Source organism: Streptomyces sp. NPDC046931, from assembly GCF_040644655.1.
Classification (GTDB): Bacteria; Actinomycetota; Actinomycetes; order Streptomycetales; family Streptomycetaceae; genus Streptomyces.
Map to the genome: position 1 here is coordinate 84,600 of NZ_JBEYWX010000011.1, position 56,945 is coordinate 141,544.

Below are 56,945 nucleotides of genomic sequence, written 5' to 3' on the forward strand. Positions count from 1 at the left end.
TCGGGCAGTTCGACGCCCGGCAGGTAGTCCGGGTTCGTACGGGTGGAGTTGACCGCCTCGACGAGTTCGGTGCGGCGCGCCCACAGGGTGACCTCGCACCCGGCGTCGGCGAGCACCATGCCGAAGGCCGTCCCCCACGATCCCGTTCCGAACACGGCCGCCTTGACCGGCTTGCTCACTTGCCCTGCCCCTCCTTCTGGCGTTCCTTCTCCTGGGCGGCACTGCGGCGGCGCTGCTGGATGCGCACCTCGCGCGGGTCGTACGGCTTCTCGGGCGCCTTCTCGCCGCGGATCTCCTCCAGCTGGCGGGTGATGGCCGCCATGATGACCTCCGTCGCCTCCTTCAGAAGCTCGGGGGACATCTCCTTGTCGTAGAAGCGCGAGAGGTCCACGGGCGGGCCCGCGAGCACATGGTGGGTCTTGCGCGGAAAGAGGTTCGGCTTCCTGGCGTAGGGCGGCAGCAGCTCGTTGGCTCCCCACTGGGCGACGGGGATCACCGGGCACTTGGTCTCCAGCGCGACGCGGGCGGCACCGGTCTTGCCGGTCATCGGCCAGCCACCCGGGTCCCGGGTGAGGGTGCCCTCCGGGTAGAAGGCGACGCACTCGCCGCGCTCCACCGCGTCGATCGCGGCCCGGAAGGCGCTGAGGGCGTCCGTGGTCTCGCGGTAGACGGGGATCTGCCCGGTCCCGCGCATCGCGGCGCCGACGAATCCCTTCTTGAAAAGGCCGCTCTTGGCCAGGAAACGAGGAACGCGCCCGGTGTTGTACTGGTAGTGAGCGTAGGCGAACGGGTCCACATGTGAATTGTGGTTCACCGCGGTGATAAATCCGCCTTCGGCCGGAATGTTCTCCATTCCGTGCCAGTCCCGCTTGAGCAGAACCACCAGCGGCGGTTTGCAGAGGACCGCTGCAAAGCGGTACCAGAAGCCGATTCTGCGGCGGGGCACGCGGACACCTTCCTCTAGGGACCCGGCGATCAGGCCGGGGCTGGGGCTGGGGGGCCGCATAAGTGTCGCCCCGAGCCGCCCGTCTGTCGAGAACACGGTACGCCCGCCCGTCTCCGGCGACGGCCGTTGCATGGGGCTCGCACACCTTTTCCACGCCCCGAGCGCCGGGAGAACCCTCGGATCCCCGGGAGGATCCGGGTGACAATGGACGCGCCAAGACAGGGACGGAGCGCTCGTGCAGTGGACTGTGGTCGTACCCCTGAAAGCCCTTGCGCGGGCGAAGAGCAGGCTCTCGGACACCGCGGCCGACGGTCTGCGCCCCGGGCTCGCCCTCGCCTTCGCCCAGGACACGGTCTCCGCCGCGCTCTCCTGCGCCGCGGTGCGTGATGTGGCGGTCGTCACGGGCGACCCACTGGCCGGGCGCGAGCTGGCGGCCCTGGGTGCCCGGGTCGTCGCGGACGAGCCGGCGGACGGTCTGAACGCCGCGCTCGCGCACGCGGCGAGGGTCGTGCGGGCGGCCCGGCCCCGCGCCGCCGTGGCGGCGCTGAACGCCGACCTCCCGGCGCTGCGCGCGGTGGAATTGGCCCGGGTCCTGGATGCGGCCGCCGAATTCCCCCGCGCTTTTCTGCCCGATGCCGCGGGAATCGGTACGACGCTGCTCGCCGCGGCTCCCGGGCGGGAATTGCTGCCCGCATTCGGTACGGATTCCAGGGCGCGGCACCGCGTCTCGGGTGCGGCGGAAATCGCCCTTGACGCGGTGGACTCCGTGCGCCAGGACGTGGACACCGGCGAGGACCTGCGCGCGGCCCTGGCCCTGGGTGTGGGCCCGCGTACGGCGGCCGTGGCGGCCCGGCTGCTGATCCCGGGGCAGCCGGCGGGCTGACGCGGGGCCCGGCTCGGGCGGGCGTCGGCCGGGAACAGGGGGCGTGGAACGGCCGATAGGCTGCCGTCATGCAGGCGACCGCGTACACCTACGACCCCGAGACCCGCACCGGCCAGGTGCTGCTCGACGACGGCACCCCCGTCCCCTTCGACGCGCCCGCGTTCGACGCGGGCGGGCTCAGGCTGCTGCGCCCGGGGCAGCGGGTGCGGATCGAGACGGAGGGCGAGGGCGAGGCCCGGCGTATCACGCTGGTGACCCTGCACACCTTCTGAGCAGGCCGCTCCGGACCGTCGCCCGGCATTTTCCGCGCACACCCCCGAACGCACCGCGGGCCGGGCTCCCCCTGGGAGCCCGGCCCGGCGCGTGAGTACCCGTGCGCCCCGTTACCGGCGGGCGGTGCTCTTCTTGGCAGTGGTCTTGCGTGCCGTGGACTTCTTGGCCGGGGCCTTCTTCGCCGGGGCCTTCTTGGCCGCCGCCTTCTTCGCGGTGGTCTTCTTGGCAGTCGTCTTCTTCGCGGCCGCGGTGGTCTTCTTGGCGGTCGTCTTCTTCGCGGTGGTCTTCTTCGCCGCCGCCGTGGTCTTCTTCGCGGGCGCCGCCTTCTTGGCGGCGGCCTTCTTCGCCGGGGCCGCCTTCTTGGCGGCGGTCTTCTTGGCCGCGGCCTTCTTGACCGTGGCCGCGGCACCGCCGGTGAGGCTGCCCTTGGGCGCCTTCTTGACGGAGACCTCACCCCCGCGCGGCAGCTTCTTCGTGCCGCTGACCAGGTCCTTGAAGCCCTGGCCCGCGCGGAAGCGCGGCACGGAGGTCTTCTTGACCCGAACCCGCTCGCCCGTCTGGGGGTTCCGGGCGTACCGGGCAGGACGCTCCACCTTCTCGAACGAACCGAAGCCGGTGACCGAGACCCGGTCGCCTCCGACGACCGCGCGGACGATGGCGTCCAGGACCGCGTCGACAGCATCGGCGGCCTGCTGGCGACCGCCCATCTTGTCGGCAATCGCTTCTACGAGCTGCGCCTTGTTCACGTCTTCCCCTTCGGACATCGCCAGAACGAAAGTGTTCAAGCTTTTTCGCACGTTAGGCAGATATATACCGCAAATCAAACACGAAACGGGCTAATCACCCTTGTGCCGCAACCGACTCGGCCGTCTCAGAGTTCCTCTTCGGGGATTCGCCCCTCATCGAGGCCGGTCACGAACCGTGCGAGACGCCTGGCGGCTTCGGCGGGATCGTGCTTGGCCGCGGCCGTAATGACCAGCAGCTTCCGGGTCAGCGCCATCCGTACGCCCTCCGGGACTTGCAGTGCGCGCACCCTGGAGTGCGCTTCCTTGAGTTGGGCCGCGACCGCCGTATAGAGCTCGAGTTGGCCGTCGTTGTCCATGCACAGATTGTGCCATCTGGGGCGAGTTGTCGCCCCCGCTGGGGGCAACTACCGCCTCTCCGCCGCTCTCCGGGGACCCGGGCACCCGGAACCTCCGAGCCGCAGGTACCCCGGCAATGACCTTTGTAACCAGCGGAGTTGTCCCCCTCCGAGGCGGCGCGCCGGGCCCGCCCGGGGGCGGAAACGGCTGTACCCCCAACCGTCCACGATTGGGGGTACAGACAGGTGTTGCGGTGGCCGAAACCAGCCCTTGCGGGTGGCCCGGGTGTCAGACCTGGAGCGTCCGCGGCTTGTAGGCGGGGCGTCCCGCCTCGTACGCGGCGATGTCGGCCTCGTTCTGGAGGGTGATGGAGATGTCGTCGAGGCCGTTCAGCAGCCGCCAGCGGGAGTTCTCGTCCAGCTCGAAGGCGGCGGTGATGCCCTCGGCGCGCACCTCGCGGGCCTCCAGATCGACCGTGATCTCGGCCTGCGGGTTCTTCTCCGTGAGCTCCCACAGCGCGTCCACGGTTTTCTGCTCCAGCACGACCGTGAGCAGGCCGTTCTTGAGCGAGTTACCCCGGAAGATGTCGGCGAAGCGCGAGGAGATGACCGCCTTGAAGCCGTAGTTCTGAAGCGCCCAGACGGCGTGCTCACGGGAGGAGCCGGTGCCGAAGTCGGGGCCCGCGACCAGGACGGTCGCGCCCTGCCGCTCCGGGCGGTTGAGCACGAACTCGGGGTCCTTGCGCCAGGCCTCGAACAGCCCGTCCTCGAACCCGTCCCGGGTCACCTTCTTGAGCCAGTGAGCGGGGATGATCTGGTCGGTGTCGACGTTGCTGCGGCGCAGCGGGACGGCCCGGCCGGTGTGCGTGGTGAATGCTTCCATGACTTCTCAGACTCCAGCGGGCGTGCGAGTGTCGGCGTCGGACAGATCGGCGGGGGACGCCAGATGGCCCAGGACCGCCGTCGCGGCGGCAACCTGCGGCGAGACCAGGTGCGTACGGCCGCCCTTGCCCTGCCTGCCCTCGAAGTTGCGGTTGGAGGTGGACGCGGAGCGCTCGCCCGGGGCCAGCTGGTCCGGGTTCATGCCGAGGCACATCGAGCAGCCCGCGTGCCGCCATTCGGCGCCGGCCTCCTTGAAGACCACGTCCAGGCCCTCGGAGACGGCCTGGAGGCCCACCCGCGCGGAACCCGGGACGACCAGCATCCGTACCCCGTCGGCGACTTTGCGACTCCGGAGGATCTCGGCCGCGGCGCGCAGGTCCTCGATGCGGCCGTTGGTGCAGGAGCCTACGAAGACGGTGTCCACGTCGATGGACCGCAGCGGCTGTCCTGCCTCCAACCCCATGTACTCCAGGGCCTTTTCGGCGGCGAAGCGCTCCGAAGCGTCCTCGTACGAAGCCGGGTCGGGGACGGAGGCCGAAAGCGGAGCGCCCTGGCCCGGGTTGGTGCCCCAGGTGACGAACGGGGACAGCTCGGCGGCGTCGATACGGACCTCGGCGTCGAATTCCGCGTCGTCGTCGGTCCGCAGGGTTTTCCAGTACTCGACCGCGGCGTCCCAGTCGGCGCCCTCGGGGGCGTGCGGGCGGCCCTCGAGGTAGGCGAAGGTGGTCTCGTCGGGGGCGATCATGCCCGCGCGGGCACCGGCCTCGATGGACATGTTGCAGATGGTCATGCGGGCCTCCATCGAGAGCTTCTCGATGGCCGAGCCGCGGTACTCCAGGATGTAGCCCTGGCCGCCGCCGGTGCCGATCTTCGCGATGATCGCCAGGATGAGGTCCTTGGCGGTGACGCCTTCGGGCAGCTCGCCGTCGACCGTGATGGCCATGGTCTTCGGGCGGGCCATCGGCAGCGTCTGGGTGGCGAGCACGTGCTCGACCTGGGAGGTGCCGATGCCGAACGCCAGCGCGCCGAAGGCGCCGTGCGTGGAGGTGTGGGAGTCGCCGCAGACGACCGTGGTGCCCGGCTGGGTCAGGCCCAGCTGCGGGCCGACGACGTGCACGACACCCTGCTCGACGTCGCCGAGCGGGTGCAGGCGCACACCGAACTCGGCGCAGTTCTTGCGCAGGGTCTCCAGCTGGGCGCGGGAGACGGGGTCCGCGATGGGCTTGTCGATGTCGAGGGTCGGGGTGTTGTGATCCTCGGTGGCGATGGTGAGGTCGAGCCGGCGCACCTGGCGGCCGCTCTTGCGCAGCCCGTCGAAGGCCTGCGGGCTGGTCACCTCGTGCAGCAGGTGCAGATCGATGTAGAGGAGGTCGGGCTCGCCCTCGGCGCGCCGGACGACGTGGTCGTCCCAGACCTTCTCCGCCAGTGTCCTACCCATCGCTTTCCCTCCGGCCGGGCACGCGTGCGCCGACCCAACTAGAGATCCTGGGGGTGGCAGCGCCCGCCCCCCGCGTTTCCGGGCGTGTGCCGCCGGGCCCGTAGGTCCACGGGCCGTCGTGACTTCCAGGGTGGCGCGTTCCACGGAAAATTGAACTTGCGTTTCACAGAGTGAGACGTGAGTATCGTTGCATGGACAACAGTAGCGGCGTCGGCGTTCTGGACAAGGCGGCCCTCGTCTTGAGCGCTCTGGAGTCCGGTCCGGCCACCCTCGCGGGTCTGGTCGGCGCCACCGGACTGGCACGACCCACGGCCCACCGCCTGGCCGTGGCACTGGAACACCACCGTATGGTGGCGCGCGATATGCAGGGCCGTTTCATTCTCGGCCCGCGGCTGGCCGAGCTGGCCGCGGCGGCGGGCGAGGACCGCCTGCTGGCGACGGCGGGTCCGGTGCTGACCCACCTGCGCGATGTCACGGGCGAGAGCGCGCAGCTCTATCGCCGCCAGGGCGACATGCGCATCTGCGTCGCCGCCGCGGAGCGCCTGTCCGGCCTGCGCGACACGGTTCCGGTGGGCTCCACCCTCACGATGAAGGCCGGCTCCTCGGCGCAGATCCTGATGGCCTGGGAGGAGCCCGAGCGGCTGCACCGCGGCCTTCAGGGCGCCCGCTTCACGGCGACGGCCCTGTCGGGCGTACGGCGACGGGGCTGGGCCCAGTCCATCGGTGAGCGCGAGCCGGGCGTGGCGTCCGTCTCCGCGCCCGTGCGCGGCCCCTCCAACCGTGTGGTGGCCGCCGTGTCCGTCTCCGGACCCATCGAGCGCCTGACGCGCCACCCGGGCCGGATGCACGCGCAGGCGGTCATCGACGCGGCCGCCCGCCTCTCCGAGGCGCTGCGCCGCTCCGGCTGACCGCCGCAGAGCACGTACTGACCGTCGCAGAGCACGCGGAGGGCCGGCCTCAACGCCGCGGCAGGCCCTTTCCGGTGAAGGCGAGTGGGGCGCACGGGATCCGGGCGCGCACCACAGAAGAAACATCGACCACACAGACCACATGTGCCCCTACAGCCGCATGCACCGGGGACACCGAAGTCCTCGCGCCATCCGCGCAGTTGGCCGGCCCGGAAAACGCCGCAGGGCCTCCACCGAAGTGGAGGCCCTGCGAGCCGTGTACCCCCGACCGGATTCGAACCGGCGCTACCGCCTTGAGAGGGCGGCGTGCTAGGCCGCTACACAACGGGGGCGAGGATCTTACGTTTCCGCAGATCCGAGCTGGTCTACCTGGACTCGAACCAAGACTAACTGAACCAGAATCAGTCGTGCTGCCAATTACACCATAGACCAATGTGGTTTAGACCAGTCGTACCCCCGACCGGATTCGAACCGGCGCTACCGCCTTGAGAGGGCGGCGTGCTAGGCCGCTACACAACGGGGGCCCTAGCGATCCCCACCCGGCGGAGCCGGATGTTGTCCACACGACGACAACGGTAGCGACCCGGCTGTCCTCGCGAGATGGATCTGTACCCCCGACCGGATTCGAACCGGCGCTACTGCCTTGAGAGGGCAGCGTGCTAGGCCGCTACACAACGGGGGCTTGCGGATGGGATCCGCGAGTGCAGATGAGCTCTGCGAGCTGGCCTACCTGGACTCGAACCAAGACTAACTGAACCAGAATCAGTCGTGCTGCCAATTACACCATAGGCCACTGGAACGCAAGCCCCTGAGGGGGTTTTGTTCTAGCTTGCGCCTCCGGTTCCGGCCTTTCGGCCCGCTCCCCGGCGGCGCAGGAAGAACATTACCCGAAGGTGGACGGCGCTCCAAAACGGGTATCCGCACGGAGTACCGCGGGGAGTTTGTCGAGGGAGGCGATCCGGTGCAGGCCGGCGGGCCCTTCGGGCCGTCCGGCGGGGTGCCCGTCCGTGACGACACGCACACCCAAGCGGTCGATCAACACGGACAGCAGCCCGGCGTCGGCGGCTCCCCGGCCGTCGATCTCCGGGTGGTCACCGACGTACGCGACGTGCTGCGGGGCGAGCCCGAGGGCGTCGCAGGCCGCGCGGAAGGCCCGGGCGTCCGGCTTGGAGACGCCCAGTTCGGCGGCGCACAGCACGGCCTCGAAGCGGTCGCGGACCCCGAGGGAGCGGAGCTTGTACTCCTGGACGTGAAGGCTCGAGTTGGACAGCACCGCGTGCCGGTGGCTGGCGGCGAGGGCGTCCAGGACGGGCAGGACGTCCGGAAAGAGGGCCCAGGCGGCCTCGTAGTGGTCCAGATAGCGCCGGAACCAGGCGTCGGCCTCGTCGTCGGTCAGCGTCTGTCCGAGGAAGACCCGTACGCGGTCCCGGCGCTGCTCCTCGAAAGAGGTCTTCCCGGCCGCGTACCGGGCCCACTGCCGGTCGGTGATCCGCCGCCACCGCGCGAGGGCCTCATCCACGCTCACGTACCCGCCGAGCAGCCCCTCGGCGGCAAGGTGCGCGCGCATCCCGGCGCGGTCGGCGCTCGTGTAGTCGAAAAGGGTGTCGTCGACGTCCCAGACGACGGCCTTGATCGGCACGTGGTTCACCTCCGGCTCGGGGCCCTGAGCGGGCCCCGACGACCGTAGCCGCTCAGCCGGTGGCGGCGGCAGTACCGCTCGGCTCCTCGGCGTCGGACGGGTCGGGGGCGACGAAGAAGTCGGTGACGAAACAGGTGACCTCGCCGGCCGCCGTACGGCCGATCCAGGTGGGGTAGCAGCCGTCGCCCCAGCCGGAGGAGAAGGCGGCCAGGGTGTGACCGGTCTCCGGCGCGCTGACCAGATGGGGGCCGGGGGCCCAGTCGCTGTTCTCGAAGGCGTCCCACAGCGGCCCCTCATCGCCCTCCCCCCAGCTCTGGAAGGAGGCGTCGGCCTCGGCGTCGTAGAAGCAGCCGGTGCCCGCGTCGACGCCGTAGCCGTAGAACTCGTCCTCGCCGAGCGCGCCGGCGTCCTGGCCCGGCAGCAGGGCGGGCTCCCACCGGGCGGTGGGCTCGTCGCGGATGACGAGGCGTGCGGCGGCCACCCGCAGATGAGGGTTGTCGGACGGCGGCTCGTCGGGCTGGGTGAGCGTCGCCACGGCCGCGTCGACGCGGTAGCGGCCGGGCGCGACGGAGACGGTGAAGGGCTCGACGTCCCCCTGGCCGACGTAGACGAACGGGTCACAGGCCACGACCCGGCCGGTGGGCAGCCACAGCTCGCCGCCGGAGGTCACGTCGAGCGTGCCCACCGTTCCCGACTCGTACCGGAACGTGCTGCCGGAAGTGAAGAGCCACGCGTAGTCACGGGCGGGCATCGGCATGAGGGCGCCTTTCCTTCGGGGCCGGGCACGGGCGATCCGCGGGGCGGCACGGGCGACTTCGGCCCTGCGGTGACCGTGCGGTGCGATGGCCGAACGGTAGTCCTCGGGACTGACACATGCGGCTCTTCGGGGTGCACGAAGGGCGCTGTGGACGGAACACGACAGGGCGGCGGCCGCCATGGCCGCCGCCCTGTCGCGCGGGCGGGTGTCCGGGAGCGGCTATGCCGCCAGCTTCGCCAGTGCCGCGTCGATGCGGGCCAGCGTCTTCTCCTTGCCGAGGACCTCGAGGGACTCGAAGAGCGGCAGGCCGACCGTGCGGCCGGTGACGGCGACGCGGACCGGGGCCTGGGCCTTGCCGAGCTTGAGGCCGTGCGCCTCGCCCGCGGCCAGGACGGCCTCCTTCAGGGACTCCGGGGACGTCCAGTCGGCCGTCTCCAGCTTCTCGCGGGCCGTGCGCAGCATCGCGTCCGAGCCCTCCTTCATCGCCTTCGTCCAGGACGCCTCGTCGAAGACCGGCTCCGGCAGGAACAGGAAGTCGACGTTCTCCGTGACCTCGGACAGGACCTTGACGCGGGTCTGTGCGTGCGGGGCGATCGCCTGCCACTGCGCCTCGTCGAAGTCCTCGGGCGCCCAGGGGGCGAACGGGGCCCTCAGCCACGGCCGGCAGCGCTCGGCGAAGTCCTTCACGTCCAGCAGCCGGATGTGGTCCGCGTTGACCGCCTCGGCCTTCTTGAGATCGAAGCGGGCGGGGTTCGGGTTCACGTCCGCGATGTCGAAGGCGGCGACCATCTCGTCGATCGAGAAGATGTCCCGGTCCGCCGCGAGCGACCAGCCCAGCAGCGAGAGGTAGTTGAGCAGGCCCTCGGGCAGGAAGCCGCGCTCGCGGTAGAGGTTCAGCGACGACTCAGGGTCACGCTTGGACAGCTTCTTGTTGCCCTCGCCCATCACATACGGCAGGTGGCCGAAGGCGGGCACGAACTTCGCGACGCCCAGCTCGATCAGCGCCTTGTAGAGGGCGACCTGCCGGGGGGTGGAGGAGAGCAGGTCCTCGCCGCGCAGGACGTGGGTGATCTCCATCAGGGCGTCGTCCACCGGGTTCACGAGCGTGTACAGGGGCGCGCCGTTGGCTCGTACGATCCCGTAGTCCGGCACGTTCTCCGGCGTGAAGGTCAGCTCGCCGCGGACCAGGTCCGTGAAGGTGATCGTCTCGTCGGGCATGCGGAAGCGGACGATCGGGGTACGGCCCTCGGACTCGTACGTCGCCACCTGCTCGGCGGTCAACTCACGGCAGTGCCCGTCGTACCCGGACGGCCTCCCGGCGGCGCGGGCCGCGTCACGGCGGGTGTCCAGCTCCTCGGTGGTGCAGTAGCAGCGGTAGGCGTACCCGCCGTCCAGGAGCTTTTGGGCGACGTCCTTGTAGAGGTCCATCCGCTGGGACTGCCGGTACGGCGCGTGGGGGCCGCCGACCTCCGGGCCCTCGTCCCAGTCGAAGCCCAGCCAGCGCAGCGAGTCCAGGAGCTGGACGTAGGACTCCTCCGAGTCACGGGCGGGGTCCGTGTCCTCGATGCGGAAGACGAACGTGCCGCCGGTGTGGTGGGCGTAGGCCCAGTTGAACAGGGCGGTGCGGACCAGGCCCACGTGCGGGTTGCCGGTCGGGGACGGACAGAAACGGACGCGGACGTTCGCGTTAGCCACGCTTGATCACCTTGTTGGTGAGAGTGCCGATGCCTTCGATGGTGACGGCGACCTCGTCGCCGACGTTGAGGGGGCCGACCCCCGCGGGGGTGCCCGTGAGGATCACGTCGCCGGGGAGCAGCGTCATGGCCTCGGTGATGTTGACGATCAGATCCTCGACCGAGTGGATCATCTCGCTCGTACGGCCGAGCTGGCGCTGTGCGCCGTTGACCGTGAGCTGGATGGTGAGATCGCCCGGGTCGAGGTCGGTCTCCACCCAGGGCCCGAGGGGGCAGGAGGTGTCGAAGCCCTTGGCCCGGGCCCACTGCTTCTCGCGCCGCTGGACGTCGCGCGCCGTGACGTCGTTCGCGCAGGTGTAGCCGAGGATCACGTCCTTGACGCGCTCGCGCGGCACCTCACGGCACAGGCGGCCGATCACCACGGCCAGCTCCGCCTCGTGGTGCAGTTCCTGGGAGAAGGAGGGGTAAGCGATCCCGTCGCCGGAGCCGATCACCGAGGTGGACGGCTTGAAGAAGGCGAACGGGGCCTCGGGCACCTCGTTGCCCAGCTCCTTGGCGTGCTCCGCGTAGTTGCGGCCGAAGGCCACGACCTTGTTGGGGAGCACGGGCGGCAGCAGCCTGACCTTGCTCAGCGGCACCTTCGTGCCGGAGAGCTCGAAGTCCGCGAACGGGATGCCCTTGATGATGTCGAGGACGAGCTCGTCCGGCTTGTCGCCCTCGACCGCGCCGAAGGCGACGTTCCCGTCGATGGAGAACCTGGCGATGCGCACGGGATGCTTGCGCCCCTTAACTGAGCTGGCTGGAGTCTGACGCTCCAGGCTAACGCGGCCGGGGGCGGCGACCCTGCGCACGACGACGGGCTCGGCCTGCACCGCCTGGCGGCGCGGGCTTCCGGGGCACTCCTGATCGCCGGCTTCCGGCAGCCTTGATCGCCGGATTCCCGGGGACGCCGGTCGTCGGCTCGGGCGATGCCGGCGCCGGACCCGCGCCACCCGTACACGTGGCTTTGAGCGGTCGGCGCCCGGCGCGCGTATTACTTCGCGGCGGAGGCCTGGACCGGGACCTCCATGAGAACGGTGCGCTTGGGATTGGCGGTCTGGGTGGGAAGGTCGACGGAGTGTTCCGGAGTCGCCGGGGTGCCCAGCTCGTCGGCGTCGGCGAGGTGCGCCAGCGTCGTGCGCTGCGGGTTGGCTATCGTGCGGAACATCATCGTGGTCTTCACTGTTGTCGTTGACCTTGTCGTGACGGGCGCCGGGCGGATCGCCGCCGGGGCGCGGGTTGTCGGATTCGCCATCCCTGTAAAGCGTCAGGCTAAACATGCAATTCCCGCGTGAAGCCGTGAAGAGGCCGTGATCCCCGTGTGAGTTTGCTCACTGTCCCGTAGACAAAAGACCCAATTCAGACTGCCTATGCGTCGCGGCAAAACGGACATTGCTTCATTGAAGCCTGCATTCCGCTCCTGATCATGGCGACTGGGACACCTGGCGCCCCTTAATAACTCGTCCGCATACGCCCGTTATGTATGAGATCTATTTCTACGGCATGTGATGTGTCCCTCACAAGGTGTCACGGTGGTCACAGCCTGACCCGTTGGCCTTGTTGGAGATCCGGCACTGTGCTGGAATTCCACGGACCGCCGCGGGATCGCATCGGCGCGCAAGGGGCGCAACGCAGCGCCGAGCTGCGGCGGGGAGGGGGAGCCAGCGCCGGTCACTCACGACCACCCGAGGGGCGTATTCAGGGCGCCCCTCACAACGCCGACACCGCCTCGCCGCTCACGCGGAGGGGCGCCTGGTCCAGAGGTTGCGACGCTAGTGCAGGGACGTTTCAAGAGGGATGGCAGCGCTTCGGCCGAGCCGGAGCCGCACGGCGGGACCGACCGCGGTTCCTCGCCCCAGCACGCCCAGAACCAGGGACCGGCTCCGTCCGGTACCGGTGCCGGGCGCCCCGGCGCGCCCGGGAACCCGGCGGCACCGACTCCCCCGGCACCGCCCAAGAACACTCCGCCGGCCGACCCCGGCCCCCGCGTGGCGCTGCGCAACTGGCGCATCTCGACGCGTCTGGTGTCGCTGCTCGCGCTCCCCGTGGTCGCCGCCACCTCGCTCGGTGCCCTGCGTATCAGCGACAACATGGACCAGATCCAGCAGCTGGACAACATGAAGCTGCTGACGGACATGACCAAGCAGGCGACCCAGCTGGCCGCCGCGCTCCAGGAGGAGCGCGACCAGTCCGCCGGTCCGCTCGCACACGGCGCCCCGGCCACCGACTACACGGTCAAGGGCGCACGCGACAAGACCAACCTCGCCCGCTCCTCCTTCCTGGAGGGCACCCAGGAGATCGGTGACGCCTCCGACAACGGCCAGCTCTCCGGTGTCCGCGACAGCGTCGTCGGTATCGCGAGCGAGCTGAACAACCTCAGCGCCATCCGGGCCGGCGCCTACAAGGACGCGCAGAACTCCACACAGACGGTCGAGGCCTACCACCGTCTGATCAGCCAGCTGCTCAGCCTCTCCCAGGACATGGCGGAGGCCACCAGCAACCCGGAGATGATCCAGCGCACCCGCGCCCTGGCGGCCTTCTCCACCGCCAAGGAGTACGCCTCCATGCAGCGCGCGGTGGTCGCGGCCGCCCTGCCCGCGAACATCGACAGCTTCGGCAAGCTCTCCGAGAACGACCGCCAGTACGCCCTGTCGGCCCTGGAGAGCCAGGACTCCGAGCTGGACAGCTTCCGCAGCATCTACGGCGACGGCGCCGAGGACCTGACGAAGCCGATCGACCAGGGCAGCCCGACGATCGAGGCCGCCGACCAGTACGCCAGCCGCGTCCTGAAGAGCGCGTCCGGCATGCGCAACCAGGACAAGCGCTCGTACAAGGACTGGGTCGACGCCGACTCGACCAAGATCGAGCAGATGAAGAAGATCGAGGGCACGCTCCTCGAGCAGATGGAGCAGAAGGCCCGCGAGCTGAAGAGCGCCTCGCAGCGCGAGGCGATCATCTCCGGTGCGCTGATCCTGCTCGTCCTCGGTGTGTCGCTCGTCGGTGCCTTCGTCGTGGCCCGCTCCATGATCCGCTCGCTGCGCCGGCTCCAGGAGACCGCGACCAAGGTCGCCCAGGACCGTCTGCCCGAGCTGGTCAAGCAGCTGTCCGAGTCCGACCCGCAGGACGTCGACACGTCCGTGCAGTCGGTCGGTGTGCACTCTCGGGACGAGATCGGCCAGGTGGCCGCGGCCTTCGACGACGTGCACCGCGAGGCGGTCCGCCTCGCCGCCGAGCAGGCCCTTCTGCGGGGCAACGTCAACGCGATGTTCACCAACCTCTCGCGCCGCTCCCAGGGTCTGATCCAGCGCCAGCTGTCGCTGATCTCCGAACTGGAGTCCCGCGAGGCCGACCCGGACCAGCTGTCCTCGCTGTTCAAGCTCGACCACCTCGCGACGCGTATGCGCCGTAACGGTGAGAACCTCCTCGTCCTCGCCGGTGAGGAGCCCGGCCGTCGCTGGACCCGCCCGGTCCCGCTGGTCGACGTGCTCCGCGCCGCCGCGTCCGAGGTGGAGCAGTACGAGCGCATCGAGCTGGCCGCCGTGCCGACCACCGAAGTGGCCGGCCGCGTGGTCAACGACCTCGTGCACCTCCTCGCCGAGCTGCTCGAGAACGCCACCTCCTTCTCCTCGCCGCAGACCAAGGTCAAGGTCACCGGTCACGCGCTGCCCGACGGCCGCGTCCTGATCGAGATCCACGACACGGGTATCGGTCTGTCGCCCGAGGACCTCGCCCAGATCAACGAGCGGCTCGCCTCGCCGCCCACCGTGGACGTGTCGGTCTCCCGGCGCATGGGTCTGTTCGTGGTCGGTCGTCTGTCGCAGCGCCACGGCATCCGTATCCAGCTGCGACCGTCCGACTCCGGCGGTACGACGGCGCTGGTCATGCTCCCGGTCGACGTCGCCCAGGGCGGCAAGAAGCCCGCTCCGGGCACGCCCTCCACGGGCGGTCCGGCCGCGGCGCAGGCCGCCGCCGGCGCGGCCGCGGCCCGTCGCCAGGCTCAGCAGAGCGGTTCGTCCTTCGGCACCGCATCGTCCGGCGGCTCCGGACTGGGCGCCGCCCCGCAGCGCGGGCAGGTGGGCCCCGGACAGGGCGCCCGTGCAGCGCTTCCCGGCACCGCCCCCGGCGGACCGCAGGGCCGGCCCGCCCCCTCGGGCGCCGGCGCCTTCGGGCAAAGCGGTCGGCAGGCACCCCAGAACCCCCAGTCGTTCCAGGACTCCGGCTCCCGCCAGGGAGGCTTCGGCGACGGCGGCTCCGGGATGCGCGCGGCCGGCTTCGGCGATGGTGCTTCGCAGCAGGCGCAGCAGAAGCAAGAGCCCCAGCAGAAGCAGCCCAAGGAACGCGGTGCGCGGCGCCGTCCGCAGCTGCCCGGGCGTGGCGGTGCACGGGCCGAGCTGCCCGGTGGCAGCCAGCAGCGCACTCCGAGCTGGAGCGACGAGAACGCGCAGCCGTCGGTGCCGCGCGCCTCGCTGGACGCCCCTCGTGGCCACGAGGAGCCGGACGCCCTGTCCGCGACCTCCCCCATGCCGCGCATCGACGACCGCCAGGGACCCGGTGCCGTCTCCGAGTTCCCGCGACCGGACGGCAACACGCCGCACCCCGGGACGGGTGCACAGCAGGGCGGCGGCCAGTTCGTCCGCCCGGACGTCTACGGCAGCGCGAACCAGGGTGGTGCGACGGGCCAGTTCCCGTCCGCGGGCCACGGTCAGGGCACGGGCCAGTTCCCGGCGCCGGGCCGCACGCAGGACACCGGACAGTTCCCGGGTCCCGGCCGCGCCCAGGACCCGGCGGCCGCCGGCCAGTTCCCCGCCCAGGGCTATGACGCCTCCGGCACCGGCCAGTTCCCCGCACCGGGGTACGGAAACCGCCAGGACCCCTCCACCACCGGCCAGTTCGAGCGGCCGCAGACGGCGGGCGACGGCTACGGCGCTTCCCTGCCGCCGGCCCAGCAGCGCCCGCAGCAGCAGCCTCCGCGCCGTCAGGAGCCCGAAGCGCTACCGCCGGCGTCGGGCCCCGGCGACGGGCGTACGCCGCTGTACGACACGCTCGAGACCAACTGGTTCCGCGGCGGACAGGGGCAGCAGCAGAGCAACGGTTCCGCGCCGCAGGCTGCCCCGCAGCAGCAGGCCCCCGCGGCACCTCAGCGTCCGGCCGCCACCTCGGCCTGGCGCACCTCGCCCAACGACGAGCTCGTCCGACAGGCCGAGCGCGTGCGGCAGCCGGCCGCGGGTGGCATCACCACCTCCGGCCTGCCGCGCCGGGTCCCGCGCGCGAACCTCGTGCCGGGTACGGCCCAGCAGCAACAGCACCAAACCGGTCCGCAGGTCTCGCGTGCGCCCGATGACGTACGCGGCCGGCTGACCAACCTTCGACGGGGCATCGCTCAGGGTCGTCAGGCCGGTACCGGCCAGACCGGCAGCTTCCCCAGCCCCACTCACCAGCAGGAGCGTTAGTTGAGCCCGATGAGCCAGGCGGCACAGAACCTCAACTGGTTGATCACCAACTTCGTGGACAACACCCCCGGGGTGTCCCACACCGTCGTCGTGTCCGCCGACGGACTCCTTCTGGCGATGTCCGAAGGCTTCCCCCGCGATCGCGCCGACCAGCTGGCGGCCGTCGCGTCCGGTCTGACCTCGCTGACCGCGGGTGCCTCCCGCATCTTCGAGGGCGGGAACGTGGCGCAGACGGTCGTCGAGATGGAACGCGGATTTCTCTTCCTGATGTCCGTCTCCGACGGCTCGTCGCTCGCCGTACTCGCCCACCCGGAGTGCGACATCGGCCTCGTCGGCTACGAGATGGCGCTCCTGGTGGACCGCGCGGGCGCGGTCCTCACGCCCGACCTGCGCGCCGAGCTCCAGGGCAGTCTGCTCCACTGATAGGTCCCGGTACCACCCGCCTCACCAAATCACCGTCCGGCCGCCACAATCCCCCCACCGGCCCCGTCAGACGGCACGACTGACCGACTTGCTGTCCCGTCCGGAGGATTCATGACCCCGCCCACCGCCCATCATGATCCGTACGCCGAGCCGTACGGGGACGAGGGCGACCAGCCGCTGGTACGTCCGTACGCGATGACCGGCGGCCGGACCCGGCCGCGCTATCAGCTCGCCATCGAGGCGCTGATCAGCACGACGGCCGACCCGGCCCAGCTGATGGGACTGCTGCCGGAGCACCAGCGGATCTGCCACCTGTGCCGCGAGGTGAAGTCGGTGGCCGAGGTGTCGGCACTCCTCGCCATGCCGCTCGGTGTGGCACGGATTCTCGTCGCGGACCTCGCGGAGGCCGGTCTCGTCGCGATCCACCAGCCTGGTGGCGACGAGAACAACGGCGGCGCGCCGGACGTGACACTGCTCGAAAGGGTGCTCAGTGGACTTCGCAAGCTCTGACGGAGGGCGGGCAACCACCTCCGCGAAGATCGTCGTGGCGGGCGGCTTCGGCGTGGGCAAGACCACGTTCGTCGGTGCCGTCTCCGAGATCAACCCGCTGCGCACGGAGGCCGTCATGACGTCTGCTTCGGCGGGCATCGACGACCTCACCCACACCGGGGACAAGACCACCACCACGGTGGCCATGGACTTCGGCCGCATCACCCTGGACCAGGACCTGATCCTGTACCTCTTCGGTACGCCGGGCCAGGACCGCTTCTGGTTCATGTGGGACGACCTGGTCCGCGGCGCCATCGGCGCCATCGTCCTGGTCGACACCCGCCGCCTCGCCGACTGCTTCCCGGCCGTCGACTACTTCGAGAACTCGGGCCTGCCCTTCGTCGTCGCCCTCAACGGCTTCGAAGGGCACCAGCCCTACGCGCCCGACGAGGTGCGCGAGGCACTCCAGATCGGCCCGGACACCCCGATCATCACGACGGACGCCCGCCACCGCGCGGACGCCAAGAGTGCCCTGATCACCCTGGTCGAACATGCCCTCATGGCACGTCTGCGGTAGATCAAGTCGTCGGTGACATACGGCAGTTGCCGTACATATGCGGGAGCCGGCTGTGGCGTTTGACACGGTCGGCTCCGCTGTTCATAACGTTTCGACAGAGAAATTCGGTGGTATCGCCACGCGTCGCGGTCGGTCGGTGTCACTGCGCTCACAAAGGCCCCGCCTTTTGGCGGGGCTCGCTCTTTATGACCGTTTTATCTGCAGCTTACAGCGGGTCGAATCCTCACTTCCGAGTGTTTGGAATCGCGCAGGTTGACGTGCTGGAATGCCTGAACTGCCCAATAGTCAAGGACGTACAGGTCGGAGACAGGGCTCCGGAGACACCGCGGCACGACGTAGGTGCCGTCGCCGAGAGGTTGTTGGTCGAGTGAGGCGAAGCAAGAGCAGCCCCGAGCCGTCGGCACGGGGCAACTTCACCCCGCCGCCGCGCGGAGCGGCGCCCGCACAAGTGCCCGGCCCGGAGCCGACGGCTGTCCCGCCCGGCGGCAGCCGCTTCTCCCCGCGCAACTGGCGCGTGCCGACAAGGCTGAACGCGATCCTGCTCATACCCGTGCTGGTCGGCCTCGTCATGGGCGGCTTCCAGGTGAAGAGCTCGATCGACACCTGGCAGAACGCCGAGGACGCCGAGAACGTGGCACTGATGGTGCGCGCGGCCGAACAGTACGGCCAGGCCCTCCTCGACGAGCGCGACCTGGGCGCCCCCGACCTGCTGACCGGCCAGGGCGAGACCGCCGACGTCAAGAAACTCCGGGCCGCCACGGACGCGGCCAAGGCGAATTTCGACAAGGCCGCGCAGAACATGCCGCATACGGCGTCCCTGGAGCGCCGCCTGAGCCTGTTCCGCTCCAACGAGACCAAACTCGACGGCCTGCGCAAGGCCGCGTACACCGAGGCGATGGACCCGGTGAAGACCGAGGAGGGCTACGTCGCCGTCCAGCACGGTCTGATGGAGTTCGCCAACGAGCTCAGCCTCGGCACGGGCAACGTCACCAGCTACGGCCGTACCGTCTACGCCATCTCCCTTGCCAAGGCCGCCGCCTCACTCCAGCGCTCCATCGGCACGCACCTGCTGCTGCGCCCGAGCGCCAAGCAGACCGTGGCCCAGCAGCAGCGGGTCTCCCTGGTCTCCTACCGCTACCTCGAGGGCATCGCGGTCAACGAGTTCGTCTCCGGCGCCACCCAGGCCGACGTCGACCGTCTCGACGCGGTCATGGCCGGCCAGCGTAGGGCCGTCGGTGACAAGGGCGCCGCGGTCGACGCCGGCCAGAGCTCCTCCACACAGGGCGGCGCCTACTCCGCCATGCCCGCCGCCGACCGCATGGTCCAGGGCATCGCCTCCGGCCTCTTCACCCCCCAGCAGCTCGCCGCCAAGGGCGTGACCGTCAAGACCTGGATGGGCGCCTCCACGGCGAAGTACCAGGGCTACAACACGGTCGAGACCGAGCTCGTGAACAAGGCGGTGGCCGACGCCCAGGGCATTGCCGACAACGCCAAGCGGGACGCCCTGGTCACCGGTGGCATCGTGGTCGTGGCCCTGCTCGCCGCGTTCATCCTGGCCGGCATGGTCGCCCGCCAGATGAGCCGCTCGATGCGCCAGCTGCGCAACGCCGCCTTCGGCATCGCCGAGCAGCGCCTTCCGATGCTGGTCGACCAGCTCTCCCGCACCGACCCCGGCCGGGTCGACACCCGGGTCGCCCCGATCCCGATCACCAGCAAGGACGAGATCGGCGAGGTCGCCCGCGCCTTCGACCAGGTCCACCGCGAGGCCGTCCGGCTCGCCGCCGAGCAGGCTCTGCTGCGGGGCAACATCAACGCGATCTTCACGAACCTCTCGCGCCGCAACCAGTCGCTGATCGAGGGCCAGCTGACCCTGATCACCGACCTGGAGAACAACGAGGCCGACCCGGACCAGCTGGAGAACCTCTTCCGCCTGGACCACCTGGCGACCCGTATGCGCCGCAACGGCGAGAACCTCCTGGTCCTCGCCGGCGAGGAGCCCGGCCGCCGCTGGGACCAGCCCGTCCCGCTGGTCGACGTGCTCCGCGCCGCCTCCTCCGAGGTGGAGCAGTACGAGCGCATCGAGCTGTCCGGCGTCCCGGAGGCCGAGATCCACGGCCGCGCCGTGACCGACCTCGTGCACCTGCTCGCCGAGCTGCTGGAGAACGCCACGACGTTCTCCTCGCCGCAGACCAAGGTTCGGGTCACCGCCACCCGCCTGCCCGACGGCCGGATCATGGTCGAGATCCACGACAAGGGCATCGGCCTGACCGCCGAGGACTTCGCGGACATCAACCACAAGCTGGCCAACCCGCCGACCGTGGACGCCGCGATCTCGCAGCGCATGGGTCTGTTCGTGGTCGGCCGGCTGTCCGACCGCCACGGCATCCGGGTGCAGCTGCGTCCCTCCGGCGAGCAGGCCGGCACCACCTCGCTGGTCATGCTGCCCGACGCCATCACCCACGGCGGTGGCGGCGAGCAGGCGCTGCAGCGCGACGAGTTCACGGTGCCGCAGATCATCCCCGAGCAGCAGTTCCATGGTGAGGACTTCGGGTCGCCACAGCCGATGCTGACGGCCGCGGAGCTGGGCTTCGACGACAGCCGCTACACCGAGGTCCCGGACGACATCCGCGGGCTGGACCCCGTCGGCCGCTCGCTGATGCGCGAGGAGCGCCGTGCGGCTCTGGAGGCCCAGGCCCACGGCCCCGGCAGGCCGCAGGAGCAGTACGAGGCGCCCGAGGCGTACCGGGAGGGCCCGGGGACGCCGGCCGCCTACGACAACGGGCAGCAGGCGTACGACAACGGGCAGCAGGCGTACGACGACGGGCAGCAGGCGTACGACGACGGTCGGCACGCGTACGGAGACCAGCAGTCCTCGTACGACCAGCAGACGGCGTACGAGGAGCCCCAGCAGCCTGCGTACGAGGAGCAGTACTTCTCGCCGAACGGCGGCCTGCCGCAGAGCGATGGCTTCTCGTCCGGCGGCGGCTACCCCGAGCCCGGCTATGCGGAGCCGGTTCAGGAGAACCACTCGGCGGGCCAGGCCACCGCCTCGGAGACGTTCTCGGCCTTCAGCGAGTCGCCCTACCAGGACGACTGGCCCAAGCGGGACGACTACCAGAACGGCTACCGCGCCGATTACGCTCCGGAAACGGAATCCACGCAGGCCGCTGACGTGAGTGAGCGGGACCGCGTAGGCTTCGACCGTCCGGAACCGACCCCCTCCGCCGGTCACCAGCTGACCGACGCCGGACTGCCCCGCCGCGGCTCCACCGCGAACGGCAGCGTCGGCCGGCCGGGGCCCGTGGCGCAGGATCCGCCGGCGGCCGCGGGCACGGGCGACGACTGGCGCTCCGCGAACGACCAGCGGTGGCAGCAGGCAGCGCAGCTCCGGAAGCCCAAAGCGGGCGGGGTCACCTCCTCCGGACTGCCTCGCCGGGTACCCAAGGCGAACCTGATGGAGGGCGCCGCGGAAACCACCCCGCAGGGAGGCCCACAGGTCTCCCGTGCCCCGGAGGACGTCCGGGGCAGGCTGAGCAACCTGCGTCGAGGCGTCCAACGCGGACGCAGCGCAGGCAGTGAAACGAACGGCCAGGGCTTCGGTCCTGACAGCACCTACAACCAGGAGCGTTAGTGTGAGCCCGATGAGCCAGGCGGCACAGAACCTGAACTGGTTGATCACCAACTTCGTGGACAACACCCCGGGGGTGTCCCACACGGTGGTGGTCTCCGCCGACGGACTCCTTCTGGCGATGTCCGAAGGCTTCCCGCGTGATCGAGCCGACCAGCTGGCGGCCGTCGCGTCCGGTCTGACCTCGCTGACCGCGGGTGCCTCCCGCATCTTCGAGGGCGGCAGTGTGAACCAGACGGTTGTGGAGATGGAGCGAGGATTCCTCTTCATCATGTCCATCTCCGATGGTTCCTCGCTCGCGGTTCTCGCACACCCGGAGGCGGACATCGGCCTCATTGGGTACGAGATGGCGCTTCTGGTGGACCGTGCCGGTACGGTCCTGACTCCGGACCTTCGTGCGGAGCTTCAGGGAAGCCTTCTCAACTAACAGACCAACCGTGTGTCTTGGCGACCCGGCACCGTAAGGTTTCGGGACGCGGCTTCCACAGGGATGGGTGCCCGGCACAGTCGGAGGAGGAGAGAACGTGGCAACACCCCCAGGCGGTTCGCCCGCGGGCAATTGGTCCTATGGCCCCGGCCAGGACCAGGGTGATCAGAACCGGTACAACTTCCCCTCCGCACCGAGCCCGCGACGTCAGCCGTACGCGCCCCAGGGTCCCGGCCCGTCGCCGTACGACCAGCCGCCGGCGCCGCGCATCCAGCCCGTGCAACCGCAGCGCCGTGCGCCCGAGCCGGCGCCCGCGGGGTCGTCGAACAACCCACTGGTGCGTCCGTACGCCATGACGGGCGGGCGCACCAGGCCGCGCTACCAGCTCGCCATCGAGGCGCTGGTGCACACCACCGCGCAACCGCACCAGATGCAGGGCCAGCTGCCCGAGCATCAGCGGATCTGCAACCTCTGCCGGGAGATCAAGTCGGTGGCCGAGATCTCGGCGCTCCTGACGATTCCCCTCGGCGTGGCCAGAATCCTCGTCGCCGACTTGGCGGAGGCGGGTCTGGTCGCCATCCATCAGCCGGGCGGCGCCGAGAACGCCGGCGGCCAGCCAGACGTGACACTGCTCGAAAGGGTGCTCAGTGGACTTCGCAAGCTCTAGCGGCGGTCCTTCCCGCTCCACCACCTCCGCGAAGATCGTGGTGGCGGGCGGCTTCGGCGTGGGCAAGACCACGTTCGTCGGCGCCGTCTCGGAGATCAACCCGCTGCGCACGGAGGCCGTCATGACGTCTGCTTCGGCGGGCATCGACGACCTCACCCACACCGGGGACAAGACCACCACCACGGTGGCCATGGACTTCGGCCGCATCACCCTGGACCAGGACCTGATCCTGTACCTCTTCGGCACCCCCGGCCAGGACCGCTTCTGGTTCATGTGGGACGACCTGGTCCGCGGCGCCATCGGCGCCATCGTCCTGGTCGACACCCGCCGCCTCGCCGACTGCTTCCCGGCCGTCGACTACTTCGAGAACTCCGGCCTGCCCTTCGTCATAGCCCTCAACGGCTTCGACGGCAACCAGCCGTACAACCCCGAAGAGGTCCGCGAGGCACTCCAGATCGGCCCGGACACCCCGATCATCACGACGGACGCCCGCCACCGCGCGGACGCCAAGAGTGCCCTGATCACCCTGGTCGAGCACGCGCTGATGGCCCGTCTGCGGTAACGCGCCGCCGGGACACGTCCTGCGTACCGTCCGCGGCTCGCGTGTGATCGCTCGCGCTGTTCCCCGCGCCCCTTGAGGGGCGCGGGTTTTTTCTTTTCCGTGTCTGTCCGGGCGGCAGGTGTGCGGGCGGCACATGTCCGTGCAGCACGAAGGGCCCCTCCATGACGGAGGGGCCCTTCGACAAGCGGTTGAGCAGCCTACGCGTGCCAGCTGTGCGGTGCGCGGAAGCCGGGCTCGCGCTCCAGGCGGCGCCAGCCGGCCTTGGCGCGGCCTCGGTGGGCCGGCGAGGTGGTGGACGGCTGGGCGGCGGCACGGGCGAGGAGGACGGCCGTGATGGCGGCGACTTCCTCGGGCTCGGCGTGGCCCTTCTCGACGCGGATGTCGGCAGTGTTCATGGGTGTCAGTCTCCGTGAGTGAGGGGTCCGCGGGGTTGCCGCGATGGATCCGCTCGGTTACTGCGGGGGGTTGCCGTGCTTACGGGCGGGCAGGTCCGCGTGCTTGGACTGGAGCATCGCCAGGGACCTGATCAGGACCTCGCGGGTCTGGGCCGGGTCGATGACGTCGTCCACCAGGCCCCGCTCCGCCGCGTAGTAGGGGTGCATCAGCTCGGACTTGTACTCCTTGACCATCCGCGCCCGCATGACCTCCGGGTCCTCGGCGCCCGCGATCTGACGGCGGAAGATGACGTTGGCGGCACCCTCCGCGCCCATCACGGCGATCTCGTTGGTCGGCCAGGCATAGGTGAGGTCGGCGCCGATGGACTGGCTGTCCATGACGATGTACGCCCCTCCGTACGCCTTGCGCAGGATCAGCGAGATCCGCGGCACGGTCGCGTTGCAGTAGGCGTACAGCAGCTTCGCGCCGTGGCGGATGATTCCGCCGTGCTCCTGGTCGACACCGGGAAGGAACCCGGGGACGTCCAGGAAGGTCATCAGCGGAATGTTAAAAGCGTCACACATCTGGACAAAGCGCGCAGCTTTTTCCGACGCCTCGATGTCCAGGACCCCGGCGAGGGTCTGCGGCTGGTTGGCGATGATGCCCACCACCTGTCCGTCCAGCCGGGCGAGCGCGCAGATGATGTTGCGCGCCCAGCGCTCGTGGACCTCCAGGTACTCGCCGTCGTCGACGATCTCCTCGATGACCTTGGCCATGTCGTACGGCCGGTTGCCGTCCGCCGGAACCAGGTCCAGCAGGACGTCGCTACGGCGGTCCACGGGGTCCGAGGACTCGACGCGCGGCGGGTTCTCGCGATTGTTCTGCGGGAGCAGCGACAGCAGGTAGCGCACCTCGGCGATGCACGTCTCCTCGTCGTCGTACGCGAAGTGGCAGACGCCCGAGGTCTCGGCGTGCACATCGGCGCCGCCCAGGCCGTTCTGGGTGATCTCCTCACCGGTGACGGCCTTGACCACGTCCGGGCCCGTGATGAACATCTGGGACGTCTCGCGCACCATGAACACGAAGTCCGTGAGGGCGGGGCTGTAGGCCGCGCCGCCCGCGCACGGGCCGAGCATCACGCTGATCTGCGGGATGACGCCGGACGCCTTGGTGTTGCGCTGGAAGATGCCGCCGTAGCCCGCGAGCGCGCTGACGCCCTCCTGGATACGGGCGCCGGCCCCGTCATTCAGGGAGACCAGCGGCGCACCGGCCGCGATGGCCATGTCCATGATCTTGTGGATCTTCGTGGCGTGGGCCTCGCCGAGCGCGCCGCCGAAGATGCGGAAATCATGGGCGTAGACGAAGACCGTACGGCCCTCCACCGTGCCCCAGCCGGTGATCACACCGTCGGTGTACGGCTTCTTGGTCTCCAGGCCGAACCCGGTCGCCCGGTGCCGGCGCAGCTGCTCGACCTCCTGGAAGGACCCCGGGTCCAGGAGCAGCTCGATGCGCTCCCGGGCGGTGAGCTTGCCCTTGGCGTGCTGCGCCTCGGTCGCCTTCTCGCTGGGCCCGGCCAGGGCCTGCGCACGAATCTCGTGCAGTTCGGCGACGCGCCCGCGCGCGTCGGTGGGCTCGCTCCCGGAATCTACAGCCTCGTCCAAAACGGTCATGTAGTGACCTTACGAAGTCCACCAAGCAAAGCGGTCCGTTGACTCCTCACAGTCTCCGGCCCGTTTTCCTGGTACCCCTGAACAGAACCATCCCCGGATGCAGCCGATCCGACTGCTCAGAAGCCCCGAGCGTTGTAGGGCCCTGACAAAGAGCTCACCCGGACGCCACTGCGGATTCGGCGCCGCGGATGCCATCTCCGGAGTGATGCCGGGCTCCGAACGGCGGCGCCCTTCACCATATCCGCCACCACGGGATGAGGGACCCGTCGAGAAGGAGATTGAAAGTTGAACGGAATACGGTTACCGTCGACCGTGTTGAGCTCGTTGAAGATTAAACAGCTTCTTCCGCCTGCCGGCTCGCCGACCCGGAAGCCGCGAACACCGTCCCCTCTAGGAGCAGACATCATGGGCATCTTCAGCCGCAAGAACAGCACCGCCACCGTCCCTGCCGGCGCGGTGAACCCCGACCTCGCCGCGCTGAGCGGCACCTACACCGTGGACCCGTCGCACACCACCATCGGTTTCGTGGCCCGCCACGCCATGGTCACCAACGTCAAGGGCGCCTTCCAGGACTTCGAGGGCACGCTGAACCTGGACGGCTCGGATCCCTCCAAGTCCGAGGCGTCGATCGACGTGAAGATGGACAGCATCGACACGGGCTCGGCCGACCGCGACAACCACCTCAAGAGCGCGGACTTCTTCACGATCGACGAGCACCCGACGATGACCTTCCGCTCCACCGGGGTGCAGGCCCTGGGAGGCGAGGAGTTCCGGATCACCGGCGACCTCACGATTCTGGGCACCACCAAGCCGATCACCATCGACCTGGAGTTCAACGGCGCGGCCAAGGACCCGTTCGGCAACGAGCGCGTCGGCTTCGAGGGCAAGGCCGAGCTCCTGCGCTCGGAGTGGGGCCTCACCTGGAACGCGGCGCTGGAGACGGGCGGCGTGCTGATCTCGGACAAGATCAAGCTGGTCTTCGACATCTCGGCGATCAAGCAGGCGTGACCCTTCCCGCCCCGAGCGCCGCGTGAGCCCCGCGCCACGCGGCCTTCCCCGAGCGAGCCCGTCCTTTGATCCCCCTACGGGGAGGGCGGGCGCTCGGTTGTCGGGGGGTCCCCGGGTTCGCCCCGCTGAATGGTGCCTCCGTTCCGCTTGCGTACGGCGCACACGACAATGTGGGTATCGGACTTCCAGGCGCCGTCCCCCACCCACGAGGCGGCTTCGTAGACGGACGGATCGAAGCCGTGGTCGGCCGGCGGCACGTCCCGTGCGCACGCCTCATCCGACAGGGACTTGGCCTGGGCGAGCGTGACATCGGCACCCAGCCGGGTGAAGCCGAGCACCTCTTGGTCATGGGGCTGGGAGCAGGGGATCAGCCGGGCGTTCTGGTTGGAAGGCACCTCTAGGCAGTCCCCTTTCTGCATGTTCGCCGTGTCCGTGAAGGCATAGCCGGAGGTCCGGCCGGGTCCGAGCGGCCCGAAGACCGGCCCGTGCGCCCCCAGCACCAGACAGGCGGTGCGCCGCCCGGCGACATCGAAGGTGGCCCGGGTCGGAACGACGGCGTAACTGCTCACATCGGCGAGCCTGTCGCGGAGTTCCTCCGTCCGCTGCGCGCACTGGCGCGGGCCGCGCCACCGGGCCTCGTCGGCACTCGTGGCGCCGACCACGGCGATGACCTGGCCGTCGGGTGCCCGATCGGCGCAGAAGCGGTCCACGGTCAGGTGCGGTGTGCCCTGGCGGCGGGGACCCGGCCACCCGACCACGACACAGTCGCCGACCTCGAGCCGCTCGGTGACGGAGACGACCGCCCCCGGCGCTGCCGGGCCCGGTCCGTGGGAGTGCACCCGGTCCAGGGAGATCCAGACACCCACCACGACCACCACCACCGCGTACGCGCCCGCCAGTGCGGCCCACAGGACGTGCGAGCCGGTGCGCCGGCTCCGGCCGGGTGACTCGGTGCCCGGGTACGAGAGCTCTCCCTCCTCCCCCGGCCCCGGGCCTCGTAGAAGTACCGGCACAAAAGGGGGTGCCTGATCGTCGGCCTCGTCGTACGGACGCCGCGGGGAAGCGATCGCGGGCCCGGCCGGACGGGTCGCCGCCCGCGAGCCCGGCAGCGGAACGCCGTCCGTCTCGGCGGGGAGGTCCCCTGGGGCCGAGGGGCCGTGCAGGGAGACACCGAGGAGTCCTGCCGCCACACGCCGGTGCAAGGGGTACTGCCGGTGCCGGCGGTACGAGGCGGACCGGGGTGTCCGCTCCTCCGGCCGAGGTCCCGGCACGGACACCCCGAGCAGCCGCACGAGGACGCGTCGCCCGAGGCTCCCCGTCACTGTCCGCCTCCGGGGCCGGTCGCCTCGAGGGTGCCGTCACCCCGCGGGACACCGTTGTTCGCGGGCGCGGGCACCGGGGAACCGGCGACCAGGTTCGCCACCTGGGGGACGGCTCCCAGCGTGGCCAGCACGGCCGGCGCGCTGACGCCCAGTGCCACCGCCGCGTAGGCGCCGCTGATCTGCCCGGTGGCGGCGAACAGCAGGGCCGTGGCGGCTCCCATGCCGGCACGCAGGACGGCCAGGCACGCGTGGGCGGCGGTGTCCAGGTAGTGCCACAGGGCCGGGGGCCTCGCGCGCCGTCTGCCGCTCGCGGTTCTGCGGGCCGCCTGCCACTGCATGCATCCGCGGAACACGGCGAGCAGTTCGACGCTCAGCCCTCCCCCGGCGCCGAACAGGCCGGACTGCCACCAACTCATCGTGCCCCCCGTCACGGACAGGTGCGCAGATGCCCCGCCCCCTGTGCGCCCTACAGCATCCCCACCCGGTGGGAGGGGCGGCCGCCATACCTGTGTGACGGGCGACAAATACGCTGGACAGTGCGACGGTTGCAGTAGTCGGCGTCCGTCCGGCGCGCCCCGGGGCCGTTGAGCCGGTGCGTCAGAAGCCTCCGCCGAAGTCCCCGCCGCCCCCGCCGAAGTCCCCTCCGCCGCCGTCGCCGAAGCCGCCGCCGAAGTCGCCGGGATCGAAGTCGGCGCCGGACACGTCGCCGCCGTCGTAACCGCCGAAGTCGCCGTAGTCCGCGCCGTAGTCCGCCGCGTACGACGGGGTGGCCATCATGCTGCCGAGCAGCGTGCCGACCAGCAGGCCGGGCAGGATGCCGCCGCCGAAGTAGCCGCCCGCCCAGGGGCCGTAGGCGGGGCCCGCGTCCCAGTAGGGGCGGCGGCCGTAGTCCGTGTCCACCTCGCGGACCGCGGGGTCGCGGCCCTCGGCCAGCCGGGTCCGGTCCGCCGCGCAGACCGGTACCTCGCGCGCGGCGCCGCCCGGGGGCGTCCAGACCGCGTCGGTGACGGACGGGCCGTGGCGCGGGTCGAAGAAGCACGGCGGCCGGCGCTCGGGCAGCGGACGGCCCTCGCGGCGGGCGCCGAGCACCGCCAGCGAGAAGCGGCCCTCCTCCAGCGCCTGGGTGACGGGCCTGACGTCCTCCGGGCGCTGCGCCGCGGCCATGGCCGACTTCGCCTGCTCGTACGCGTTCAGCGCCCGCTCGTAGTCCTCGCGCATCGCGTCGTCCGCGCCCGGCTCCCCGGGATGGAAGTCGAGGCGGTCCAGCTCCTCGCCGAAAGCGGTGATGTCCTCGTCGACCACGACCCGAAGCTTCTCCAGCGCGGCCCGCTGCTCCTCCTCCCGTCGGCGCCGGCCGCGTCGTACGAGCGCGTAGGCGCCCGCGCCGCCGGCCACCAGTACCGCGGCGACCGCGATCAGCGCGGTCGAGGAGACGCCGCCTTTGCCGCCCGAGGTACCCCAGCTCGAGGGGGCGTGGCCGCGGACGTTGGCGAGCGCACGGTCGGTGAAGTCGTTGAGCTGGGCCTTCGCGGACTCCCCCTGCACGCTGGTGACCAGGTTCTGCACCGCGGTGCGGGGCAGCACCGAGGAGTCGGCCCGGGCGTCGAAGCGGTCGCCGAGGCGGATCGCGTACAGACCGGTGACACCGGTGGCGGTGCGGAGGTCGGAGAAGAGGTTCTGCGTGGGGTAGCCGGCGGGCAGGACCGCCACGAAGACCGGTTTGCCGGCGTCCTCGATCTTCTTCGCGATGGCCTCGGCGTCCCGGGCGGACAGCTGCCCGGAGGCAGCCGGATCGACGTAGACGGGGCCCTTGCGCAGCGCCACGGCGATGGCCGAGACGTCCGTCGCCGCGTGCGCGCGGGGCGCACCCGCGTACAGCACCGTCAGGGCCGCCATGAGCAGCGCGACCAGCGGTACGGCGAGTCCTTTGACCCGTGCGGACCTCATACTTCGACGCTACCCGAAGGCACCCGGAACCGGAGGGCCGGGCAGAGGCGGTGCCGGGTGTGCACCGCCCCTGCCCGGACACGTCAGGTCACCGCCCGGTACGCCTGGGTCAACTTGGCCACCGCCGCCGCGTACTTCCCCGTGAGCAGCAGATGGTCCGCCTCCGCGAACGGCCCCGCGACAGCCGCCGTGATCCCGGATCCCGCCTTCTGCTGGACGAGCAGCCGGGCCTTGGTGACGACGGCGCGGCCCGCCGGTGCGGAGCCCGTGCGCTCGGCCACGGATGCGGCGAGCGCCAGCGCCTTCAGCGTGGGCTCGCCTCCCTTCGGGACCCCGGTGAGCGTGGTCAGTCCCCAGCCGTACGGGAACTGCGGGTCGTACGAGGTGTCGCCGACGTTGATCGGCAGCTGGGACTCCGACTTCGGCCAGGTCACGGGGAGCTGTCCGGTGAACGGGCGCCTGCCGTAGAGGACGTCCGCCACGCCGTCGCCCTCGGTGCCCGGCAGCCAGGAGGCCACCAGGGCGTCGATCTCGCCGAGCCGGTCGCCGATCAGCTGCGGACGGCCGGAGACGATCAGCACCGCGCACTTCATGGCGCCGCACACCTTGTCCACGGCGGCCGTGTCGGCGGCGGACAGCTGAAGGTCGTGGCCGTTGCCGACGTCGCCGACACCTTCGGCGTAGGGGGTCTCGCCCACCACGACCACGCCGGCGTCGTAGCCGTTCAACGGGGCCGAGGCGTCCTTGGAGTAGGTGACGTCTCCCCCGGCCTTCCGCATGGCCTGGAGGATGGTCGTGCCCTGGGTGTGGGTGCCGGACGCGCCCTGCCAGGTGAGGGTCCAGCCACCGGTCTGGTTGCCGAGGTCGTCGGCGTTGGATCCGGCGACGTAGACCTTCTGGTTCTTCCTGAGCGGCAGCACTCCGCCCGCGTTCTTCAGCAGCACCTGGGACTCGGCGGCCGCCTGCCGGGCCACGGCCCGGTGCGCGGCGGAACCGATCCGGTCGGCGCCGCTCGTGTCGGCGTACGGGTGCTCGAAGAGTCCCAGCCTGAACTTCTGCGTGAGGATGCGGGAGACGGCGTCGTCGATCCGCTTCTCGCTGATGCGGCCCGCCTTCACCTCGTCGGTCAGCGTCGTGCGGAAGTCCTTGTAGGTGTAGGGCACCATCATCATGTCGACGCCGGCGTCGACCGCGGTGCGGACGTGGGACGCGTGGTCGCCGGGGAGCTGGTCGAGGGCGTTCCAGTCGCTGATGACGAAGCCGTCGAAGCCCATCCGGCCCTTCAGCACGCCGTTGATCATGTCGGCGCGGGCGTGCATCTTCACCGGGCCCCGGCCGTCACCGAGGACGTCGAGCGAGGAGTAGGACGGCATGACCGAGCCGATGCCGCGCTCGACCGCCGTCCGGTACGGGGCCAGGTGGACGGCCTCCAGCTGCTGCCGGGTGACCTTGGTGACCCCCTGGTCGATGGTGTACGACCCCGTGGTGGACGAGCCGTACTCGGTGCCGCCGTCGCCGACGAAGTGCTTGGCGGTGGCGAGGACCTTGTCGTTCCGGCTCAGGTCCCGGCCGTCCGCGCGTCCCTGGAGGCCCTGGATGATCGTCTCCATGGACTTCACGAGCGCCGGGTCCTCGCCGAAGGACTCATAGGAGCGGCCCCAGCGCTCGTCGCGCGAGACGCACAGGCAGGGCGCGAAGTCCCAGGGAATGCCGGTGGCGCGTACCTCACCGGCCGTCACCGCTCCGGTCCTCTCCGCCAGTCGTGGGTCTCTCGTGGCCCCGATGCCGATGTTGTGCGGCATGATCGTGGCGCCGACGAGGTTGTTGTGCCCGTGGACGGCGTCGACGCCGTAGATCAGGGGGATCTGGAACCGGGTCGCCCGCGCCCGCAGCTGGAAGGAGTCGATCATCTTCGCCCACGCCTCGGGGGTGTCGGGCGTCGGGGTCGAGCCGCCGCCGGACAGCAGCGAGCCCAGGTCGTAGGCCGCGATGTCGCCCTGGGAGGTGAGGCCGGCGCGCTCGGCCTGGGTCATCTGGCCGGCCTTCTCCTCCAGGGACATCCGGGAGAGCAGGTCCGCGACGCGCTTCCGCACCGGCAGCCTGCCGTCCAGGTACGGCAGCCCGTGGGCGTCGATGACCACCTGCGGGGTTTCGGCGGGGGCCTTGGCACCGGTGACGGCCAGCCTGAGCGGGATCGTCTCGGCGGGCTCGGCGGCCTTGTCCTCGAGGGTGCGCACCTCGATGGTCCGCGTGCTGCCGGAGGCGGTTCCGGCCGGGAAGGCCAGCGTCCCCTGGGCGGGGGTGTAGTCGGTGCCCGACCCGGCGGTACCGCCGGATGTGTCATAGGCGACGGTGACGGGCTCGTCGAGGGGGACGGAACCGGTGGTGGCGACGGTGACCTTCACCTGTGCCGTGCCGCCCTCCCCGACCGGGTAGACGGCGGAGTCCGTGGTGACCGAGGCCCGCCGGGACTGGTCGGCCCTGCCGTACAGCTCGACGCCGTCCAGGGCGAACTGGCCTTTGACGCCGACGGGGAGCGTGACGGCGTACCCCCACATCCGGGTGAGGCCGAGGACGTGGTCGATGCCGCCGACGGGCTGGTAGTCCGTCCGATAGGTGAAGTCGGCGAACGGGATCGAGATCTGTTTCCAGCCGCTGAAGTCGTCGGTGAACGAGGTGGTCCACAGCTCGGAGGCCTCGCCGTTCGCGCCACCGTCCTTGATCTCGAACGCGATCTTCTTGCCGTTGTTCCGGCCGTCCCACCACAAGCGGATGCCCTGGTGGGCGGACCAGTCGTGGGCGGGCCGGTCGGCGGCGAAGTCGTGGGTGAAGCCGCCGTAGCCGCTGATGTCGTAGCCACCCGTGAGGACCTGGGTGCCCTCGGGGGCGTCCGCGCGCTCGGTGAGGCGCAGCGTGGGCGGGTCGTCGGCGTCGCCGCCCCAGGTGAAGATGCCCTCGGCCGGCTGGCTCGCGAAGGGCACCTCACCCTCGAAGCGGTCGACCGGGACGGGGGTGGGGTCGTCGGCGCCGGAGGCGGTGCCGACGGCGGTGAGCGGGATCAGGGCGGTGAGCAGGGTGGCGGAGGCGAACAGGGCGGTTCTTCGCATGGACCTTCCCTTTGGCTCTCGTAATCCACAAGTGAGCTTACGGCTGGCTTACGACTTAGATCACGCCGTGAGTTAACTGGTGTTACCCCCCGCCGTCAAGACTTCACGTCAGAACAGGAGTGGCCCCAAGTGCCAGCCATAGAAGGCGAGTTGTCTCTTCGGAAAGTGAACGCTCACCCTCTTGACGCGGTCCCGGCGCCGTCATTTACTCACGCCTCGCACGCTTCGCACGCCTCCCACCCCCACCACCCCCCAGAAGGGCGGCGCACCATGAGGACACCCCTGCGCGCGGCACGCCTGATCCTCGCCGGGCTGCTGACCACGGCCGGGCTGACCGCGGCGGGCACCGGGCCCGCCCGCGCCGCCGGCGAGCAGGTCACGGCCTGGCTGACCACGACCGACGACAGCGGCGGACGGCATGTCGTGCGCGGACTCCAGGCCCAGACACCGTTCGCCTTCCAGCCGGGAACCGGCGGCGGCGAGAACATCACCGTCGACGAGAACACCCGCTACCAGACCTTCACCGGCGGCGGCGCGTCCTTCACGGACACCGCGGCCTGGCTGATGAACGGCAGCGGGGCGCTGTCGCAGGCGACGCGGGACGCGACCATGCGGAAGCTGTTCTCGCCGACGGACGGGATCGGGCTGTCGTTCCTGCGCAATCCGATGGGCGCCTCGGACCTGGCCCGCTACGGCTACACCTACGACGATGTGCCGGCCGGGCAGACGGACCCGAACCTGACGAGGTTCTCGATCGCGCACGACCTGGCCGATGTGGTGCCGCTGACGAAGCAGGCGCTCCGGCTCAACCCCTCGCTGACCGTGATGGCCAGTCCGTGGACGGCGCCCGCCTGGATGAAGGACAGCGGGCAGCTCGACGGAGGCTGGCTGAAGGCGGAGGACTACGGGGCCTACGCGTCGTACTTCGTGAAGTACCTCCAGGCCTACAAGGACCAGGGCGTCCCCGTCTCCTATGTCACCGCGCAGAACGAGCCGACGTGCTGTTCGGGCTATCCGTCGATGAGCTGGAACGCGTCCGGACTCGCGTACTTCACGAAGAACGAGCTGCTGCCGAGACTCCAGGCGGCGGACCTCGGGACGAAGGTGCTGGCACACGACTGGAACTGGGACACCTACGACTCCTACGCCGCCCGGACGGTGGACGACGCGGCGGTCCGTTCGCACCCCAACTTCGGCGGGATCGCCTGGCACGGCTACGGCGGTGACGTGACGAAGCAGACCACGGTCCACAACCAGTACCCGCAGCTGGACGCGTTCGGCACGGAGCACTCGGGCGGCACCTGGATCGCGAACCAGCAGCGCGAGGACATGCTCGACATCGTCGACTACACCCGGAACTGGGCGAAGTCGGTGACCAAGTGGTCGCTCGCGGTCGACCAGAACAGAGGGCCGCACAACGGCGGCTGCGGCACCTGCACCGGCCTGATCACGGTCCACGACGGGGACGGGGCGAGCGGGACGGTCGACTACACGATCGAGTACTACACCATGGGCCATCTGACGAAGTTCGTCCGGCCGGGCGCGCAGCGCATCGCGTCGACGGCGAGCGCCGCTGTGCCGAACGTGGCGTGGCGTAACCCGGACGGTTCCAAGGCGCTGATCGCGTACAACGACGCCACGTCCGCGAAGACCGTGGCGATCAACTGGGGCGGGCAGCATGCGACATACTCGCTGCCGGGTAGGACATCGGCGACGTTCACCTGGTCGGGGACCCAGTCGGGCGGCGGTGACCGGACGGGGGCGTTCGTGGGCCTCGCGGGCAAGTGCCTGGACGTGGCGGGGGCGTCGAACGCCAACGGGACCGCGGTGCAGCTGTACGACTGCAACGGGACGGCCGCCCAGCGGTGGACGGTGAAGTCCGACAAATCCCTCCAGGCGCTGGGCAAGTGCCTGGATGTGTCAGGTGGTTCGACCGCGGACGGGGCCAAGGTCCAGCTGTACGACTGCAATGGAACCGGAGCACAGCAGTGGTCGTACGACTCTTCGACGGGCGATGTCGTCAATCTTGCGGCGAACAGGTGCCTGGACGTGACGGACAACTCGTCGGCGAACGGGGCACGGACGCAGATCTGGTCGTGCACGGGCGCGGCCAACCAGAAGTGGCGACTTCAGTAGCGAAGGGGTGACGGCAGGCGCCGCCCTCGACGAGAGGGGGCGGCGCACATTGCGGCGGAGAGCCGGCGCGGTGACGGGTGTGGTGGCGGGGGCGGCACTGCCGAGCGGCTGCGCGGCCGTCGACCTGCCACTGGCGGCCGTGGGGCCGGGCGCGGACGGCGCTCCCAACGCGCTGATCCGGCCGTGCGGTGACGACGCGTACCGGGGCCCGGCCCTCGACGGCCGGGACTCCGGTGCCGGGGACCTGGTCACCACCGGCTGGGACGCGCAGGGCGAGCACACGGGAGACGCCGCGTTCCCGCTGTTCGCTCCCCCGGCCCGCCGGCACGCCCGCCACCGGGGAGCCCGGCGGCCGCTGCCGGACCACACCTGCACACTGTCCTTCGGCCACTATGTCACCGGCGACTCCTACAACGGCGTCGTCGCCTTCTCGGCCCGGGACATCGCGGCGCTGCGCCCCGGCCAGGTCCGGCCGACGGCGGCGCCATGAGCCGCGGCGCGTTCGAGAAGCTCGCCGCGGACTCCTGCTGAGGAGCGCCGCCCCCGGGGTGTCACTCCGCGGGCTCCACGCCGGCGCGCAGCAGGCCGTAGGTGTAGGCGTCCTCCAGCGCCTGCCACGACGCCGCGATCACGTTCTCCGCCACACCGACCGTGGACCACTCGCCCCGGCCGTCGGACGTGGAGATGAGCACGCGTGTCGTGGACTGCGTACCGTGCTTGCCCTCCAGGATGCGGACCTTGTAGTCGACCAGCTCGAGGGCGGCCAGCTGGGGGTAGATCTTCTCCAGGGCGACCCGCAACGCCCGGTCCAGGGCGTTGACCGGGCCGTTGCCCTCCGCCGTCGCGACGATGCGTTCGCTCTTCGACCAGAGCTTCACCGTCGCCTCGTTGGCGTGGGTGCCGTCGGGACGGTCCTCGACGATGGCCCGCCAGGACTCCGTGCGGAAGTAGCACAGCGGCCTGCCCGCGACCTCCTCACGCAGAAGGAGCTCGAAGCTCGCGTCCGCTGCCTCGTAGGTGTAGCCCTGGAGCTCGCGCTCCTTCACTCGCTCCACGACCCGGCCGACCAGCTCCCGGTCGCCACCCAGGTCGACGCCCAGCTCCTTGCCCTTGAGCTCCACCGAGGCCCGGCCCGCCATGTCGGAGACCAGCATCCGCATGGTGTTGCCGACCAGCTCGGGGTCGATGTGCTGGTACAGGTCCGGGTCCACCTTGATCGCGGACGCGTGCAGGCCCGCCTTGTGCGCGAAGGCCGAGACGCCCACGTACGGCTGGTGCGTGGAGGGCGTCAGATTGACGACCTCGGCGATCGCGTGCGAGATGCGCGTCATCTCGCGGAGCCTGCCCTCGGGCAGCACCTTCTTGCCGTACTTCAGTTCCAGGGCCGCCACGACCGGGAAGAGGTTCGCGTTGCCCACCCGCTCGCCGTAGCCGTTCGCCGTGCACTGCACATGCGTGGCGCCCGCGTCCACCGCCGCGAGGGTGTTGGCGACGGCGCAGCCCGTGTCGTCCTGCGCATGGATGCCCAGCCGGGCGCCGGTGTCCGCCAGGACCGTGGAGACCACCGCCTGGACCTGCGCGGGCAGCATGCCGCCGTTGGTGTCGCAGAGGATGACGACGTCGGCGCCCGCCTCCCACGCCGCGCTGACCACCGCCTTGGCGTACTGCGGGTTCGCCCGGTAGCCGTCGAAGAAGTGCTCGCAGTCGACGAAGACCCGGCGGCCCTCGGACCGCAGATGGGAGACGGTGTCGCGGATCATCTCCAGGTTCTCGTCGAGCGTGGTGCGCAGGGCCAGCTCGACATGGCGGTCGTGGGACTTCGCGACCAGGGTGATCACCTGCGCGCCCGACTCCAGCAGCGCCCTGACCTGCTGGTCCTCCGCCGCCTTGGCGCCCGGGCGGCGGGTCGCGCCGAAGGCTACGAGCCGGGCGTGACGGAAGTCGATCTCCTGCTGGGCGCGGGCGAAGAACTCGGTGTCCCTCGGGTTCGCGCCGGGCCAGCCGCCCTCGATGAAGCCCACACCGAAGTCGTCCAGGTGCCGTGCGATGGCCAGCTTGTCCGCGACGGTGAGGTTGATGCCCTCGCGCTGCGCGCCGTCGCGCAGCGTCGTGTCGAAGACGTGGAACGAGTCGTCGAGTTCGCTGGTTTCCGTCATGGTCTCAAGGCTCCTGTTTTGGATCTCGGTCTACCGAAATGACCGGCTCCACCGTCCCCCCATGGTCCCTCACGCTCCCGTCCTGGCTGAAGGTGGGCCAGAAAACGGAAAAACCCCTCGCGGGTGCGAGAGGTTTGCGCGCGGGTCGAGGACGACGGTGGCCGCCCGCACCTGGTCGTACGAGGCGGTCACTGCGGACCGGCGCGCCTGCTGCCAATAATCATGGCGAACGTGAGCACGGGGGCAGTCTGGCACAATCCGCCCCCGCACTCACCGCCGTCTCAGGATGCGGTCGTCATGGTGGACGTCCGGGCGGTGTCCATCCGGACCAGATCCAGGTCGCGGGTCTCCCGCATGGCGAGGTACACCACCAGCGACACGGCCGCGCAGCCCGCCACGTACCAGAAGAAGCCGGATTCGGCGCCCGCGTTCTTGAACCACAGGGCGACATATTCCGCCGTGCCGCCGAACAGCGCGTTGGCCAGGGCGTACGGCAGGGCGACGCCGAGGGCGCGGATACCCGTCGGGAACAGCTCCGCCTTCACGCACGCGTTGATCGACGTGTATCCGGTGACCACGACCAGGGCCAGCAGCGACAGCCCGAGGGCCGGCCAGAAGCCGCCCGCGTGCTTCAGCAGCGTCATGACCGGCACGGTCAGCAGGGTGGAGCCGACCGCGAAGGTGATCAGCAGCGGGCGGCGTCCGATCCGGTCGGAGAGCCGGCCGGCCAGCGGCTGGAGACAGGCGAAGACGATCAGCGCGGTGAAGGAGACGAGGGTCGCGGTCTCCTTGGGCAGTCCCGCCGAGTTCGACAGGTACTTGGTCAGATAGGTGGTGTACGTGTAGTACGCGACCGTGCCGCCCATGGTCAGCGCGATCACCAGGAGGGCCTCGCGCTTGTGCCGCCAGAGCGCGCGCAGCGTGCCGCGCTCCTCACCCTCGGTCTCGTCGGCCTCGTAGACCTCCGTCTCCAGCATGTTCCGCCGCAGGTAGAAGACCACCGCCGCGCCGAGCGCCCCCACCACGAAGGGGATGCGCCAGCCGTAGCCGTGCAGCGCGTCGTCGGACATCGTGTGCTGGAGCAGGATCAGCAGACCCAGGCCGACGATCTGGCCCGCGGTCATCGACACGTACTGGAAGCTGGAGGCGAAGCCGCGCCGTCCCGGGTCGGACGCCTCGGTGAGGTAGGTCGCGCTGGCCGCGTACTCGCCGCCCACCGAGAGGCCCTGCAACAGCCGGGCGAGGAGCAGTACGAGCGCGCCGCCGTAGCCCGCGACGGCGTACGTCGGCGCGATCGCGATGAGGATCGCCGAGGCCGACATCAGGGTGACCGTGAGGGTCAGGGCGGCCTTGCGGCCCCTGCGGTCGCCGACCCGGCCGAGCAGCCAGCCGCCGACCGGGCGCATGAAGAACCCGACGGCGAAGATGCCCGCGGTGTTCATCAGCTGGGCCGTCGGGTTCCCGTCGGGGAAGAAGGCCCCGGCGAAGTACGTGGCGAAGCTGGCGTAGACGAACCAGTCGTACCACTCCACCATGTTGCCGGCCGAGCCGATCCAGATTCTCTTCCAGTGCTCTGATCCCATGAGCCGTAACTGCCCCGGCGGCCCGGCGGGGATTCACCGCAATCGGCCATCTGCGGACGTCAATCGGGCCCCGGCCGCCCCAGCGTCTCGTCCAGGAACTCCCGCACGTGGCCGAGAACCTGCTCCCGGTCGGTACCCCTCAGCCCGATCGCCACATGGATGGAGAAGCCGTCGAGGAGGGCGCGCAGCCGCGCGGCGAAGCGGTCCGGGTCGACCGGCCGGAACTCGCCCCGCGACACCCCCTCGGCGAGCAGCGCCACCAGGTCGCGGTGCCAGGCGCCCTCGATGGCGGCCTGCCGGTCGCGGGCGTCGTCGTCGGCGTTCTGCGAGCGGTTCCAGACCTCCAGCCACAGGGTCCAGTGCGGGTCGCGGTGGCCGTCGGGGACGTAGAGGTCGACGTAGGCGTCGAGACGTTCGCGGGCCGTGCCGGTCCGCGCGAGCAGCCGGCCGCGCTCGGCGCCCAGCGACCGCTCGCTCCACTCCAGGGTCCGCAGCAGCAGCTCGTCCTTGGAGCGGAAGTAGTACAGAAGGTGGCCGCTGCTCATGCCGACCTCCCGGCCGAGTGCCGCCATGGTGAGCTGTTCCAGACCGCGCTCGGCGATCATGCCCATGGCGGCGGCGAGCACGTCCTCGCGGGGTGGGGCGGCCTGGCGGCTGCGGGTCATCCGGTCGCCTCCACGTCCTGCACCGCGTCCACGCGAACGGTGTCCGGTACGAGCCGGGTCTCGTATCCGCCCGAGCAGTCGGCCGTCCACCTCTCGCCGGGCGCGATCCCGTCGTACTCCTCGTCGCCGGCGACCGGCACGAACGGCGCACCGAACGGCCGGGGATCGACGACATGGGCTCCGCGCGGGACACTCGCCGGTCCGTGCCGCCGTCCGTCCGCGTCGGGCCCGCCGTCCCAGGCGGGACGCTCGGGCATCTCGTCGAGCCGGCGCACCGGCTCGGTCAGCCGTCTTCCGCACGAGGCGCAGACCATCACATTCACCCGTACGTTCTACCCGAGGACCCTCGGCTGCTGTTGGGTGATGCAGTGGATGCCTCCGCCGCCCGCGAAGATCGTACGGGCGTCCACCAGGGTCACCGTCCGCTCCGGGAACAGGCGGCGGAAGAGGTCGGCCGCGAGTTCGTCGCGCGGGTCGCCGAAGGCGCAGAGCACGACGCCGCCGTTGCACAGGTAGTGGTTGATGTAGGAGTAGTCGGCCCAGTGGCCGTCGGCCTCCAGGACGGCGGGGGCGGGCACCTCCACGACCTCCAGGCGGCGGCCGCGTGCGTCGGTGGCGGACCCGAGGATCCCGATGACCTCCCGGGTCACCTCGTGGTCGGGGTGCGCCGGGTCCGGCTGATGGTGGGCGACCACGACACCCGGGCGGGCGAAGGCGGCGACGATGTCGACGTGGCCGAGGGTACCGAAGCCGTGCGGGGGGTAGTCGGCGGTCAGGCCGCGCGGCAGCCAGATCGCCTTGCGGGTGCCGAGGTGGGCGTGGATCTCCGCCTCGACCTCCTCGCGGGTCCAGTGCGGGTTGCGCTCGGGTCCGAGCTGCACGGTCTCGGTCAGCAGCACGGTCCCCTCGCCGTCGACGTGGATCGCGCCGCCCTCGTTGACCAGCTTCGAGGCGTACGTCCTCGCGCCCGCGAGGTCCGAGACATACGCGCCGATCTTCGCGTCGTGCTCCCAGCGGGCCCAGCCCTGGGCGCCCCAGCCGTTGAACGTCCAGTCCACGGCGGCCAGTTCCCGCCCGTCGGTGAGGAAGGTGGGGCCGATGTCGCGCATCCAGGCGTCGTCGAGTTCGCGCTCCACCGTGTCGATGCCTTCGCCCAGCAAGGCGCGGGCCGCCGCCGACTGCCCGGGACCGCAGACCACGGTGACCGGTTCGAAGCGGCGCACCGCGCGGGCTACCGAGGCCCAGGCGGCGCGGGAGGCGGCAAGGTCCTCGGGGGCGCCGAAGGTCGGGTTGGGACCCGGCCACGCCATCCAGGTGCGCTCGTGCGGGGCCCACTCGGCGGGCATGCGGAAGCCGTCGGCGGCGGGGGTGTTCATGGCGGGGGTCCTCACAAGGTCAGAGGAAGTACAGGCGGTTGAGGGACACCGAGTCGGCGGGCTCGGAGCGGATCGGGTCGCCGTCGAGGGTGACCAGGCCGGTGTGCCGGTCGACGTCGACGGATCCGGTGCGGGAGTTCAGGCGCAGGTCGGCGGGGCCGATGCCGCGGGTGCCCCGGACGGCGACCCTGCGCCGACGGGTCGGCATCCGGTCGTTGCCCTGGTCGAGCGCCGCCCGGGCCACGAAGGCGACAGAGAGGTCGGCGGGGGTGCCGCCGTGCGCGCCGAACTGCGGGCCGAGGACGAGGGGTTCGCAGGTGTCGGTGGCCGCGTTGGGGTCCCCGACCACGCCGTACGCCGGGAAGCCGGCCTTGAGCACGAGCTGCGGCTTGGCGCCGAAGTACTCCGGCCGCCACAGGACGATGTCGGCCAGCTTGCCGGTCTCCAGGGAACCCACCTCGTGCGCGAGGCCGTGGGCGATGGCCGGGTTGACGGTCAGCTTGGCGATGTAGCGCAGGACTCGGGCGTTGTCGTCGTGTGGGCCGTCGCCCTTGAGGGGCCCCAGCTCAGCCTTCATCTTCCCGGCCATCGCGAAGGTGCGGCGCACGGTCTCGCCCGCGCGCCCCATGCCCTGCGCGTCCGAGGAGGTGATGCCGATCGCTCCCAGGTCGTGCAGCACGTCCTCGGCGCCCATGGTTCCGGCGCGGATCCGGTCGCGGGCCATGGCGGCGTCGCCGGGCAGGTCGGTCTTGAGGTCGTGGACGGAGACGATCATGCCGTAGTGCTCGGCCACGGCGTCGCGGCCGAAGGGCAGGGTGGGGTTGGTGGAGGAGCCGATGACGTTCGCGACACCCGCCATCTTCAGGACGTTGGGCACATGGCCGCCGCCGCAGCCCTCGATGTGGAAGGCGTGGATGGTCCGTCCTTCGAGCACCCGGAGCGTGTCCTCCACGGACAGGCATTCGTTCAGCCCGTCGCTGTGCAGCGCCACTTGGACGTCGTGCTCCTCGGCCACGCGCAGCGCGGTGTCCAGGGCGCGGGTGTGGGCGCCCATGTCCTCGTGCACCTTGAAGCCGGACGCGCCGCCCTCGGCCAGCGCCTCGGTCAGGGGCGCGGAGTGGGAGGACGAACCCCGGCCCAGGAAGCCGATGTTGACCGGCCAGGCGTCGAAGGCGTTGAACGCGTGCCGCAGTGCCCAGGGGGAGTTGACGCCCACGCCCCACACCGGGCCGAACTCCTGGCCGATGATCGTGGTCACACCGGAGGCGAGCGAGGCCTCCATGATGCGCGGCGACAGCAGGTGGACATGGGTGTCGACGGCACCGGCGGTGGCGATCAGGCCCTCACCGGAGACGATCGAGGTCCCCGTGCCGACCACGACGTCGACGCCGTCGAGGGTGTCGGGGTTGCCGGCCCGGCCGATGGCGTGGATCCGGCCTTCGCGGATGCCGATGGAGACCTTGCGGATGCCCTGCACCGCGTCGATCACGACCACGTTGCTGATGACGACGTCGCAGGTCTCGCGCACGGCGGCGGCCTTGAGGTGCAGCCCGTCACGGGCCGTCTTGCCGAACCCGGCGAGGAACTCGTCGCCGTGCTTCTGGGCGTCGGACTCCACGCGCACCACCAGGCCCGAGTCGCCGAGGCGGATCCGGTCGCCGGCGCGGGGGCCGTGCGCGGCCGCGTACGCGTGCGGGTCCATCGCGCGCTCCTTCGGATTCATCGGCCGGCTCCCAGGTACCCGCAGGCGGCGGCCCTGCGCAGGGCCTCCTCCTTGGCGCCCGGCGCGTCCAGCGGGCCGTCGACGAGTCCCGCGAACCCGATCGCGGTCCGCCGGCCCCCGATCGGCACCAGACCCACCTCGACGCTCTCCCCCGGCCCGAACCGCACGGAGGAACCCGCGGGCACCGCGAGCCGCATCCCGTAGGCGGCCCCTCGGTCGAAGTCGAGCCGTGGGTTGGCCTCGAAGAAGTGGAAGTGGGAGGTCACGGAGACGGGCACGTCCGCGGTGTTGGTGACCGTCAGCCGCACGGCCGCCTCGGGTTCGGCGTGCCCGGGACCCGGCAGCAGTGCTCCCGGAGCCAGGTCGCCCAGGCCTCCTTCCAGAGGACGGGAGACCACCGCGAGCCGGGAGCCGTCGTCGAAGACGGCCTCGACGTGCACCTCCGTGACGACGTCCGCGACACCCGGCAGCACGTCGTCCGGGCCGAGCACCGTGCGGGCCCGCTCGACGGCCTCGGCGAGCCGGGCGCCGTCGCGGGCCGCCTCGCACACCGTGTCGGCGATCAGGGCGGTCGCCTCCGGGACGTTGAGCCTGAGGCCGCGGGCCCTGCGGGACCTGGCCAGCTCGGCGGCCGAGAACAGCAGCAGCCGGTCACGCTCCGTGGGAGTCAGTCGCACGGCGTCTCCTTGTCTCGCGTCGTTTAGAGCAGCACTCTAAATGGAGGACAAGAAGAGGGGAAGGGTCCGCAACCATGGGATTGAACGATGCTCTAATCAAACGATGGCCAGGCGCGCGGTCCGATCACCGGGCACACAACCATGACCCGGCACCCGACCGGACGGGGAACAGGCACGCAAAAGGGCCGCCCCGGACCCGAAGTCCGGAGCGGCCCCGACGCTGCGCGGCGGCGGTCAGCCCAGCTTGTGCATCCAGCCGTGGATGTCCTCGCGGGTGCCGCGCTGGATGTCCAGCAGGGTCTCGCGGAGCCTGAGGGTCACCTTGCCCGGCTCGCCACACGACTGCTTCCACTCGGCACCGGCCCGCTTGACCGTCCCGACCGGGGTGATGACCGCCGCGGTGCCGCAGGCGAACACCTCGGTGAGGGTGCCGTTCTCCGAGTCGGCCTGCCACTCGTCGAGGGAGACGCGGCGCTCCTCGGCCTCGTAGCCGAGGTCGCGGGCGACCGTCAGCAGGGAGTCACGCGTGACGCCCTCGAGGATCGAGCCGCTGAGCGTCGGGGTGACGATCTTGTCGCCGTACACGAAGTACAGGTTCATACCGCCCAGCTCCTCGACCCACTTGTGCTCCACGGCGTCGAGGTAGCAGACCTGGTCGCAGCCCTTGGCGGCGGCCTCGGCCTGGGCGAGCAGGGAGGCCGCGTAGTTGCCGCCCGTCTTCGCGTCGCCCATGCCTCCCGGAACCGCGCGGACACGGTCCTCGGACGCCCAGATGGAGACGGGCTTCACACCGCCCGGAAAGTACGCGCCGGCCGGGGAGGCGATGACCAGGAAGAGGTACTCGTTGGCCGGCTTCACACCGAGGCCGACCTCGGTCGCGATCATGAAGGGGCGCAGGTAAAGGGATTCCTCGCCGCCGTGGGCCGGCACCCACGCCTTGTCCTGCCGGACCAGCGCGTCGCACGCCGCGATGAACGTCTCCACCGGCAGCTCCGGCATCGCCAGGCGGCGGGCGGACCGCTGGAAACGGCGGGCGTTCATCTCCGGGCGGAAGGTGGCGACCGAGCCGTCGGGCTGGCGGTAGGCCTTGAGGCCCTCGAAGATCTCCTGCGCGTAGTGCAGGACGTTGGTGGCCGGGTCGAGGGAGATCGGCGCGTACGGGACGAGCTGGCCGTCGTGCCAGCCCCGGCCCTCGGTCCACCTGATGGTCACCATGTGCTCGGTGAAGTGGCGGCCGAACCCGGGGTTGGCCAGGATTCCCTCCCGCTCCGCGTCGGAGAGCGGGTGGGCGGCGGGCTTCAGCTCGATCGTGGGCGTCGTCATGTGTGGTTGTCCTTCACCGGTTGTCGTGGCGGGCCGCGCTCACGCCCGCACTGGAACGGCCAGTGCTTGGACGTCCGAGCATTCCCTCATACCGCGGCTCCGCGTTCGATTATCGCAAGGGGTGAGGCCGGACGAAACGGTGTGAATACGGCCCCATGGGTTGCCCAGGGGTGGGTCGATGGTGACACCCGGCGCAGACATGGGAAAGCCGCCGGGCGCGATCGCGACCCGGCGGCCTACTCAGGATGTGGAGTGGCGCGGGTCAGCCGGCTACTCGTACGGCGAGCGCGTCGCCGATCTCGTCGGTGGTGCGGGCGGGCTTGCCCACGCGCTCGGCGAGGTCGGCGGAGACGGCCTCCTCGATACGGGCGGCCTCGTCCTCGTAACCGAGATGGCGCAGCAGAAGGGCGACCGACAGGACGGTGGCCGACGGGTCGGCCTTGCCCTGGCCCGCGATGTCGGGCGCCGAGCCGTGCACGGGCTCGAACATCGACGGGAACGCGCCGGACGGGTTGATGTTGCCGGAGGCGGCGACCCCGATGCCGCCGGAGATGGCGGCGGCGAGGTCGGTGATGATGTCGCCGAAGAGGTTGTCGGTGACGATCACGTCGAAGCGCTCGGGCTGGGTGACGAGGTAGATCGTCGCCGCGTCGACGTGCATGTACTCGGTGGTGACCTCGGGGAACTCCTCGCCGACCCTGTTGAAGATCTCCGTCCACAGGTGACCGGCGTGCACGAGCACGTTGTTCTTGTGGACGAGGGCCAGCTTCTTGCGGGGGCGGGCCTGAGCGCGGGCGTACGCGTCGCGCACGACACGCTCGATGCCGAAGGCGGTGTTCAGCGAGACCTCGGTGGCGACCGCGTGCGGGGTGCCGGAGCGGATGGTGCCACCGTTGCCCGTGTACGGGCCCTCGGTGCCCTCCCGGACCACGACGAAGTCGATCTCGGGCTGGCCGGCGAGCGGGGTCTGGACACCCGGGAGCAGCCTGGAGGGCCGCAGGTTGACGTGGTGGTCGAAGGCGAAGCGGAGCTTGAGCAGGAAGCCGCGCTCCAGGACGCCGGACGGGACCGACGGGTCACCGATCGCGCCCAGCAGGATCGCGTCGTGCTGCTTCAGCTGCTCCAGGTCGGCGTCGGTGAGGGTCTCACCGGTGGCGTGGTAGCGCCGGGCGCCGAAGTCGTACTCCTTGGTCTCCAGCTTCACATCCTGCGCAAGGACGGCGGAGAGGACCTTCAGCCCCTGGGCCACGACCTCCTGGCCGATGCCGTCACCGGGAATCACTGCGAGATTGATGCTGCGAGACATGGCGGCACCGTACTCCTTGTCCCACGCAATGACACTGGGCGTCCGGGATGCGGACAGAAGCGCCCCGGCTTTCGAGGTGCGGCGCGGTACGGGACCGCGCCGCACCCCACGGGCGCGGCTCCCGGCTCGGAAAGCGCCGCCCGCGGCGGCTCAGTGGCCGGTCTCGCCGCCGTTGTCCCGGCGGTCGAGGGCACGCTGGAGTGCGGCGGCGGCGTTCTTGCGGTCGGACTCACTGGTGCGGGAAACGTGACGGACTCGGCGGCGGACGGTCGTCTCGGCCATGGGGAATCGACTCCTTCGAGATCCCGGAGTGCGGAAAAGGGGTTACGAGACGCCGGAGGGGCGGGGAGCGGTGCCGCAGGGGTGACCTGCATGGGGCCCGGCTCACGACCGCCATTCGCTGGATCGAGCGAGACGTTCGGCTCCTACAAAGCTAAGCGAGGACCGGGCGCCTGTCTCCACAATTACTCGGACTTCCTACTATCTGAGACGCCAACCGGCCCGACCGGCCGTGACCTGCACGACGGCGGCACCGAACGTCAGAGCACGTCGCCGTCCCGCCAGTCGAACACCAGCTTGTGCTTCGGATTGAGGGGCCCCGCGGCCGCCGGGCGCACGAAGGTGCAGTCCTCTTCGTCACGCAGCCGGACCACGCCGTGGGGGCCGAGGGCGCAGAGCCGGCCGGACCACAGCTGCCAGCCCCGGGCCTCGTACAGCGGGGCGCCCTCGTCACTCGCGGAGAGCGCGCCGAGGTCGTAGGCGCCGTCGATGATCCGCTCGATCTCGGCCATGACACGCCCGCCGAACCCCCGGCGCCGTACGTCCGGACGCACCCCCACGCCCTCGACGTACCCCACGCGCAGCCAGCGCTTGCGGTACCGGACACGCCGCTGGACGACGGACCCGTGTGCCGCAAGCCCCCGCTCGTCGCTCAGCAGGACGTGCATCCCGCCGAGCCCGTGCTCCCACTCCTCGTCGTCGTAGTCCCCGCCGAACGCCTCGTCCAACAGGGCGCGGGCCTCGCGAAGTTCGGCGGGATCGAGGTCGGCGGTGTGAACGCTGCGCAGACGGGTGGCCACGGGACCAGTATGACCTCCTCCCGGCGTTCTCCCACGTGACCGGCCTGCCGCCGGCACATGAGCCGTACGACCCGCGAGCGCCGCACATGACGACCGCCCCCGCCCCCGGTGTCGTGACCCGGGGCAGGGGCGGTGCTCAGGGGGCGTCAGCCCCGTGCGGGCAGGTTCAGCCCATGTGCGGGTAGGTGTAGTCGGTCGGCGGGACCAGCGCCTCCTTGATGGCGCGGGTCAGGGTCCAGCGCAGCAGGTTCTGCGGGGCGCCCGCCTTGTCGTTGGTGCCGGAGGCGCGGCCGCCGCCGAAGGGCTGCTGGCCGACCACGGCGCCGGTCGACTTGTCGTTGATGTAGAAGTTGCCGGCCGCGTAGCGCAGCTTCTCGGCCGTGTACGCCGCCGCGGCGCGGTCGTTCGCGATGACCGAGCCCGTCAGGGCGTAGTCGGAGACCGACTCCATCTGGGTCAGCATCTCGTCGTACTTCTCGTCCTCGTAGACGTGCACCGCGAGGATCGGGCCGAAGTACTCGGTCGTGAAGACCTCGTTCTCCGGGTCGGTGCACTCGATGACGGTCGGGCGGACGAAGTAGCCGACCGAGTCGTCGTAGGAGCCGCCCGCGACGATCGTGCAGGTCGGGTCCTCCTTGGCGCGGTCGATGGCGGCCTTGTTCTTGGCGAAGGCACGGTCGTCGATCACGGCGCCGATGAAGTTCGACAGGTCGGTGACGTCACCCATGGTCAGGTAGTCGACCTCGGCCGCGAACTCCTCCTTGAAGCCGGAGTTCCAGATGGAGGCCGGGATGTACGCGCGCGAGGTCGCCGAGCACTTCTGGCCCTGGTACTCGAAGGCACCGCGGGTGAGCGCCGTCTTGAGGGCCGCGCGGTCGGCGCTCGGGTGCGCGACCAGGAAGTCCTTGCCGCCGGTCTCGCCGACCAGGCGCGGGTAGGAGCGGTACTTCTCGATGTTGTTGCCGACCGTCTTCCACAGGTACTGGAAGGTCTTGGTCGACCCGGTGAAGTGGATGCCGGCGAGGTCGCGGTGCTCGAGGGCGACCTTGGAGACCTCGATGCCGTCACCGGTCACGAGGTTGATGACGCCCTTGGGCAGGCCCGCCTCCTCCAGCAGCTGCATCAGCAGCACCGCGGCGTGGGTCTGGGTCGGGGACGGCTTCCAGACCACCACGTTGCCCATGAGGGCGGGGGCGGTGGGCAGGTTGGCCGCGATCGCCGAGAAGTTGAACGGAGTGATCGCGTAGACGAAGCCCTCCAGCGGGCGGTGGTCGAGGCGGTTCCAGACGCCAGGGGAGTTGGCCGGCGGCTGCTCGGCCAGGATCTGGCGGGCGTAGTGGACGTTGAAGCGCCAGAAGTCGACCAGCTCGCACGGGCTGTCGATCTCCGCCTGCTGGGCCGTCTTCGACTGGCCGAGCATGGTGGAGGCGGCGATCGTCTCACGCCAGGGGCCGGCCAGCAGCTCGGCGGCGCGCAGGATGATCGCGGCGCGGTCGTCGAAGGACAGCGCGCGCCATGCGGGGGCGGCGGCGAGGGCCGCGTCGATGGCGTCCCGCGCGTCCTGCTGGGTGGCGTGGCGCAGGGTGCCGAGAACCGACCGGTGGTTGTGCGGCTGCACGACCTGGAACGGCTCGCCGCCGCCCATGCGCTTCTCGCCGCCGATGGTGCACGTCAGATCGATCGGGTTGTCGGCCAGCTCCTTGAGCTTGGCCTCCAGCCGGGCGCGCTCGGGCGAACCGGGAGCGTAGCCGTGCACCGGCTCGTTGACGGGGGTGGGGACCTGGGTCACAGCGTCCATGAGTTCCGTAACTCCTTTTGCGAGCGGTGGGTGTCAGCTCTTGGTGAGGACCGAGCGGGCGAAGAAGCGGAGGTTCGCCGGCTTCTCGGCCAGACGGCGCATGAAGTAGCCGTACCAGTCGGTGCCGTAGGCCGTGTAGACGCGCATGCGGTGGCCCTCGGCGGCCAGCCGCAGGTGCTCCTCGCCGCGGATGCCGTACAGCATCTGGAACTCGTACTCGTCGAGCTTGCGTCCGGCACGCCGGGCGATGTCCTGCGCGATGGCGATGATCCGAGGGTCGTGGGAGCCGATCATCGGGTATCCCTCGCCCTCCATGAGGGTCTTCAGGATGCGGACGTACGCCTTGTCGGTCTCCTGCTTGCTCTGGTAGGCGACCGAGGCGGGCTCCTTGTACGCCCCCTTCACGATACGCACCCGGCTGCCGCTCGCGGCGAGACGGCGGGCGTCGGCCTCGGTGCGGAAGAGATAGGCCTGGATCACGCAGCCGGTGCCGGGGAAGTCCTTCCGCAGCTCCTCGTGGATGGCGAACATCGAGTCGAGGGTGGTGTGGTCCTCGGCGTCCAGCGTGACCGTGGTGCCGATCGCGGCGGCGGCCTCGACGACCGGGCGCACATTGGCGAGGGCCAGCTCGTGGCCGCCGGGAAGCGCCTGGCCGAACATGGAGAGCTTGACGGACATCTCGGCCTTCGGGCCGAGCCCGAGCTCCTTGAGGCGGCCGATCAGCTCCAGGTACGCGTCCCGTGCGGCCGTGGCCTGCTCGGGGGTCGTGATGTCCTCGCCGACGACGTCCATGGTGACCTCGAGGCCCTTGCCGGTGAGGTCCTCGATGATCGGGACGATCTCGTCGACGGTCTCGCCGGGGATGAAGCGGTCCACGACCGGCTTCGTCACCGGGGCGGCCGAGATCAGACGGCGCATCCGGTCACTGCGCGACGCTGCGAGAATCACGGGACCCAGCACGGGCACCTCCACAAGGGCAACAGGAGGCCGAATCCCGACGATTCGGGTACGGCACGGAGAACCACCGTCAAACCTATGGATTGCTCCGATCGTCGGCCATCGACAGCTGTCACGCATCCGTGCCCTGGATCTCAGACATCTGTATGAGCGGGGTGGGGGAATGCGGGAGAATGCCCGTGTGGCGGATGTTTTCAAGCCGGGCCGGGGTGACTACCAGGAACTCGTCGACGAGATCTCGGCGCTGCTCGGCGCCCCCGCGACCCTGGAGAACCGGGACTTCGAGCTGATCGCCTTCGCGGCCTACGACAGTGACGCGGAGTTCGACGAGGCGTCCCTCGACCCGGTCCGCACCCGCTCGATCCTCACACGCCGCTCCACGGCGGCGGTGCGCACCTGGTTCGAGGGCTTCGGCATCGCCCGTGCCACCGGCCCCGTGCGCATTCCGCCGACCCCGGAGGCGGGCGTCTACCGGGGGCGGGTCTGTCTGCCCGTACGCCATCGGGGTGTCGTCCTCGGCTATGTGTGGCTGCTCGCCGACGAGCCGGGCCCGTCCGAGGCGCAGCTGTCCGCCGCGATGGAGGTCACCGCCCGCATCGGCGTGCTGCTCGCGGACGAGGTGCAGGCGGGCGCGGATCTGACGCGGGAGCTGCGCGCGGTGCTGACCGCCGAGCGGGGCTGGCAGCAGGAGGCGGCGGTGGCCGAGCTGCGGACGGCGCTGGGGGTGCGGGGCGAGGGCCTGCACACGGTGGTCTGTGTCGCCCCCTGGCCCTCGGCCGATCCGGACGACGCCCCCTCGGTCCGTACGATCCCGGCCGCGACCGCGCTGTGCACGGTGCCGTGGGGCACCAGCGGTCAGAGTCTGGCCCTGCTGGTGCGGCTGCGCTCGGCGGACGTGCCGGCCCCGGCGATCACGGCGGCCTCACGGCTGCTGCGGGAGGCGGAGGTCACCCGTGGCGGCGGACAGGCGGCGGGCGGGGTGGCCGGCGCCCGCCATGGCCTGGGCGAGCTGGGCACCGCGTGGCAGGAGGCGTCGGCGGCGGCCCGCGCGGCCCTCGCGGAGCCCCGGTTCGGCCCGGTCGCACAGTGGTCGTCGATCGGGCCGTACCGCCTGCTGACGTCACTCCCGCACGAGGCGGCCCACGACCCGGCCGTACGCGTCCTGCTCTCCCCCGCCCATCGTGAACTGGCCCATACGGCCGAGGTGTTCCTGGACTGCGCGGGCCAGGCGGGCCGCACCGCGGCGGAACTGGGCATCCATCGCCAGACCCTCTACTACCGCCTCTCCCGCGTCGAACAGCTCACCGGCCTGGACCTGGATGACGGCGAGGACCGCCTGCTGCTGCACATGGCGCTGAAGGGGGCGCGGCTCCAGCGATCCGCGAAGGGGGCGCGGCCCTAGCGATCCGCGCTCTTCGCCATACCGGCGATCACCCGGCGCAGCCCCTCGGTGAGCTGGTCCGCATCGGTCGCCGTGTCCGGATCGAAGAGCCATTGGACCATGAGCCCATTGAGGACGGTCTGGTAGAAGCGGCCCTCGGTGGCGACGGTCTCCTTGTCGAGCTCGCCCTCCGGGATGCCGCTGAACATGGACACGAGCCCCGACCGGCCCTCCTCCTGCGCCTCGGCCAGCAGCTTGCGCACCTCGGGGAGCCGGTCTCCCTGGAAGATGAGCTCGAAGCTCAGCAGCCAGATCGCCCGGGATTCGGGCACGGAGCGGATGATGTTCGCCCACACCTCCTGGAAGCGCTCCAGCGATCCGGGAAGCTCTGTGACCTTCCCGCCCACACCAGGGTCGAAGCTCGCCCCCACGCCCTCGATCAGCGAGACGTACGCCTGCACCAGCAGCGCGTCCTTCGACCCGTAGTGGTAGCCGATCGAGGCGAGGTTGGTGCCCGACTCCTTGACGATGTCGCGCGCGGTCGTGCGCACGAAGCCCTTCTCCAGCAGGCAGCGCTTGGCGCCTTCGAGCAGATCCTCACGGTGTCCCATGCGGTCCACCCTAGCGCCGATCCATACAGGTGTCCTAGACGCATGACTTATACAAGCGTTCTAGACAAGCGTATAAGACGCCCGTACATTCGCTGTCATGACCAACTCGACGAGCACCACCACGACTTCGGCTTCGGCCACCCGGGCCGGCCGCCGTGAATGGACCGCCCTCGGCGTACTGATGCTTCCGCTGCTGCTGGTCTCGATGGACGTCTCGGTCCTCTACTTCGCGATCCCGGCGATCAGCGCGGACCTGGAGCCGAGCAGCACCCAGCAGCTGTGGATCTTCGACATCTACGCCTTCGTCCTCGCGGGTCTGCTGATGACGATGGGCTCGCTGGGCGACCGCATCGGCCGCCGCAAGCTGCTGCTCATCGGGGCGTCCGCGTTCGGGGCCGCCTCGCTGGCGGCGGCGTACGCGAACAGCGCCGAGACCCTGATCGCGGCCCGCGCGGTCCTCGGCATCGGCGGCGCCACCCTCATGCCGTCCACGATGGCCCTGATCCGCACGATGTTCACCGACCCGGCCCAGCGGGCGAAGGCGATCGGGATGTGGTCCGGGGTGATGACGGCCGGTATCGCGCTCGGCTCGGTCATGAGCGGCGTCCTGGTCCAGTACTTCTGGTGGGGCTCGGTGTTCCTGGTCAATCTGCCGGCGATGGCCCTGCTGCTGGTCCTCGGCCCCGTCCTGCTGCCGGAGTCCAAGGACCCCGCGCCCGGCCGCTTCGACCTTCTCGGCGTCCCGCTGTCGATGGCGGCCGTGCTCCCGGTGATCTACGGCCTGAAGGAGATCCCGTCGGAGGGCTGGCACGTCCAGTACGTCGTCTCGATCACCGTGGGTCTGCTGTTCGCGGCCCTGTTCGTCCACCGTCAGCGCACCTCGGCCTCCCCGATGATCTCCCCGGCCCTGTTCCGCGGACGGGGCTTCGCCCCCGCCGTGGTACTGAACCTCGTCTCCTCCTTCGCGATCATGGGCTCGGCGTTCTTCACCACGCAGTACCTCCAGTCGGTGCTCGGCAAGAGCGCGATGGAGGCGGCCCTGTGGGCGCTGGTGCCCTCCGTGCCGATCGGCATGGCGGCCCCGATCGCGACCCAGCTGGTCCACAAGGGCGTCAACCGCGCCTATGTCGTCTCCACGGGCTTCGCTATCGCCGCGGTCGGTTACGGGATGCTCGCCCTCGCCGGCTCCCATGCGCTCTGGCTGGTGCTGGCCGCGTGCGGCGTGCTCTCCTCCGGGATCGTCGTCGCCATCTCCCAGATGACGGACCTGGCCCTGAGCGCGGCCCCGGTCGAGCGGGCGGGCTCCGCGTCCGCCCTGCTGGAGACGGGTGCGGAGTTCGGCGGCGCCCTCGGAATGGCGGTTCTGGGCTCGATCGGCACGGCGGTCTACCGCCATGAGATCCCGGCCTCGGCGCCGGCCCCGGCCCACGAGACGCTGGGCGGTGCGCTGGCCGTGGCCGGGCGGCTCCCGGGCCAGGCGGGCGACGCGCTGGCGGCGGCCGCCCGGGAGGCGTTCACCAGCGGGATGCACGGGGCGGCGATCGCGGGGGCGGCCCTTCTGGCGGGGGCCGCGGTCTGCGCGGCGGTGACCCTGCGGCGGATCCACGTACGGCAGGCGGCGACGGAACCGGAGAAGGCCGCCTGAGGCCCTCACGAGAGGCCCTCACTGAAGGGGAGAACGCCGGACGGGCTGGCTGGCCAGCCCGTCCGGCGTCTGCGGATGAGTCCGTTCAGGGCGAACGGGGGGTCCGGGGGCGAGGCCCCCGGGGCGGCGACGTCAGACCAGGTTCACCGAGCGGGCGGACGTCGCCCCGATCTCCTCGGCCACCTCGGTCAGAACGTTCTGCGGCACCGTGTCGTCGACGGTGAGGACCGCGAGAGCCTCACCGCCCGCGATGTCACGGGCGACCTGCATCCCCGCGATGTTGATACCGGCCTCGCCGAGGATGCGGCCCAGCGTGCCGACCACACCCGGGCGGTCGGTGTAGCGCAGTACGACCATGTGGTCGGCGAGCGCCAGGTCCACGTCGTAGTCGCCCACCGCCACGATCTTCTGGTGGTGCTTCGGGCCGGCCAGCGTGCCGGACACCGACACCTCCTCGCCGCCCGCGAGCGTACCGCGCACCGTGACCACGTTGCGGTGGTCAGAGGCCTCCGAGCTGGTGGTCAGGCGCACCTCGACACCGCGCTCCTGGGCGAAGAGCGGCGCGTTGACGTACGAGACCGTCTCGGCCACGACGTCCTCGAACACGCCCTTGAGCGCGGACAGCTCGAGCACCTTGACGTCGTGCTGGGTGATCTCGCCGTACACCTCGACATCGAGCCGGACGGCGACCTCGCCCGCGAGCGCGGTGAAGATGCGGCCGAGCTTCTCCGCGAGCGGCAGACCCGGCTTGACGTCCTCGGCGATGACACCGCCCTGCACGTTCACCGCGTCCGGGACCAGCTCGCCGGCGAGCGCGAGGCGCACCGACTTGGCGACCGCGATGCCCGCCTTCTCCTGCGCCTCGTCCGTCGAGGCGCCCAGGTGCGGGGTGCACACGACCTGGTCCAGCTCGAACAGCGGCGAGTCCGTGCACGGCTCCTTCGCGTACACGTCCAGGCCCGCGCCCGCGACGCGGCCCTCCTTCAGCGCCGAGTACAGCGCCTCCTCGTCGACGATCCCGCCGCGAGCGGCGTTGACGATACGGACGCTCGGCTTGACCTTGTGCAGCGCCTCGTCGCCGATCAGACCGAGGGTCTCGGGCGTCTTCGGCAGGTGGACGGTGATGAAGTCGGAGACCTCGAGCAGCTCGTCCAGGGACAGCACCTTGACGCCCATCTGCGCGGCCCGGGCGGGCTGGACGTAGGGGTCGTAGGCGACGACCTTCATCCCGAACGCGGACATGCGCTGCGCGACCAGCGCGCCGATCCGGCCGAGGCCGACTACGCCGAGGGTCTTCTCGGCGAGCTCCACGCCCGTGTACTTGCTGCGCTTCCACTCGCCGTTCTTCAGCGCGGCGTTGGCCTGCGGGATGTTGCGGGCCGTGGAGATGATCAGACCGCAGGCCAGCTCGGCGGCGGTCACGATGTTCGAGGTGGGGGCGTTGACGACCATCACGCCGGCCTTGGTGGCGGCGGAGACGTCCACGTTGTCGAGGCCGACGCCGGCTCGCGCGACGACCTTCAGCCGCTGCGCGGCGGCGACGGCCTCCGCGTCGACCTTCGTCGCGGAGCGGATCAGGATGGCGTCGACATCGGTGATCGCCGACAGCAGCTCACCGCGGTCCGCGCCGTTGCAGTGCCGGATCTCGAAGTCCGGGCCGAGTGCGTCGACGGTCGCGGGCGACAGCTCTTCAGCGATGAGTACCGTGGCTTTTCGACTGGGGTACGAGCTCACGTGAGTCCTCACATGTCCAATGCGGACGGCCGTCCCGACGGCCGCAGGCGGTGGAGGGGCTAGCCGCGTGGAAGACGCACGACGCTGTGGGCCTGAACGCGATTGTTGTGGAGCAGTCTAGTGGCGCCGCACGTGTCGTATTACGCCGCTGCGGAAGGATCACCCGTCCGTGGCTGGACGGGGTGGACAATGTCTCAATCCAGACGTTACCCCGGGTTCACCGAAGGGGCCGGAGCAGATTGCTCCGGCCCCTTCGGCCGCGAGGCTTACGCCTCCTCGTTCACCCAGCTCATGAGCTTGCGCAGCTCCTTGCCGGTGGTCTCCAGCAGGTGCTCGGAGTCCTGCTTCTTGTACTCGTTGTACTTCTTCAGACCGCCGTGGTACTCGTCCATCCAGTTGCGGGCGAACGTGCCGTCCTGGATCTCGGCGAGGACCTTCTTCATCTCGGCCTTGGTGGCGTCGGTGATGATGCGGGGGCCGGTGACGTAGTCGCCCCACTCGGCGGTCTCGGAGACCGACCAGCGCATCTTCTCCAGGCCGCCCTCGTACATGAGGTCGACGATCAGCTTCAGCTCGTGCAGGCACTCGAAGTAGGCGATCTCCGGCTGGTAGCCCGCCTCGACCAGGGTCTCGAAGCCGGCCTTCACCAGGGCGGAGGCGCCACCGCACAGCACGGCCTGCTCGCCGAACAGGTCGGTCTCGGTCTCCTCGGTGAAGGTCGTCTTGATGACGCCGGCGCGGGTGCCGCCGATGCCCTTCGCGTACGACAGGGCCAGCGCGAAGGCGTTGCCGGTGGCGTCCTGCTCGACGGCCGCGATGCAGGGAACGCCGCGGCCCTCCTCGTACTGGCGGCGCACCAGGTGGCCCGGGCCCTTCGGGGCGACCATGCAGACGTCCACGCCGGCCGGGGGCTTGATGAAGCCGAAGCGAATGTTGAAGCCATGGCCGAAGAACAGCGCGTCCCCGTCGTTGAGGTTGGGGGCGATGGACTCCTCGTAGACCTGGGCCTGGATCGGGTCCGGGACCAGGATCATGATGACGTCCGCCTCCGCGGCGGCCTCAGAAGGCGTCACCACGCGCAGGCCCTGCTCCTCGGCCTTCTGCTTGGACTTGGAGCCCTCCGGCAGACCGACCCGGACGTCGACACCCGAGTCGCGCAGCGACAGCGCGTGGGCGTGGCCCTGGCTGCCGTAGCCGATGACCGCGACCTTGCGGCCCTGGATGATGGACAGGTCGGCGTCGGCGTCGTAGAACAGCTCGGCCACTTTGGGTTCTCTCCTTGTGTACGGATGGTGCGTCCCACCGTATGACGGCGGGGAGAAGGGAAGTTTCGGGGTCTCGGCATACGGGCGGCCGGCGGCCTGCCGGCCGCCCGTTTCCGGTCGTACGGGAATGTTCCCGGGTGTCCTAGGCGGACCGGTCGAGGGCGCGCAGCGACCTGTCCGTGATCGAACGGGCGCCGCGGCCGATCGCGATCGTGCCGGACTGGACCAGCTCCTTGATGCCGTACGGCTCCAGCATCTTGAGCATGGCGGACAGCTTGTCGCTGCTGCCGGTGGCCTCGACCGTGACGGCCTCCGGGGAGACGTCCACGGTCTTGGCGCGGAACAGCTGGACGATCTCGACGATCTGGGAGCGCGTCTCGTTGTCGGCGCGCACCTTCACCAGGACGAGTTCACGCTGAACGGCCTGGGACGGCTCCAGTTCGACGATCTTCAGGACGTTGACGAGCTTGTTGAGCTGCTTGGTGACCTGCTCGAGCGGCAGGTCCTCGACGTTCACCACGATGGTGATACGGGAGATGTCGGGGTGCTCGGTGACGCCGACCGCGAGCGAGTCGATGTTGAAGCCGCGGCGGGAGAACAGGGCGGCGATCCGGGCCAGGATGCCGGGCGTGTTCTCGACGAGGACCGAGAGGGTGTGCTTGGACATGGTTCTCACTCGGCTCTCTCTCAGTCGTCTTCGTTGTCGCCGAAGTCGGGGCGGACGTCCCGGGCGGCCATGATCTCGTCGTTGGAGGTGCCGGCGGCGACCATCGGCCACACCATCGCGTCCTCGTGGACGACGAAGTCCACGACGACCGGGCGGTCGTTGATGGAGTTCGCCTCCTCGATGACCTTGTCCAGGTCCTCCGGGGACTCGCAGCGGATGGCGTGGCAGCCCATCGCCTCCGACAGCTTCACGAAGTCGGGGACGCGGGTGCCCCGGGCCTCCGGGTTGATGTCGTCCGGGCCGGAGTGCAGCACCGTGTTGGAGTAGCGCTGGTTGTAGAAGAGGGTCTGCCACTGGCGGACCATCCCGAGGGCGCCGTTGTTGATGACGGCGACCTTGATCGGGATGTTGTTCAGGGCACAGGTGGTCAGCTCCTGATTCGTCATCTGGAAGCAGCCGTCGCCGTCGATCGCCCACACGGTCCGGTCGGGCTGCCCGGCCTTCGCTCCCATCGCGGCCGGGACCGCGTAGCCCATCGTCCCGGCGCCGCCGGAGTTCAGCCAGGTGGCGGGCTTGTCGTACTGGATGAAGTGCGCGGCCCACATCTGGTGCTGGCCCACGCCCGCCGCGAAGACCGTGCCCTCCGGCGCGAGCTGCCCGATGCGCTCGAT

General features: G+C 70.4%; 51 protein-coding genes and 5 tRNA genes (2 of these 56 cut by a window edge). 16 read left to right on the forward strand and 40 right to left on the reverse strand.

The genetic code is table 11. The features are described from left to right. Both ABZ876_RS20650 and ABZ876_RS20655 read right to left on the reverse strand, forming a co-directional pair. A protein-coding gene (locus ABZ876_RS20650; protein WP_361782887.1) for an NAD(P)H-dependent glycerol-3-phosphate dehydrogenase crosses the window boundary here: on the reverse strand, positions 1-179 show its start. 832 nt of this gene lie to the left of the window's left edge; the window shows 179 of its 1,011 coding nt (coding positions 1-179); its start codon is at positions 177-179; its stop codon lies off the left edge, out of view. After that, positions 176-946: a lysophospholipid acyltransferase family protein gene (locus tag ABZ876_RS20655; protein WP_361782890.1), complete on the reverse strand. Its 771-nt coding sequence runs from the start codon at positions 944-946 to the stop codon at positions 176-178. Before ABZ876_RS20655 ends, ABZ876_RS20650 begins: the two co-directional genes overlap by 4 nt. A 235-nt stretch (positions 947-1,181) precedes the next feature. Between ABZ876_RS20655 and cofC the strand changes: the two genes are divergently transcribed. Both cofC and ABZ876_RS20665 read left to right on the forward strand, forming a co-directional pair. Next, the gene (gene cofC, locus ABZ876_RS20660; RefSeq protein ID WP_361782893.1) at positions 1,182-1,829 is read left to right on the forward strand and encodes a 2-phospho-L-lactate guanylyltransferase; all 648 of its coding nucleotides are present in this window, start codon (positions 1,182-1,184) and stop codon (positions 1,827-1,829) included. 68 nt (positions 1,830-1,897) lie between these two features. Then, positions 1,898-2,101, forward strand: coding sequence for a hypothetical protein (locus ABZ876_RS20665; protein WP_361659037.1), 204 nt, complete (start codon positions 1,898-1,900; stop codon positions 2,099-2,101). Between the two features lie 111 nt (positions 2,102-2,212). Here the strand turns inward: ABZ876_RS20665 and ABZ876_RS20670 are convergent, their stop codons facing one another. The 4 genes from ABZ876_RS20670 to leuC all read right to left on the reverse strand — a co-directional run bounded on the left by ABZ876_RS20670 (position 2,213) and on the right by leuC (position 5,503). After that, entirely contained in the window at positions 2,213-2,848 is a 636-nt protein-coding gene (locus tag ABZ876_RS20670; RefSeq protein WP_361783237.1) for an HU family DNA-binding protein, read from the reverse strand. A gap of 125 nt (positions 2,849-2,973) precedes the next feature. Then, on the reverse strand, positions 2,974-3,204 hold the full coding sequence (locus ABZ876_RS20675) for a hypothetical protein (RefSeq protein ID WP_361782896.1): 231 nt from the start codon (positions 3,202-3,204) through the stop codon (positions 2,974-2,976). Positions 3,205-3,472: 268 nt separating this feature from the next. Next, entirely contained in the window at positions 3,473-4,066 is a 594-nt protein-coding gene (leuD, locus tag ABZ876_RS20680; protein ID WP_361782899.1) for a 3-isopropylmalate dehydratase small subunit, read from the reverse strand. Between the two features lie 6 nt (positions 4,067-4,072). Then, on the reverse strand, positions 4,073-5,503 hold the full coding sequence (gene leuC, locus ABZ876_RS20685) for a 3-isopropylmalate dehydratase large subunit (protein ID WP_361782902.1): 1,431 nt from the start codon (positions 5,501-5,503) through the stop codon (positions 4,073-4,075). 191 nt (positions 5,504-5,694) lie between these two features. Here leuC and ndgR point away from each other — a divergent pair, with 191 nt between their 5' ends. Further along, the gene (ndgR, locus tag ABZ876_RS20690) at positions 5,695-6,411 is read left to right on the forward strand and encodes an IclR family transcriptional regulator NdgR (RefSeq protein ID WP_009320373.1); all 717 of its coding nucleotides are present in this window, start codon (positions 5,695-5,697) and stop codon (positions 6,409-6,411) included. A gap of 259 nt (positions 6,412-6,670) precedes the next feature. On the opposite strand, the gene ABZ876_RS20695 is transcribed toward ndgR, so the two are convergent. The 10 genes from ABZ876_RS20695 to ABZ876_RS20740 form a co-directional block, all read right to left on the reverse strand. Then, positions 6,671-6,743, reverse strand: a tRNA-Glu gene (locus tag ABZ876_RS20695). Positions 6,744-6,771: 28 nt separating this feature from the next. Beyond that, positions 6,772-6,843 (reverse strand) — tRNA-Gln (locus tag ABZ876_RS20700). 19 nt (positions 6,844-6,862) lie between these two features. After that, positions 6,863-6,935: transfer RNA gene (locus ABZ876_RS20705), tRNA-Glu, on the reverse strand. A gap of 85 nt (positions 6,936-7,020) precedes the next feature. Next, positions 7,021-7,093: transfer RNA gene (locus tag ABZ876_RS20710), tRNA-Glu, on the reverse strand. Between the two features lie 39 nt (positions 7,094-7,132). Next, positions 7,133-7,204: transfer RNA gene (locus ABZ876_RS20715), tRNA-Gln, on the reverse strand. 90 nt (positions 7,205-7,294) lie between these two features. Continuing rightward, positions 7,295-8,050 carry an HAD family hydrolase gene (locus ABZ876_RS20720; RefSeq protein WP_361782905.1) on the reverse strand — a complete coding sequence of 252 codons (756 nt, stop codon included), beginning with the start codon at positions 8,048-8,050 and terminating at the stop codon, positions 7,295-7,297. Between the two features lie 52 nt (positions 8,051-8,102). Continuing rightward, positions 8,103-8,807, reverse strand: coding sequence for a DUF4241 domain-containing protein (locus ABZ876_RS20725; RefSeq protein ID WP_361782908.1), 705 nt, complete (start codon positions 8,805-8,807; stop codon positions 8,103-8,105). A 219-nt stretch (positions 8,808-9,026) separates the two neighbouring features. Beyond that, positions 9,027-10,502 (reverse strand): glutamate--tRNA ligase, encoded by a 1,476-nt coding sequence (gene gltX / locus ABZ876_RS20730; RefSeq protein WP_361782911.1) that lies wholly within the window; start codon positions 10,500-10,502, stop codon positions 9,027-9,029. Then, positions 10,495-11,271, reverse strand: a complete 777-nt coding sequence (locus tag ABZ876_RS20735; RefSeq protein WP_361782914.1) for a fumarylacetoacetate hydrolase family protein — start codon at positions 11,269-11,271, stop codon at positions 10,495-10,497. Before ABZ876_RS20735 ends, gltX begins: the two co-directional genes overlap by 8 nt. 263 nt (positions 11,272-11,534) lie before the next feature. Beyond that, entirely contained in the window at positions 11,535-11,723 is a 189-nt protein-coding gene (locus tag ABZ876_RS20740) for a hypothetical protein (RefSeq protein WP_361782917.1), read from the reverse strand. A gap of 592 nt (positions 11,724-12,315) precedes the next feature. Here ABZ876_RS20740 and ABZ876_RS20745 point away from each other — a divergent pair. The 8 genes from ABZ876_RS20745 to ABZ876_RS20780 all read left to right on the forward strand — a co-directional run bounded on the left by ABZ876_RS20745 (position 12,316) and on the right by ABZ876_RS20780 (position 22,763). Continuing rightward, positions 12,316-15,990 (forward strand): nitrate- and nitrite sensing domain-containing protein, encoded by a 3,675-nt coding sequence (locus tag ABZ876_RS20745; RefSeq protein WP_361782920.1) that lies wholly within the window; start codon positions 12,316-12,318, stop codon positions 15,988-15,990. Positions 15,991-15,999: 9 nt separating this feature from the next. Further along, the gene (locus ABZ876_RS20750; protein ID WP_003973453.1) at positions 16,000-16,413 is read left to right on the forward strand and encodes a roadblock/LC7 domain-containing protein; all 414 of its coding nucleotides are present in this window, start codon (positions 16,000-16,002) and stop codon (positions 16,411-16,413) included. A 111-nt stretch (positions 16,414-16,524) separates the two neighbouring features. Beyond that, on the forward strand, positions 16,525-16,923 hold the full coding sequence (locus tag ABZ876_RS20755) for a DUF742 domain-containing protein (RefSeq protein ID WP_055493544.1): 399 nt from the start codon (positions 16,525-16,527) through the stop codon (positions 16,921-16,923). Next, the gene (locus tag ABZ876_RS20760; RefSeq protein ID WP_361782924.1) at positions 16,904-17,479 is read left to right on the forward strand and encodes an ATP/GTP-binding protein; all 576 of its coding nucleotides are present in this window, start codon (positions 16,904-16,906) and stop codon (positions 17,477-17,479) included. The genes ABZ876_RS20755 and ABZ876_RS20760 overlap by 20 nt, the downstream gene beginning before the upstream one ends. 367 nt (positions 17,480-17,846) lie before the next feature. Then, positions 17,847-21,110 carry a nitrate- and nitrite sensing domain-containing protein gene (locus ABZ876_RS20765; RefSeq protein WP_361782927.1) on the forward strand — a complete coding sequence of 1,088 codons (3,264 nt, stop codon included), beginning with the start codon at positions 17,847-17,849 and terminating at the stop codon, positions 21,108-21,110. Between the two features lie 10 nt (positions 21,111-21,120). Continuing rightward, positions 21,121-21,534, forward strand: coding sequence for a roadblock/LC7 domain-containing protein (locus ABZ876_RS20770; protein WP_004983065.1), 414 nt, complete (start codon positions 21,121-21,123; stop codon positions 21,532-21,534). 97 nt (positions 21,535-21,631) lie between these two features. Next, complete coding sequence (locus ABZ876_RS20775; RefSeq protein WP_361782930.1) at positions 21,632-22,201, forward strand: DUF742 domain-containing protein; 570 nt, start codon at positions 21,632-21,634, stop codon at positions 22,199-22,201. Next, positions 22,182-22,763 (forward strand): ATP/GTP-binding protein, encoded by a 582-nt coding sequence (locus ABZ876_RS20780; protein WP_046729246.1) that lies wholly within the window; start codon positions 22,182-22,184, stop codon positions 22,761-22,763. The genes ABZ876_RS20775 and ABZ876_RS20780 overlap by 20 nt, the downstream gene beginning before the upstream one ends. Before the next feature lie 197 nt (positions 22,764-22,960). On the opposite strand, the gene ABZ876_RS20785 is transcribed toward ABZ876_RS20780, so the two are convergent. Then, entirely contained in the window at positions 22,961-23,158 is a 198-nt protein-coding gene (locus ABZ876_RS20785) for an acyl-CoA carboxylase subunit epsilon (RefSeq protein ID WP_361782933.1), read from the reverse strand. A gap of 57 nt (positions 23,159-23,215) precedes the next feature. Next, on the reverse strand, positions 23,216-24,808 hold the full coding sequence (locus tag ABZ876_RS20790; RefSeq protein WP_361782936.1) for an acyl-CoA carboxylase subunit beta: 1,593 nt from the start codon (positions 24,806-24,808) through the stop codon (positions 23,216-23,218). Between the two features lie 405 nt (positions 24,809-25,213). Between ABZ876_RS20790 and ABZ876_RS20795 the strand changes: the two genes are divergently transcribed. After that, positions 25,214-25,816: a YceI family protein gene (locus ABZ876_RS20795; RefSeq protein ID WP_361782939.1), complete on the forward strand. Its 603-nt coding sequence runs from the start codon at positions 25,214-25,216 to the stop codon at positions 25,814-25,816. Positions 25,817-25,890: 74 nt separating this feature from the next. On the opposite strand, the gene ABZ876_RS20800 is transcribed toward ABZ876_RS20795, so the two are convergent. From ABZ876_RS20800 to ABZ876_RS20815, 4 genes are all read right to left on the reverse strand, one after another. Then, positions 25,891-27,006 (reverse strand): septum formation family protein, encoded by a 1,116-nt coding sequence (locus tag ABZ876_RS20800; protein WP_361782942.1) that lies wholly within the window; start codon positions 27,004-27,006, stop codon positions 25,891-25,893. Between the two features lie 128 nt (positions 27,007-27,134). Then, positions 27,135-27,554 (reverse strand): hypothetical protein, encoded by a 420-nt coding sequence (locus ABZ876_RS20805; RefSeq protein WP_361782945.1) that lies wholly within the window; start codon positions 27,552-27,554, stop codon positions 27,135-27,137. A 181-nt stretch (positions 27,555-27,735) separates the two neighbouring features. Then, the gene (locus ABZ876_RS20810; protein WP_361782948.1) at positions 27,736-29,085 is read right to left on the reverse strand and encodes a hypothetical protein; all 1,350 of its coding nucleotides are present in this window, start codon (positions 29,083-29,085) and stop codon (positions 27,736-27,738) included. Between the two features lie 83 nt (positions 29,086-29,168). Continuing rightward, the gene (locus tag ABZ876_RS20815; RefSeq protein WP_361782951.1) at positions 29,169-32,192 is read right to left on the reverse strand and encodes a glycoside hydrolase family 3 N-terminal domain-containing protein; all 3,024 of its coding nucleotides are present in this window, start codon (positions 32,190-32,192) and stop codon (positions 29,169-29,171) included. 270 nt (positions 32,193-32,462) lie between these two features. Between ABZ876_RS20815 and ABZ876_RS20820 the strand changes: the two genes are divergently transcribed. Then, complete coding sequence (locus ABZ876_RS20820; RefSeq protein ID WP_361782954.1) at positions 32,463-34,328, forward strand: ricin-type beta-trefoil lectin domain protein; 1,866 nt, start codon at positions 32,463-32,465, stop codon at positions 34,326-34,328. Positions 34,329-34,335: 7 nt separating this feature from the next. Further along, on the forward strand, positions 34,336-34,818 hold the full coding sequence (locus tag ABZ876_RS20825) for a hypothetical protein (RefSeq protein ID WP_361782957.1): 483 nt from the start codon (positions 34,336-34,338) through the stop codon (positions 34,816-34,818). A gap of 61 nt (positions 34,819-34,879) precedes the next feature. Here ABZ876_RS20825 and cimA read toward each other — a convergent pair whose 3' ends face one another. The 13 genes from cimA to ABZ876_RS20890 form a co-directional block, all read right to left on the reverse strand. After that, entirely contained in the window at positions 34,880-36,484 is a 1,605-nt protein-coding gene (cimA, locus tag ABZ876_RS20830) for a citramalate synthase (RefSeq protein ID WP_361782960.1), read from the reverse strand. A 281-nt stretch (positions 36,485-36,765) separates the two neighbouring features. Beyond that, positions 36,766-38,067 (reverse strand): MFS transporter, encoded by a 1,302-nt coding sequence (locus ABZ876_RS20835; RefSeq protein ID WP_361782963.1) that lies wholly within the window; start codon positions 38,065-38,067, stop codon positions 36,766-36,768. A 59-nt stretch (positions 38,068-38,126) separates the two neighbouring features. Beyond that, on the reverse strand, positions 38,127-38,732 hold the full coding sequence (locus ABZ876_RS20840; RefSeq protein WP_361782966.1) for a TetR/AcrR family transcriptional regulator: 606 nt from the start codon (positions 38,730-38,732) through the stop codon (positions 38,127-38,129). Continuing rightward, positions 38,729-39,055 carry a hypothetical protein gene (locus ABZ876_RS20845; protein ID WP_361782969.1) on the reverse strand — a complete coding sequence of 109 codons (327 nt, stop codon included), beginning with the start codon at positions 39,053-39,055 and terminating at the stop codon, positions 38,729-38,731. The genes ABZ876_RS20840 and ABZ876_RS20845 overlap by 4 nt, the downstream gene beginning before the upstream one ends. A 9-nt stretch (positions 39,056-39,064) precedes the next feature. Further along, positions 39,065-40,108, reverse strand: a complete 1,044-nt coding sequence (locus ABZ876_RS20850) for an agmatine deiminase family protein (protein ID WP_361782972.1) — start codon at positions 40,106-40,108, stop codon at positions 39,065-39,067. Positions 40,109-40,127: 19 nt separating this feature from the next. Then, entirely contained in the window at positions 40,128-41,810 is a 1,683-nt protein-coding gene (locus ABZ876_RS20855; protein WP_361782975.1) for an urease subunit alpha, read from the reverse strand. 17 nt (positions 41,811-41,827) lie between these two features. Beyond that, positions 41,828-42,508, reverse strand: a complete 681-nt coding sequence (ureA, locus tag ABZ876_RS20860; protein WP_361782978.1) for an urease subunit gamma — start codon at positions 42,506-42,508, stop codon at positions 41,828-41,830. Between the two features lie 234 nt (positions 42,509-42,742). Then, entirely contained in the window at positions 42,743-43,831 is a 1,089-nt protein-coding gene (locus tag ABZ876_RS20865; protein ID WP_361782981.1) for a branched-chain amino acid aminotransferase, read from the reverse strand. A gap of 262 nt (positions 43,832-44,093) precedes the next feature. After that, positions 44,094-45,137: a 3-isopropylmalate dehydrogenase gene (locus ABZ876_RS20870; RefSeq protein ID WP_361782984.1), complete on the reverse strand. Its 1,044-nt coding sequence runs from the start codon at positions 45,135-45,137 to the stop codon at positions 44,094-44,096. A 150-nt stretch (positions 45,138-45,287) separates the two neighbouring features. Next, entirely contained in the window at positions 45,288-45,419 is a 132-nt protein-coding gene (locus tag ABZ876_RS20875; RefSeq protein ID WP_015493350.1) for a hypothetical protein, read from the reverse strand. 257 nt (positions 45,420-45,676) lie between these two features. Further along, the gene (locus tag ABZ876_RS20880) at positions 45,677-46,216 is read right to left on the reverse strand and encodes a GNAT family N-acetyltransferase (RefSeq protein WP_361782987.1); all 540 of its coding nucleotides are present in this window, start codon (positions 46,214-46,216) and stop codon (positions 45,677-45,679) included. A gap of 166 nt (positions 46,217-46,382) precedes the next feature. Continuing rightward, entirely contained in the window at positions 46,383-48,014 is a 1,632-nt protein-coding gene (gene pruA, locus ABZ876_RS20885; protein ID WP_361782990.1) for an L-glutamate gamma-semialdehyde dehydrogenase, read from the reverse strand. Between the two features lie 33 nt (positions 48,015-48,047). Next, positions 48,048-48,974 (reverse strand): proline dehydrogenase family protein, encoded by a 927-nt coding sequence (locus tag ABZ876_RS20890; protein WP_361782993.1) that lies wholly within the window; start codon positions 48,972-48,974, stop codon positions 48,048-48,050. 160 nt (positions 48,975-49,134) lie between these two features. Here ABZ876_RS20890 and ABZ876_RS20895 point away from each other — a divergent pair, with 160 nt between their 5' ends. After that, on the forward strand, positions 49,135-50,373 hold the full coding sequence (locus ABZ876_RS20895; RefSeq protein ID WP_361782996.1) for a helix-turn-helix domain-containing protein: 1,239 nt from the start codon (positions 49,135-49,137) through the stop codon (positions 50,371-50,373). Here the strand turns inward: ABZ876_RS20895 and ABZ876_RS20900 are convergent. Continuing rightward, positions 50,370-50,963, reverse strand: a complete 594-nt coding sequence (locus tag ABZ876_RS20900; RefSeq protein ID WP_361782999.1) for a TetR/AcrR family transcriptional regulator — start codon at positions 50,961-50,963, stop codon at positions 50,370-50,372. The genes ABZ876_RS20895 and ABZ876_RS20900 overlap by 4 nt on opposite strands. Positions 50,964-51,060: 97 nt before the next feature. Between ABZ876_RS20900 and ABZ876_RS20905 the strand changes: the two genes are divergently transcribed. Beyond that, positions 51,061-52,608 (forward strand): MFS transporter, encoded by a 1,548-nt coding sequence (locus tag ABZ876_RS20905; RefSeq protein WP_361783002.1) that lies wholly within the window; start codon positions 51,061-51,063, stop codon positions 52,606-52,608. Between the two features lie 132 nt (positions 52,609-52,740). Here the strand turns inward: ABZ876_RS20905 and serA are convergent, their stop codons facing one another. The 4 genes from serA to ABZ876_RS20925 form a co-directional block, all read right to left on the reverse strand. Then, positions 52,741-54,342: a phosphoglycerate dehydrogenase gene (serA, locus tag ABZ876_RS20910; RefSeq protein ID WP_361783005.1), complete on the reverse strand. Its 1,602-nt coding sequence runs from the start codon at positions 54,340-54,342 to the stop codon at positions 52,741-52,743. Positions 54,343-54,608: 266 nt separating this feature from the next. Continuing rightward, the gene (gene ilvC, locus ABZ876_RS20915) at positions 54,609-55,607 is read right to left on the reverse strand and encodes a ketol-acid reductoisomerase (protein ID WP_361783008.1); all 999 of its coding nucleotides are present in this window, start codon (positions 55,605-55,607) and stop codon (positions 54,609-54,611) included. 142 nt (positions 55,608-55,749) lie between these two features. After that, positions 55,750-56,274: an acetolactate synthase small subunit gene (gene ilvN, locus ABZ876_RS20920; protein ID WP_332885233.1), complete on the reverse strand. Its 525-nt coding sequence runs from the start codon at positions 56,272-56,274 to the stop codon at positions 55,750-55,752. A 20-nt stretch (positions 56,275-56,294) separates the two neighbouring features. Further along, a protein-coding gene (locus tag ABZ876_RS20925; RefSeq protein WP_361783011.1) for an acetolactate synthase large subunit crosses the window boundary here: on the reverse strand, positions 56,295-56,945 show its 3' end. The gene runs 1,197 nt beyond the window's last position; 651 of the gene's 1,848 nt are visible here — the last part of the coding sequence; the start codon falls outside the window, past its right edge; its stop codon occupies positions 56,295-56,297.

What these genes read in the sequence shown, in the direction of transcription:
- ABZ876_RS20665 (WP_361659037.1), top strand. Translation starts at nt 1,898, where the DNA reads ATGCAGGCGACCGCGTACACCTACGACCCCGAGACCCGCACCGGCCAG.
- ABZ876_RS20675 (WP_361782896.1), bottom strand. Translation starts at nt 3,204, where the DNA reads ATGGACAACGACGGCCAACTCGAGCTCTATACGGCGGTCGCGGCCCAA.
- leuD (WP_361782899.1), bottom strand. Translation starts at nt 4,066, where the DNA reads ATGGAAGCATTCACCACGCACACCGGCCGGGCCGTCCCGCTGCGCCGC.
- leuC (WP_361782902.1), bottom strand. Translation starts at nt 5,503, where the DNA reads ATGGGTAGGACACTGGCGGAGAAGGTCTGGGACGACCACGTCGTCCGG.
- ndgR (WP_009320373.1), top strand. Translation starts at nt 5,695, where the DNA reads ATGGACAACAGTAGCGGCGTCGGCGTTCTGGACAAGGCGGCCCTCGTC.
- ABZ876_RS20725 (WP_361782908.1), bottom strand. Translation starts at nt 8,807, where the DNA reads ATGCCGATGCCCGCCCGTGACTACGCGTGGCTCTTCACTTCCGGCAGC.
- ABZ876_RS20750 (WP_003973453.1), top strand. Translation starts at nt 16,000, where the DNA reads ATGAGCCAGGCGGCACAGAACCTCAACTGGTTGATCACCAACTTCGTG.
- ABZ876_RS20755 (WP_055493544.1), top strand. Translation starts at nt 16,525, where the DNA reads ATGACCCCGCCCACCGCCCATCATGATCCGTACGCCGAGCCGTACGGG.
- ABZ876_RS20770 (WP_004983065.1), top strand. Translation starts at nt 21,121, where the DNA reads ATGAGCCAGGCGGCACAGAACCTGAACTGGTTGATCACCAACTTCGTG.
- ABZ876_RS20785 (WP_361782933.1), bottom strand. Translation starts at nt 23,158, where the DNA reads ATGAACACTGCCGACATCCGCGTCGAGAAGGGCCACGCCGAGCCCGAG.
- ABZ876_RS20790 (WP_361782936.1), bottom strand. Translation starts at nt 24,808, where the DNA reads ATGACCGTTTTGGACGAGGCTGTAGATTCCGGGAGCGAGCCCACCGAC.
- ABZ876_RS20795 (WP_361782939.1), top strand. Translation starts at nt 25,214, where the DNA reads ATGGGCATCTTCAGCCGCAAGAACAGCACCGCCACCGTCCCTGCCGGC.
- ABZ876_RS20805 (WP_361782945.1), bottom strand. Translation starts at nt 27,554, where the DNA reads ATGAGTTGGTGGCAGTCCGGCCTGTTCGGCGCCGGGGGAGGGCTGAGC.
- ABZ876_RS20810 (WP_361782948.1), bottom strand. Translation starts at nt 29,085, where the DNA reads ATGAGGTCCGCACGGGTCAAAGGACTCGCCGTACCGCTGGTCGCGCTG.
- ABZ876_RS20815 (WP_361782951.1), bottom strand. Translation starts at nt 32,192, where the DNA reads ATGCGAAGAACCGCCCTGTTCGCCTCCGCCACCCTGCTCACCGCCCTG.
- ABZ876_RS20820 (WP_361782954.1), top strand. Translation starts at nt 32,463, where the DNA reads ATGAGGACACCCCTGCGCGCGGCACGCCTGATCCTCGCCGGGCTGCTG.
- cimA (WP_361782960.1), bottom strand. Translation starts at nt 36,484, where the DNA reads ATGACGGAAACCAGCGAACTCGACGACTCGTTCCACGTCTTCGACACG.
- ABZ876_RS20835 (WP_361782963.1), bottom strand. Translation starts at nt 38,067, where the DNA reads ATGGGATCAGAGCACTGGAAGAGAATCTGGATCGGCTCGGCCGGCAAC.
- ABZ876_RS20840 (WP_361782966.1), bottom strand. Translation starts at nt 38,732, where the DNA reads ATGACCCGCAGCCGCCAGGCCGCCCCACCCCGCGAGGACGTGCTCGCC.
- ABZ876_RS20850 (WP_361782972.1), bottom strand. Translation starts at nt 40,108, where the DNA reads ATGAACACCCCCGCCGCCGACGGCTTCCGCATGCCCGCCGAGTGGGCC.
- ABZ876_RS20855 (WP_361782975.1), bottom strand. Translation starts at nt 41,810, where the DNA reads ATGGACCCGCACGCGTACGCGGCCGCGCACGGCCCCCGCGCCGGCGAC.
- ABZ876_RS20865 (WP_361782981.1), bottom strand. Translation starts at nt 43,831, where the DNA reads ATGACGACGCCCACGATCGAGCTGAAGCCCGCCGCCCACCCGCTCTCC.
- ABZ876_RS20870 (WP_361782984.1), bottom strand. Translation starts at nt 45,137, where the DNA reads ATGTCTCGCAGCATCAATCTCGCAGTGATTCCCGGTGACGGCATCGGC.
- ABZ876_RS20875 (WP_015493350.1), bottom strand. Translation starts at nt 45,419, where the DNA reads ATGGCCGAGACGACCGTCCGCCGCCGAGTCCGTCACGTTTCCCGCACC.
- pruA (WP_361782990.1), bottom strand. Translation starts at nt 48,014, where the DNA reads ATGGACGCTGTGACCCAGGTCCCCACCCCCGTCAACGAGCCGGTGCAC.
- ABZ876_RS20895 (WP_361782996.1), top strand. Translation starts at nt 49,135, where the DNA reads ATGCGGGAGAATGCCCGTGTGGCGGATGTTTTCAAGCCGGGCCGGGGT.
- ABZ876_RS20900 (WP_361782999.1), bottom strand. Translation starts at nt 50,963, where the DNA reads ATGGGACACCGTGAGGATCTGCTCGAAGGCGCCAAGCGCTGCCTGCTG.
- ABZ876_RS20905 (WP_361783002.1), top strand. Translation starts at nt 51,061, where the DNA reads ATGACCAACTCGACGAGCACCACCACGACTTCGGCTTCGGCCACCCGG.
- ilvN (WP_332885233.1), bottom strand. Translation starts at nt 56,274, where the DNA reads ATGTCCAAGCACACCCTCTCGGTCCTCGTCGAGAACACGCCCGGCATC.